Annotated in this window: 47 protein-coding genes and 1 pseudogene; 20 read left to right on the top strand and 28 right to left on the bottom strand. The window is 71.9% G+C overall.

From position 1 onward, the window contains the following. Both LRP67_RS18495 and LRP67_RS18490 read right to left on the bottom strand, forming a co-directional pair. Positions 1 to 394 (bottom strand): annotated as a pseudogene (locus LRP67_RS18495) (hypothetical protein); the annotation flags it as partial. Between the two features lie 56 nt (positions 395 to 450). After that, positions 451 to 1,431 carry a DUF6518 family protein gene (locus LRP67_RS18490; protein WP_231271626.1) on the bottom strand — a complete coding sequence of 327 codons (981 nt, stop codon included), beginning with the start codon at positions 1,429 to 1,431 and terminating at the stop codon, positions 451 to 453. Between the two features lie 192 nt (positions 1,432 to 1,623). Here LRP67_RS18490 and LRP67_RS18485 point away from each other — a divergent pair, with 192 nt between their 5' ends. Next, on the top strand, positions 1,624 to 3,846 hold the full coding sequence (locus LRP67_RS18485; RefSeq protein WP_231271625.1) for an amidase: 2,223 nt from the start codon (positions 1,624 to 1,626) through the stop codon (positions 3,844 to 3,846). A 4-nt stretch (positions 3,847 to 3,850) separates the two neighbouring features. On the opposite strand, the gene LRP67_RS18480 is transcribed toward LRP67_RS18485, so the two are convergent. The 3 genes from LRP67_RS18480 to LRP67_RS18470 all read right to left on the bottom strand — a co-directional run bounded on the left by LRP67_RS18480 (position 3,851) and on the right by LRP67_RS18470 (position 9,358). Then, a complete protein-coding gene (locus LRP67_RS18480) occupies positions 3,851 to 4,282 on the bottom strand; it encodes a hypothetical protein (protein ID WP_231271624.1) in 432 nt (143 codons plus the stop codon). Positions 4,283 to 4,318: 36 nt separating this feature from the next. Continuing rightward, on the bottom strand, positions 4,319 to 7,819 hold the full coding sequence (locus LRP67_RS18475; protein ID WP_231271623.1) for an ABC transporter ATP-binding protein: 3,501 nt from the start codon (positions 7,817 to 7,819) through the stop codon (positions 4,319 to 4,321). 69 nt (positions 7,820 to 7,888) lie between these two features. After that, the gene (locus LRP67_RS18470) at positions 7,889 to 9,358 is read right to left on the bottom strand and encodes an amidohydrolase family protein (RefSeq protein WP_231271622.1); all 1,470 of its coding nucleotides are present in this window, start codon (positions 9,356 to 9,358) and stop codon (positions 7,889 to 7,891) included. Between the two features lie 103 nt (positions 9,359 to 9,461). Between LRP67_RS18470 and LRP67_RS18465 the strand changes: the two genes are divergently transcribed. After that, a complete protein-coding gene (locus tag LRP67_RS18465; protein ID WP_231271621.1) occupies positions 9,462 to 10,187 on the top strand; it encodes a GH25 family lysozyme in 726 nt (241 codons plus the stop codon). A gap of 1 nt (position 10,188) precedes the next feature. On the opposite strand, the gene LRP67_RS18460 is transcribed toward LRP67_RS18465, so the two are convergent. Together LRP67_RS18460 and LRP67_RS18455 are read right to left on the bottom strand one after the other, a co-directional pair. Beyond that, the gene (locus LRP67_RS18460) at positions 10,189 to 11,397 is read right to left on the bottom strand and encodes a saccharopine dehydrogenase family protein (RefSeq protein WP_231271620.1); all 1,209 of its coding nucleotides are present in this window, start codon (positions 11,395 to 11,397) and stop codon (positions 10,189 to 10,191) included. A 4-nt stretch (positions 11,398 to 11,401) separates the two neighbouring features. After that, on the bottom strand, positions 11,402 to 12,835 hold the full coding sequence (locus LRP67_RS18455) for a gamma-aminobutyraldehyde dehydrogenase (protein WP_231271619.1): 1,434 nt from the start codon (positions 12,833 to 12,835) through the stop codon (positions 11,402 to 11,404). Between the two features lie 121 nt (positions 12,836 to 12,956). On the opposite strand from LRP67_RS18455, the gene LRP67_RS18450 reads away from it, so the two are divergent. Then, entirely contained in the window at positions 12,957 to 14,345 is a 1,389-nt protein-coding gene (locus LRP67_RS18450) for an aspartate aminotransferase family protein (protein WP_231271618.1), read from the top strand. 137 nt (positions 14,346 to 14,482) lie between these two features. Here the strand turns inward: LRP67_RS18450 and LRP67_RS18445 are convergent, their stop codons facing one another. Genes LRP67_RS18445 through LRP67_RS18420 form a run of 6 tightly spaced genes read right to left on the bottom strand, consistent with a single transcriptional unit; the run spans position 14,483 to position 21,397 of the window. Further along, positions 14,483 to 15,994: a CoA-acylating methylmalonate-semialdehyde dehydrogenase gene (locus LRP67_RS18445; RefSeq protein ID WP_269211792.1), complete on the bottom strand. Its 1,512-nt coding sequence runs from the start codon at positions 15,992 to 15,994 to the stop codon at positions 14,483 to 14,485. Then, positions 15,991 to 17,388 carry an FAD-binding oxidoreductase gene (locus LRP67_RS18440; RefSeq protein WP_231271617.1) on the bottom strand — a complete coding sequence of 466 codons (1,398 nt, stop codon included), beginning with the start codon at positions 17,386 to 17,388 and terminating at the stop codon, positions 15,991 to 15,993. The genes LRP67_RS18445 and LRP67_RS18440 overlap by 4 nt, the downstream gene beginning before the upstream one ends. Beyond that, on the bottom strand, positions 17,385 to 18,176 hold the full coding sequence (locus tag LRP67_RS18435; RefSeq protein WP_231271616.1) for an ABC transporter permease: 792 nt from the start codon (positions 18,174 to 18,176) through the stop codon (positions 17,385 to 17,387). Before LRP67_RS18435 ends, LRP67_RS18440 begins: the two co-directional genes overlap by 4 nt. After that, entirely contained in the window at positions 18,176 to 19,036 is an 861-nt protein-coding gene (locus LRP67_RS18430; protein WP_231271615.1) for an ABC transporter permease, read from the bottom strand. The genes LRP67_RS18435 and LRP67_RS18430 overlap by 1 nt, the downstream gene beginning before the upstream one ends. Further along, positions 19,033 to 20,220, bottom strand: coding sequence for an ABC transporter ATP-binding protein (locus LRP67_RS18425; protein ID WP_231271614.1), 1,188 nt, complete (start codon positions 20,218 to 20,220; stop codon positions 19,033 to 19,035). The genes LRP67_RS18430 and LRP67_RS18425 overlap by 4 nt, the downstream gene beginning before the upstream one ends. Next, positions 20,204 to 21,397, bottom strand: coding sequence for a PotD/PotF family extracellular solute-binding protein (locus LRP67_RS18420; protein ID WP_231271613.1), 1,194 nt, complete (start codon positions 21,395 to 21,397; stop codon positions 20,204 to 20,206). Before LRP67_RS18420 ends, LRP67_RS18425 begins: the two co-directional genes overlap by 17 nt. A gap of 161 nt (positions 21,398 to 21,558) precedes the next feature. Between LRP67_RS18420 and LRP67_RS18415 the strand changes: the two genes are divergently transcribed. Next, on the top strand, positions 21,559 to 22,032 hold the full coding sequence (locus LRP67_RS18415; protein ID WP_231271612.1) for an Lrp/AsnC family transcriptional regulator: 474 nt from the start codon (positions 21,559 to 21,561) through the stop codon (positions 22,030 to 22,032). A 78-nt stretch (positions 22,033 to 22,110) separates the two neighbouring features. Here the strand turns inward: LRP67_RS18415 and LRP67_RS18410 are convergent, their stop codons facing one another. After that, positions 22,111 to 23,547 carry a M1 family metallopeptidase gene (locus tag LRP67_RS18410; protein ID WP_231271611.1) on the bottom strand — a complete coding sequence of 479 codons (1,437 nt, stop codon included), beginning with the start codon at positions 23,545 to 23,547 and terminating at the stop codon, positions 22,111 to 22,113. Between the two features lie 174 nt (positions 23,548 to 23,721). Here LRP67_RS18410 and LRP67_RS18405 point away from each other — a divergent pair, with 174 nt between their 5' ends. The 15 genes from LRP67_RS18405 to LRP67_RS18335 all read left to right on the top strand — a co-directional run bounded on the left by LRP67_RS18405 (position 23,722) and on the right by LRP67_RS18335 (position 37,463). Continuing rightward, positions 23,722 to 24,600 carry a serine protein kinase RIO gene (locus LRP67_RS18405; RefSeq protein ID WP_231271610.1) on the top strand — a complete coding sequence of 293 codons (879 nt, stop codon included), beginning with the start codon at positions 23,722 to 23,724 and terminating at the stop codon, positions 24,598 to 24,600. 29 nt (positions 24,601 to 24,629) lie between these two features. Next, positions 24,630 to 25,712, top strand: a complete 1,083-nt coding sequence (locus tag LRP67_RS18400; protein WP_231271609.1) for an LOG family protein — start codon at positions 24,630 to 24,632, stop codon at positions 25,710 to 25,712. Positions 25,713 to 25,883: 171 nt separating this feature from the next. Further along, positions 25,884 to 26,528, top strand: coding sequence for a fasciclin domain-containing protein (locus LRP67_RS18395; RefSeq protein WP_231271608.1), 645 nt, complete (start codon positions 25,884 to 25,886; stop codon positions 26,526 to 26,528). 27 nt (positions 26,529 to 26,555) lie between these two features. Further along, positions 26,556 to 28,157: a TIGR03767 family metallophosphoesterase gene (locus LRP67_RS18390; protein ID WP_231271607.1), complete on the top strand. Its 1,602-nt coding sequence runs from the start codon at positions 26,556 to 26,558 to the stop codon at positions 28,155 to 28,157. Between the two features lie 126 nt (positions 28,158 to 28,283). After that, positions 28,284 to 29,543 (top strand): urea ABC transporter substrate-binding protein, encoded by a 1,260-nt coding sequence (urtA, locus tag LRP67_RS18385; protein ID WP_231271606.1) that lies wholly within the window; start codon positions 28,284 to 28,286, stop codon positions 29,541 to 29,543. 84 nt (positions 29,544 to 29,627) lie between these two features. Continuing rightward, positions 29,628 to 30,512 carry an urea ABC transporter permease subunit UrtB gene (gene urtB / locus LRP67_RS18380; protein WP_231242334.1) on the top strand — a complete coding sequence of 295 codons (885 nt, stop codon included), beginning with the start codon at positions 29,628 to 29,630 and terminating at the stop codon, positions 30,510 to 30,512. Beyond that, positions 30,509 to 31,570 (top strand): urea ABC transporter permease subunit UrtC, encoded by a 1,062-nt coding sequence (urtC, locus tag LRP67_RS18375; protein ID WP_231271605.1) that lies wholly within the window; start codon positions 30,509 to 30,511, stop codon positions 31,568 to 31,570. Before urtB ends, urtC begins: the two co-directional genes overlap by 4 nt. After that, on the top strand, positions 31,567 to 32,349 hold the full coding sequence (gene urtD, locus LRP67_RS18370; RefSeq protein ID WP_231271604.1) for an urea ABC transporter ATP-binding protein UrtD: 783 nt from the start codon (positions 31,567 to 31,569) through the stop codon (positions 32,347 to 32,349). The genes urtC and urtD overlap by 4 nt, the downstream gene beginning before the upstream one ends. Beyond that, positions 32,342 to 33,022 (top strand): ATP-binding cassette domain-containing protein, encoded by a 681-nt coding sequence (locus LRP67_RS18365; RefSeq protein ID WP_231271603.1) that lies wholly within the window; start codon positions 32,342 to 32,344, stop codon positions 33,020 to 33,022. Before urtD ends, LRP67_RS18365 begins: the two co-directional genes overlap by 8 nt. A 1-nt stretch (position 33,023) precedes the next feature. Continuing rightward, on the top strand, positions 33,024 to 33,326 hold the full coding sequence (locus LRP67_RS18360) for an urease subunit gamma (RefSeq protein ID WP_231242330.1): 303 nt from the start codon (positions 33,024 to 33,026) through the stop codon (positions 33,324 to 33,326). A gap of 25 nt (positions 33,327 to 33,351) precedes the next feature. Beyond that, positions 33,352 to 33,678 carry an urease subunit beta gene (gene ureB / locus LRP67_RS18355; RefSeq protein ID WP_231271602.1) on the top strand — a complete coding sequence of 109 codons (327 nt, stop codon included), beginning with the start codon at positions 33,352 to 33,354 and terminating at the stop codon, positions 33,676 to 33,678. Continuing rightward, on the top strand, positions 33,671 to 35,377 hold the full coding sequence (locus LRP67_RS18350) for an urease subunit alpha (RefSeq protein ID WP_231271601.1): 1,707 nt from the start codon (positions 33,671 to 33,673) through the stop codon (positions 35,375 to 35,377). Before ureB ends, LRP67_RS18350 begins: the two co-directional genes overlap by 8 nt. 5 nt (positions 35,378 to 35,382) lie before the next feature. Then, a complete protein-coding gene (locus LRP67_RS18345; RefSeq protein ID WP_231271600.1) occupies positions 35,383 to 36,045 on the top strand; it encodes an urease accessory protein UreF in 663 nt (220 codons plus the stop codon). Next, the gene (ureG, locus tag LRP67_RS18340) at positions 36,038 to 36,727 is read left to right on the top strand and encodes an urease accessory protein UreG (protein WP_231242326.1); all 690 of its coding nucleotides are present in this window, start codon (positions 36,038 to 36,040) and stop codon (positions 36,725 to 36,727) included. The genes LRP67_RS18345 and ureG overlap by 8 nt, the downstream gene beginning before the upstream one ends. Continuing rightward, positions 36,711 to 37,463: an urease accessory protein UreD gene (locus LRP67_RS18335; protein WP_231271599.1), complete on the top strand. Its 753-nt coding sequence runs from the start codon at positions 36,711 to 36,713 to the stop codon at positions 37,461 to 37,463. The genes ureG and LRP67_RS18335 overlap by 17 nt, the downstream gene beginning before the upstream one ends. A 5-nt stretch (positions 37,464 to 37,468) precedes the next feature. Here the strand turns inward: LRP67_RS18335 and LRP67_RS18330 are convergent, their stop codons facing one another. Further along, positions 37,469 to 38,542, bottom strand: a complete 1,074-nt coding sequence (locus LRP67_RS18330; RefSeq protein WP_231271598.1) for a substrate-binding domain-containing protein — start codon at positions 38,540 to 38,542, stop codon at positions 37,469 to 37,471. A gap of 169 nt (positions 38,543 to 38,711) precedes the next feature. On the opposite strand from LRP67_RS18330, the gene LRP67_RS18325 reads away from it, so the two are divergent. Further along, positions 38,712 to 39,128 carry a MarR family winged helix-turn-helix transcriptional regulator gene (locus LRP67_RS18325; RefSeq protein ID WP_231271597.1) on the top strand — a complete coding sequence of 139 codons (417 nt, stop codon included), beginning with the start codon at positions 38,712 to 38,714 and terminating at the stop codon, positions 39,126 to 39,128. Here LRP67_RS18325 and LRP67_RS18320 read toward each other — a convergent pair. The 13 genes from LRP67_RS18320 to tsf all read right to left on the bottom strand — a co-directional run bounded on the left by LRP67_RS18320 (position 39,110) and on the right by tsf (position 48,647). Next, a complete protein-coding gene (locus LRP67_RS18320; RefSeq protein ID WP_231271596.1) occupies positions 39,110 to 39,889 on the bottom strand; it encodes a GNAT family N-acetyltransferase in 780 nt (259 codons plus the stop codon). The genes LRP67_RS18325 and LRP67_RS18320 overlap by 19 nt on opposite strands. A gap of 1 nt (position 39,890) precedes the next feature. Continuing rightward, a complete protein-coding gene (rlmN, locus tag LRP67_RS18315; protein ID WP_231271595.1) occupies positions 39,891 to 41,018 on the bottom strand; it encodes a 23S rRNA (adenine(2503)-C(2))-methyltransferase RlmN in 1,128 nt (375 codons plus the stop codon). Positions 41,019 to 41,058: 40 nt separating this feature from the next. Further along, positions 41,059 to 41,460: a hypothetical protein gene (locus LRP67_RS18310; RefSeq protein ID WP_231271594.1), complete on the bottom strand. Its 402-nt coding sequence runs from the start codon at positions 41,458 to 41,460 to the stop codon at positions 41,059 to 41,061. Then, entirely contained in the window at positions 41,457 to 41,858 is a 402-nt protein-coding gene (locus LRP67_RS18305) for a hypothetical protein (protein WP_231271593.1), read from the bottom strand. Before LRP67_RS18305 ends, LRP67_RS18310 begins: the two co-directional genes overlap by 4 nt. 36 nt (positions 41,859 to 41,894) lie before the next feature. Further along, complete coding sequence (locus LRP67_RS18300) at positions 41,895 to 42,194, bottom strand: hypothetical protein (RefSeq protein ID WP_231271592.1); 300 nt, start codon at positions 42,192 to 42,194, stop codon at positions 41,895 to 41,897. Then, complete coding sequence (locus LRP67_RS18295) at positions 42,191 to 43,768, bottom strand: radical SAM protein (RefSeq protein WP_231271591.1); 1,578 nt, start codon at positions 43,766 to 43,768, stop codon at positions 42,191 to 42,193. The genes LRP67_RS18300 and LRP67_RS18295 overlap by 4 nt, the downstream gene beginning before the upstream one ends. Continuing rightward, positions 43,765 to 44,550, bottom strand: a complete 786-nt coding sequence (locus LRP67_RS18290) for a prolipoprotein diacylglyceryl transferase (protein WP_231271590.1) — start codon at positions 44,548 to 44,550, stop codon at positions 43,765 to 43,767. The genes LRP67_RS18295 and LRP67_RS18290 overlap by 4 nt, the downstream gene beginning before the upstream one ends. A gap of 2 nt (positions 44,551 to 44,552) precedes the next feature. After that, positions 44,553 to 44,861, bottom strand: a complete 309-nt coding sequence (locus tag LRP67_RS18285) for a hypothetical protein (protein WP_231271589.1) — start codon at positions 44,859 to 44,861, stop codon at positions 44,553 to 44,555. 124 nt (positions 44,862 to 44,985) lie between these two features. Next, positions 44,986 to 45,504: a histidine phosphatase family protein gene (locus LRP67_RS18280; protein ID WP_231271588.1), complete on the bottom strand. Its 519-nt coding sequence runs from the start codon at positions 45,502 to 45,504 to the stop codon at positions 44,986 to 44,988. After that, positions 45,501 to 46,358: a phosphatidate cytidylyltransferase gene (locus LRP67_RS18275; protein WP_231271587.1), complete on the bottom strand. Its 858-nt coding sequence runs from the start codon at positions 46,356 to 46,358 to the stop codon at positions 45,501 to 45,503. The genes LRP67_RS18280 and LRP67_RS18275 overlap by 4 nt, the downstream gene beginning before the upstream one ends. Positions 46,359 to 46,396: 38 nt before the next feature. Then, positions 46,397 to 46,951 (bottom strand): ribosome recycling factor, encoded by a 555-nt coding sequence (frr, locus tag LRP67_RS18270; protein WP_231271627.1) that lies wholly within the window; start codon positions 46,949 to 46,951, stop codon positions 46,397 to 46,399. 49 nt (positions 46,952 to 47,000) lie between these two features. Next, entirely contained in the window at positions 47,001 to 47,714 is a 714-nt protein-coding gene (gene pyrH, locus LRP67_RS18265; RefSeq protein ID WP_231271586.1) for a UMP kinase, read from the bottom strand. A 120-nt stretch (positions 47,715 to 47,834) separates the two neighbouring features. Further along, positions 47,835 to 48,647 (bottom strand): translation elongation factor Ts, encoded by an 813-nt coding sequence (gene tsf, locus LRP67_RS18260; protein WP_231271585.1) that lies wholly within the window; start codon positions 48,645 to 48,647, stop codon positions 47,835 to 47,837. Positions 48,648 to 48,782 lie beyond the last annotated feature (135 nt).

The following is a 48,782-nucleotide window of genomic DNA, read 5'->3' as shown; positions in this document are numbered from 1 at the left end:
GACAGGCAGGCGGTCTCGCGGGCCAGGATGGTGGCGCGCCACTCGTTGAGCCGCCCGGCGCGCATGAGCGCCAGGGTGTGGGGCATCTCGTGCTGCAGGACCTTCGCGAGGCGAGGAGGCGGGCGGCTTTGGTGGGTGACTCGTGGCGGGCCAGACCGACCTGCTCGGCGATGCCCTCGCCGAGGCGGGAGGTGGGGACGCCGGCCGCCGCCTGGACCTGTCGCTGCGAGGCGTCCAGCTCCACGGTTGTCGTCGCCTGCGCCGCCGAGGCGGTGCACTTGAGACCCTCCGCGGCACCGAGCAGCTGCACTCGCTGCGCATCCGAGAGCGCGCGGGGGCAGTCGGCGAGAGCGCGTTGCGTCTCGGCGATCTGCCGCATGAGACTGTCGAACATGTGTTCGATTTTACGCCGGATGCCCTTGATGGTCCACGGCTGTGGACGGTAAGTGGCTATCGAATCGAGAGTTCTTCCAGTGCTGAGGTCACCTTGACCACATAGGCGTCATGGTCGGAGATGCGAGTCTCGCCGACGAAGGCTCGATGGCGTTCGGTGACGCCGACCTCCCACGTCGCGGGGACAGCGATGTGGTCGATGCTCAGGAGGCCCTCGAGGTGGTGCGGTGACGAGGCGGTGGGCACCTGAAGCTGCAGACGCTCGAGGGCCGCGAGCAGGGACTGCCGGCCGGCGACGGCGCCGGTCCACTCGCGGCCGATCAGGGCATGGTTCCAGTCGCCGCCCCAGATCTCAGGGCCGCGTGCCTCCACGTCCGCCACGGCCGCGCTCGTTCTCTCCGCCGTGTTGACCCCTATCCACGGCTCCCGGGTGCCACAACCCTTCCACGGCAGGACGGATGAACACACCCGCAAGCCCGCCAGCTCGACCAAGGCCGAGGCGCCGTGGGGGTCCGGCAGCGGGGACATCGGCAGCCGGGAGGCGACCGCGGCCCAGCGCCGTTTGGCCGCCATCGCCTGGCCTCCCAGGTGCAGGTCGTGCCCGCCCAGCTCGACACGTTCGTTGACCTCGGTGAGAAGCAGAACGTCACAGTCCATCGTCTCGATCAGGTCGAGGTGGCGTGCGTCCCAGCGGCCGGCGTGGCCGGCGGCCCCGAAGACCGGGCCGCCGACCACCGCGCACACCGTCCAGAGGGCGACGTAGGTGAAGCCGGCGTCATAGCCACGGAGCTCCGCGGTGACGTAGTAGCCGGCCACCTGCAGCAGCGTGGCCGCCATGCCGAGCCAGCACGCCGTCCGCAGCCGCGATTGGAACGCGCCGGCCACGAAGGCGGTGGTCAGCCAGGGGCTCGCGGCATTGACCAACGCCAGCCAGGGGAAGTCCAGCACTGCCTGGAGGAACGACGTGAGGACACCCACGGCCAGACCCAGGGCGAGGGCGGCAAGCGCGGGGACGACGGGGGACGTGGAGCCGAGCACGCGGGAATCGTAGGGGCCGGGCGTAAGCGGCCAACGCGATCGGTCCGGGTCCCGACGTAGCCGGAGACCAGTCCGTTACCCGTGGACACTCCGAGCGGCATCGGGCGTAACACACCGGCAACCTTGCGAGCACCAGCCCGCTCTACGTTCGGCCCGTCCCCTCCGAGCGAAGAGAGAAGAGACCACCCCATCGTGACCTTCCTGTCCCCACGCCGCCCCGACCGTCGCCGCACGGCGACCGGCGTCGCCGCGCTGTCCCTCGCCCTCCTGGCCACGACCGCCGCGCTCGCCCCGGCAGCCGCCGAGCCCACCCCGGCGGCGCAGATCGACGTCGTCGAGCTTGGCGTCAGCGGCGCCCTCGAGGCCCTGGAGGCCGGCGACATCACCAGCGTCCAGCTGGTCGAGCAGTACCTCGGCCGGATCGCCGCCTACGACGGCACCACGTACGGCGCCGGGCTGGGCGCCTTCGTCACCCTCAACGACGACGCGGTGGCGCAGGCGGCCGAGCTCGACCGCGAGCGCGCGGCGGGCGCGCTCCGGGGACCGCTGCACGGCGTGCCGGTGGTGGTGAAGGACAACATCGACACCGCCGACATGCCCACCACCCACGGCAACCAGGCGCTGGCGACGTACCAGCCGCACCACGACGCCGAGGTGGTGCGCCGACTCGAGGGGGCCGGCGCGATCATCCTCGGCAAGAGCAACATGGCCGAGTTCGCCGCCTGGTGGGACACCTACAGCTCCGTGCGTGGGCGCTCGCACAACCCCTACGACCTGACCCGCAACGTCAACGGGTCCAGCGGCGGCTCCGCGGCCGCGGTCGCCGCCAGCCTGGGCGCCGTGGGCCTCGGGACCGAGTCGTGCGGGTCGATCACCGACGTCTCGTCGTTCAGCAACCTGGTCGGCGTGCGGCCGACCGTGGGCATGGTCAGCCGCACCGGCGTCGACTACAACCTCATCGGCGACTCGGTCGGCCCCCTCGCCCTCAGCGTCGAGGACGCGGCCCGCACGCTCGATGTCCTGGCCGGCACCGACCCCAGGGACGAGCTGACCGCAGGGGCCGACGCGCGCATGCCCGCCTCCTACGTCGACGACCTGAGCACCACCTCGCTCCAGGGCGCCCGGATCGGCTACATGGTGCACCCGTTGGGGGCCGGCGACTTCGAGGTCGGCGAGGAGAGCGACTCCGTGCTCGCGACCGCCGACGCCGCGGTGGCCGACCTCGAGGCCCAGGGCGCGACCGTGGTCCCGATCGAGATCACCGACGCGTGGATGGCCGAGTACTACGACGGCCGGAGGCTGTGGGGCTCCGGCGGTCGCCAGGCCTACTTCGACCGCACCGAGGCGACCTGGCCCGTCGGCCTCGCGGAGCGCACAGCACCCACCGACCGGATCAACTACGCCGACCTGGTCGCGGCGAGTGACCGCATGCTGGCCGAGGACGTCTCCTCGCTCACCGGCAGCGACAACGTGCCGGCCGACGCCGAGCGCAACCAGCTCGCCAAGGACAACCGCAGGCACTTCGCCGACGGCATGCGGGCGCTCTACGAGGCCAACGACCTCGACGCCCTGTCCTTCCCGACGATGGCCTACCCGCCGGTCACGCTCGCCGACGACCCGACGCCGAGCTCGGCCGACGCACGGCAGTTCGGCTCGCACTGTGCCTGGGCCAACTTCTCCGGCTTCCCGATCGTGAGCGTCCCCGCCGGCTTCGACGAGGACGGGCTCCCCGTCGGCCTGAGCCTGATGGGCAAGCCCTACTCGGAGGCCGGGCTGCTGTCCTACGCCTACGACTTCGAGCACGCCACCGGTCACCGCACGGCGCCCGCCGCCACGCCGTCCCTGCTGCGGAAGGCGACGATCACCACCGTGACCGCGCCCGCCGCCACGACGTACGGCAAGAGGACCTCGGCCCGGATCCGCGTGAGCGGGCTGACCTCCGGCGAGGTCAAGGTCGAGATCGGCACCCGCCGGCCGGCCACCGCGGTGCTGCGCAAGGGCGTCGCCACGGTCCCGCTCCCGCGCGACCTGCGACCCGGTGCCCACCGCATCCGGGTCGCGTACGCCGGCAGCACCACCTCCGCACCATCGGCCGCGTCCAGCTCGATCCTCGTGCGCCGCGCCAAGGCGACGGTCCGGGTGCGGGTGCTCCGCTCGACGGGCGGAAGATCTCGCGTCCTCCGGGTCAGCACCGGCCTGGTCGGAGCGGGCACGACGCCGGCCACCGGTCGCCTCGTCATCCTGGACCACGGGCGACGGGTCGCGACCGGCTACGTGACGGCAGGTGACGGCAACGTGGTCCGCGTCCGGCTCCGCGGTCTCGCGACCGGCCTGCACCGGATCAAGGTGGTGTTGAGTCCGACCGCACTGCACTCCATCGGCACGTCGAAGGTGCGGACCATCCGGGTGCGCTGAGGCCTCAGCGCGTGACGTCGTACGGACGGTGGAGTCGCCTCTGCCGTCCGTACGGCGTCCGGGGCCAGGGACCCGCCCCGCGAGATGACGCCCCGGCGAGGGCCGCGAGCAACGCCCACTGGACGGCGAGCACGAGGCCGCCGGCCGCAACCGCGCCCCAGCCGAGGCTCAGGCCGGCGTCGATGCTGCCGATGCCGGAGCTGATCGCCCAGGTCAGGGGCCACATGGACAGCAGGTTGTTGGTGAGCGCGAAGAGCGCTCCCAGGGCCAGCCCGAAGGCGGCGAACCCGGCGGCGGTGCCCACGTGCACCGACCCGAGGCGGTAGGCCCCGAAGGCGACGGCGGTGAGCAGAGGCGCGGTCACGACCCCGGAGGCCTGCTCGAAGGAGAGCTGCAGCCAGCCGATCGGCGCCTCGTACGTCGTCGCTGCGATCATGGTGGCTGGCACCGTATCCGGAGGCGCGCCCCGGCCTCACCCCGCCAGGTGCCCCCAGGTGGGCGCCAGCTCGGCCCACGGACCGACGGCCGCGACGCGGCCCTCGGCGAGGACGACGACGCGGTCGGCCTGGGCCAGCGCGGCGCGCTTGCTGGTGGCGCCGATGACCGTGGCGCCACGGGCGCGCAGGGCCGACCAGAGCTCGATCTCGGTGGCAGCGTCGAGGGCGGACGAGACGTCGTCGGCGAGCAGGAGCTCGGTGTCGGCGGCGAGGCCGCGCGCCAGGGCCAGTCGCTGGACCTGACCGCCGGAGAGCCGGACACCGCGATGACCCACGAGCGAGTCGGGGCCCCCGGCGGCCTCGACGTCGGGCAGCATGCGGGCGGCCTCCAGAGCGGGCAGGACCTCGCGCTCGGGGTGGTCGAGGCGGACGTTGTCGGTGAAGGTGCCCGACAGGACCCGTGGGACCTGGGCGACGTGGGCGACGCGGCCGGGGCGCAGGAAGGTCTCGGGGTCCTCGACGCGGACGCCGTTCCAGCGGATCTCGCCGGTGCTGGTGACCAGCCCGGCCAGCGTCGAGAGCAGGCTGGACTTGCCGGAGCCGACCTGGCCCAGCAGCAGGACGAGCTCGCGGGAGCCGACGGTGAGGTCGACGCCGCTGACGCCGATGGTGCCGTCGTCGTGGATGGCCGAGACGCCGACCAGCTGGAGGGTGTGCAGCGGGTCGCGGGGGCCGGGCACCGGCGCCGGGGCGTGGCCGTGGACCAGGTCGACGCCCTCGGGCAGGTGCATCAGGTCGCCGCCGCCGCCGAGCCGGCTGGTGGTCTGCATCCAGGCGCGGGTGCCGGGGGCCTCGGTGACGATGGCGCCGGCGACCCGACCGAACCAGTCGAAGCCGTTGACCGCGCCGGCCACCAGCAACGCCGTGGCCAGGCCCCAGCCGCCGGCGACCATGACACCCCAGGCGGCCACGACGCCACACTGCACCATCACGATCGGCACCCCGTCGAGCATGGCCTGCACGCGGTGCTCGCGCACGGCCGCGTCGACGCGACCGGAGTCGACCTCGCGCAGGTGGGAGTGGACGCTGGGGGTGGATGCGGCGAGCTTGACGGTGCGCACGGAGTCGAGCGCCGAGACCAGCGAGCGGCCGAACCGCGCCCGCGCCGCGGCGGACGCAGCGGCCGAGCGGCCGGCGATCGGCCGGCCCAGCGAGGAGGCGAGGGCGGAGGCGACCATGACGGCGAGCAGCACCCCGCCGGCCAGCCAGCTCTGGGCGAGGATGGCGGTCACCGCGGCGATCGCGAGCCCGTTGACGAAGTCGACCCACCGGTCGGCGTAGCGCGCCAGGCGGTCGGCGTCCATGGTGCGCGCGACGACCTCGCCAGGAGGAGTACGGCGCAGGCGGCGCTGGTCGGTCTGGCCGGCGAGGACGGCCATGCGCACCCGCAGCATGACCGCGACCCACCAGCGCGGGTAGAGGCGGATGGCCTCGGCCAGCAGCAGGGGCGAGGCGATCAGCGACACCACGACGCACATCGTGAGCATCGTCGGGGTCTCGCCGCGCTGCAGCGCGACGACCAGATGTCCCCAGATCCAGCCGGTGATGGCACCGAACGCGCCGCACAGCGCGGAGGCCAGGAAGATCACGATGCTCAGGGCGCCCCACTGGGGCTCGATCCACAGCGCGGAGTTGGTGGCGCGGGCCAGGCTCGGGACGGCCTCCATCACCGGCTGGGCCGGCGGATCCCCCACCCGACGCGCGGTGCCGACCTGCAACGACGCGGACTCGAACGGCAGGGCGCGGTCCTCCTCGGCGGAGGCCTCCAGCAACGAGCGGAACGGGCCGGGCGTCGTGGCGAGCTGCGCGCGCGAGCCGCGCTGGACCACGCGGCCGCCGTCGAGGACCGCGACCTGCTGGGCGCGCTCGGTGGTCGAGAGCCGGTGGGCGACCAGAAGGCCGGTGCGACCGGCCAGCAGGCGGTCGGCGGCACGGACGACGTTGGCCTCGGTGACCGGGTCCATCCGGGCGGTCGCCTCGTCGAGCACGACCACGCTGACGTCGCGCACGAGCAGCCGGGCGAACGCGACCAGCTGCTCCTCCCCCGCCGACAGCGTCGTGCCGCCGGGGCCGAGCAGCGTGTCGAGGCCCTCGGAGAGGCCGGCGACCCAGTCGTCCAGACCAAGCTCGACCACCGCGGCGGTGATCCGCTCGCGCGGGAGGTCCTCGAACAGCGCGATGTTCTCCGCGAGCGTGCCGGCCAGGATCTCGGTGCGCTGGGTCACGACGCCCACGGCGGAGCGCAGCGACTGCAGCTCCAGGTCGAGCACGTCGACACCGCCGAGCAGGACCGTGCCGCGCTCGGGCTCGACCGCCCGCGAGAGCAGCGCGGCCAGCGTCGACTTGCCGGAGCCGGTGCGCCCGACGAGCGCGCAGGTGGTGCCGGCGGGGACCGCGAGCTCGACGTGGCGCAGCGCGAACCGCCCCTCGGCGTAGGCGAAGTGCAGGTCGGAGAAGTGGATGTCGAGGCGCCCGGTGGGGACCGGCGCGCCGGCGGTGGGCTCGCGCTCGGAGCCGAGCAGCCCGCGCAGACGGAGCACGGCGCCGAAGCCGGCCTGGAGGTCCGGCAGGTGGCGGGCGAGCTGGTCCACCTGGCCGACGAACATCGTCGTCACCAGGAACAGGGTGACCAGCGACGAGGTGTCGAGGTGGTCGGTGGTGACCAGCGCGACGCCGAGGACCGCGGTGGCGGCGAGGACGGCGTGGAGCATGGTGCCGGCGCGGCGCGTCACCCGGGCCTCGACTCGGAGCACCGCGTCGAACAGCTCGTGCACGTGAGCGGCGAGCTCGGTGCAGCGGCGCAGCACGTGGGCCTGTCCGCCGCTGGCCCGCATGTCGTCGCGCCCGGCGATGCCCTCCTCGAGCGCGGCCGCGTGGTCGGTCCAGGCGGCCTCCTCGATGACCTTGCGTCGCGAGATCTCCGGCAGCATCGGGCGCACGACGGCCAGCGCCGCCCACCCGGTGATCGGGAAGAGGATGAACGCCGGCCACCAGGTGAGGCCGGCGACGATCCACAGAGGGCCGGCGCCGAGCGTCGTACGGATCGCCATCCAGGCGCTCTGACGCAGCAGCGTGCCGACCTCGTGGGTGTCGTCGTCGACGCGGTCGAGCACCTCCCCCACGGCCTGCTCGGTCAGCGCTGACAGGGGCTGGTGCATCGCGGCGTCCAGAAGGTCGGCGCGCAGCCGCCCCTCGGCCCGGTCGACGACGCCGGCCCACAGCGTGCGCGCCAGCGTGTCGAGCACCGCGGCACCCACCACGCACATCGCGAGCACGGCGACGAGCCGGCCCGACGCCTCCTCGGCGAGCAGGCCGGCCACGAAGGAGCCCAGCGAGGTGCCGACCGCGGCTACGGCGCACGCCGACAGCGCCCAGATGGCGACCGGTCCGCGCAGACGGCGCCAGTCGACGGCGACCCCGGGTGCTGGGCGCTCGGCCGGGGTGAGGGTGGGGCGATCGCCGAGAGTCGTGGTCATCAGAGACGACGCTACGCGGCGGGACCGACAGTCGTCGCCTCCATTTCGGCCGGCGCTCGGAGGTGGTGGCTAGGCGCGGATGGGGCGGCCGGGGTAGGCCTGGGTGTCGAGGGTGGCGTCGCGGATGACGAGGCGGCCGGCGACGAGGAGGTGGCGGACGCCCAGGGAGGGCTGCGTGGGGTCGGTGTGCGTCGCCCGGTCGGTCACGGCGTCGGGGTCGAGGACGACGAGGTCGGCGTCCGAGCCGACGGCGAGGCGGCCCTTGCCGTGCATGGCGGCGGTGGTGTCGGCGAGGACCTGGGCGGGGAGGTAGGAGCAGCGGCGGAACGCCTCCGGCCAGCTCCAGGCGCCCTCCTCGCGCACCATCATCCGGATCGCGCGCAAGAAGGTGCCGGCCGTGCGCGGATGCGTCGTGCCACCCGGCGGCAGCGGCCACTCGCGAGTGTCGTGGGACCCGTCGTCCCAGGTGACCGGCATCGCGTCGCTGGCGACCATCGCGTCGGGGTGCTCGAGCGAGCGGCGGAGCAGCGCCGCGTCCGCCGGGTCGGTCTCGTCGAGGAACTCGATGATGCAGGTCTCCCCCGGCGAGTCCGCGCGCAGCTCGCGCAGGCGCCGCTCGTCCCGGATGCGCTCCCCGGTGCCGACCATGACGATGCTGGACGGGCCGATGTCCCAGCGACCCAGCAGCGACGGCTCGAGGAAGGCCGCGCCGACGGCGGTCGAGCCGGCGCCGTACGGGTAGGCCTCGACGGTGACGCGGGATCCCTCGGCGCGCGACTTGTCCAGCATCGCGAGCACCCGGTCGACGTGGCGGCGCGAGGTGCTGTTGACGTGGCAGTGGTGCATCGCCGCTCCGGTCTCGGCTGCCGCGCGCACGACCTCCTCGGAGCCGTCGATGGGCGTGGTCGGGTCGGCCTCGACGAGCTCCCGGACATGCGTGTACGTCGGTCGGCCGGCGGCGGCGGCGAGGCGCGCGACCGCGAGGTACTCGGCCGGGTCGAGCCGCGGCGCGTAGCCGAGGAGGATGCCGATGCCGAGCGCGCCGGCACCGAGCTCGCGCTCGATCAGCGCCAGGCTGTCGGCGAGCTCCCGCGGGGTCGACGAACGCTGCCACCCCGGCTCGCCCAGGACCGCCAGGCCGCTGGCGAGGGTGGCGTCGGGCTCGAGGCCGAGCAGCACCTGGGCCCGGGCCCCGCCCCACGACGCGGAGAAGCCGTAGTGCAGCGGCCTCCCGTGCGCGGCGGCCTCGGCGTAGGCGCGCTCGACCGGGATCAGGCCGGACTCCAGGTCGAGGGCGGTGGTGACGCCGTCGTACGCCTGCAGCCGCTGGCCGGCGACCGAGTGCACGTGGCTGTGCAGGTCCACGAAGCCGGGGCCGACGACGAGGCCGGTCACGTCGAGGACCTCCGCTCCCTCGGGCGCCCTCACGTCGCCGAGCTCGGCCACCACGCCGTCACGGACCAGCACGTCCTGCACGGACATCGACCCGCTCTCCGGGTCGACGACGGTGCCACCGGTCAGGAGTACGGGAGAGCTCACCGGACCAACGTAGGGCAGCCACCGGCCCGTCGCTTTGGCGGAGCCGACCAAGGTACGGACCCGGATCCGGAGGAGGCGACGAGCGAGGGCTACGGTGCGACCCATGCGCAGGTCGCTCGTGGGTTTCGCCGTCCTGCTGCTCGTGGCGGGGTGCGGCAGGCCCGCCCCGACGGACGAGGAGCGCACGGCGCCGTCGGCCACCGTGTCGGCCACGCTGCCACCCGGCCCGACCACACCGCCCTCGACCACGACGACCCCCGAGTCCCCCCGCCGTCCGACGCTCGGGGTGGACGTCTCCCACCACAAGGGGGTCGTCGACTGGCCGCGGGTCCACGCCGACGGGATCTCGTTCGCCTACCTCAAGGCCTCCGAGGGCACCGGCTTCACCGACCCACGCTTCGCCGAGAATCTGGGTGGGGCGTTGGGCGCCGGAGTGCGAGTCGGCGGCTATCACTACTTCACGCTCTGCGCCCAGGGCGCACCGCAGGCCGAGCACTTCCTGTCGGTCATCGGCGAGCGGACGACGATGCCGCCCGCCGTCGACGTGGAGCTCATCGGCAACTGTGACCCAGGCCCGCCCCGCGAGGAGCTGCTCGTCGAGCTGCGCTCGTTCATCGGCACCGTCGAGGCGCGCACCGGGAAGCGGATGGTCGTCTACCTCCACCCGGACCTCGAGGAGCGCTACGCGATCGCGGACGACCTCGAGCGCCGCCAGTGGGTTCGCAGCCTGGGCGCGCGCCCCTCCCGTGACTGGTGGATCTGGCAGAAGTCCGACAGCGCCCGGATCGACGGGATCGCCTCGCCGGCCGACCTGAACCAGATGCGCTGAGCTAGAGCTCCTTGATCCCCCACGGGCTGCCGTACTCGGTGAGCAGGTCGAGGAACGGCACCGCGTCGAAGGCCTCCGGGCCGAGGACTCCGGCGCCGCTCCAGGTGCCGCGGGCGAGGAGCTCGAGGGCGACGACCGGGTTGATCGCGGTCTGCCAGACCACGCACTGGTGGCCGTACTCGCGCATCGTGTCCTCGTTGTCGACCACGTGGAACAAATAGGAAGACCGGTCCAGGCCCTGCTTGTCCTTGCCTCTTACCCACAGGCCGGCACAGGTCTTGCCCCTCATGCGCGGGCCGACGGTGGCGGGGTCGGGCAGCACGGCGGCGACCACGTCGCGGGGGCTGACCTCGACGCCCTTCACGCGCACCTTCTCGGTGCTGTCGAGGCCCAGGGTGTGCAGCACCTTGAGGATGTTGATGAACGGCTCACCCAGGCCGTACTTGAACGTCGCGCGCTTGCAGTCGACCCAGCGCGGCATCAGGAGCACCTCCTCGTGCTCCACGTTGACGCACTCGACCGGCCCGATGCCCTCGGGGAAGTCGAAGATCTCCGGCTCGCTGAACGGGGCGGTCGTGTGCCACTCGCCGTTCTCCCAGACCACGGGCGGGTTGAGGCACTCCTCGATCGTGGTCCACATCGAGAACGACGGCGCGAAGATCTCGCGCCCGTCGTCGTCGGTGACCACCAGGTTGGCGCCGTCGCGGGTGCCGAGCTCGTCGATCTCGCTGAAGAGGTGGTCGGCGGCGTACCGCGCGAACACGTCGGAGAGCCCGGGCTCGACGCCCATCCCGACCAGGGCCAGGCGCCCGGCCTGCTCCCAGGTGTCGGCGGCGGCGAACTGCTCGTCGCCGAGCTTGACGCCGCACCGCTCGTACGGCGACTCGGGGTGCGGCGTCGACAGCGACATCGCCATGTCCAGGTAGTCGGCGCCGGCCTCGAAGGCGCCGTGGAAGATCGGCATGTCGAAGACCGGGTCGACGGCGTTCATCACGTGGGTGATCCGGTGCTCGCGGCACAGGGCGGTCACCGAGGCGGCGTCGGAGGCGTCGACCCGCACGCCGGCGTACCGAGGGTCGATGGCGGCCGCCTTCGCCGCCTTGGCCTCGTCGTAGTCGGCGACCACGATCGTGGAGAAGAAGTCGCGCCGCGCGGCGATCGCCGCGAAGGCCGCACCGACTCCGCCGGCGCCGACCAGGAGGATGCGCATCAGCTCACTCACCTATGTAGCTCATGACGTGCTTGATGCGCGTGTAGTCCTCGAGGCCGTACATCGAGAGGTCCTTGCCGTAGCCGGAGTGCTTGAAGCCGCCATGGGGCATCTCGGAGATGAAGGGGATGTGGGTGTTGATCCAGACGACGCCGAAGTCGAGGCCCTTGGACATCCGCATGGCGCGGGCGTGGTCGCGGGTCCAGACGCTGGAGGACAGGCCGTACTCGACGCCGTTGGCCCAGCGCAGCGCCTCGGCCTCGTCGGTGAACTTCTGGACGGTCATCACCGGGCCGAAGATCTCGGACTGGATCTGCTCGTCGTCCTGGCGCAGGCCGGAGACGACGGTCGGCTCGTAGAAGTAGCCCGTGCTCCCCTGGCGGGCGCCGCCGGTCTGCAGCGTGGCGTGGTCGGGCAGGCGGTCGACCATGCCGGTGACACGGGCGAGCTGGTCGGCATTGTTGAGCGGGCCGTAGTAGGTGTCCTCGGCGTCGGGCATCCCGGTCGGCAGGCCCTGCGCGGCCTCGGTGAGTGCGGCGACGAACTCGTCGTGGATGCCGGGCGCGACGAGCACCCGGGTGGCGGCGGTGCAGTCCTGGCCGCCGTTGAAGAGGCCGGCGCCCGCGATGCCCTCGGCGGCCTTCGCGACGTCGGCGTCGTCGAAGACGATGCAGGGTGCCTTGCCGCCGAGCTCGAGGTGGACCCGCTTGAGGTCGGTGGCCGCGGACGCGGCGACCTCCATGCCGGCGCGCACCGAGCCGGTGATGGCCACCATCTGCGGGGTCGGGTGCGCGACCAGCGCGCGTCCGGTGTCGCGGTCGCCGCAGACCACGTTCAGTACGCCGGGAGGCAGGAACTCCTGCGCGAGCTCGGCCAGCAGCGTCGAGCTCGCGGGAGTCGTGTCGCTGGGCTTGAGCACGATCGTGTTGCCGCCCGCGAGCGCGGGGGCGATCTTCCAGATCATCATCAAGAGCGGGTAGTTCCATGGCGTCACCTGCCCGACGACACCGACCGGCTCGCGGCGGACCCAGGACGTGTGGTCGGCGAGGTACTCGCCGGCCGAGCGACCCTCGAGGACCCGAGCGGCGCCCGCGAAGAACTTGAAGTGGTCCGAGGCATAGGGCATCTCCTCGTCCATGGTCAGCCCGAGCGGCTTTCCGGTGTCCTTGCACTCAACCGCGTTGATCTCCTCCATGCGCGCCTCGATCGCCGTCGCGATCTTGAGCAGCGCGTTGGAGCGGTCCTGCGGGGTCGCATCGCGCCAGCCGGGGAACGCGTCCGCCGCGGCGGCGTACGCGCGGTCGACGTCCTCGGCGTCGGACTTCGGCGCCTGTGCGTAGACCTCCCCGGTGGTCGGGTCGACGATGTCGTAGGTCTCCCCCGACGCACTGTCGACGAGCTCGCCGTTGATGACGTTGCGGAAGGTCTGGTCGGCCATGGCGCGAGCCTAGAGGATTCACCGGCCCGTCGGCGCGACATCACAACGGATTCCGTCGAAATAGGGCCGTTTCGCGCCTGATTCACTTGCCACCACCCGGGGCGACCCCCACCATAGACGCATGAGCATGGACAACGAGCAGCTGCAGCGCGCCGCCAAGGACCACCTGTGGATGCACTTCACCCGGCACGGCTCCTACGCCGACGCCGACGTGCCGGTGATCGTGCGCGGCGAGGGCGCCTACCTGTGGGACAGCAACGGCAAGCGCTACCTCGATGCGCTCGCGGGGCTGTTCGTCTCCCAGCTCGGCCACGGCCGCACCGAGCTCGCCGAGGCCGCGGCGAAGCAGGCCCAGGAGCTGGCCTTCATGCCGCTGTGGTCCTACGCGCACCCCAGCGCCATCGAGCTCGCCGACAAGGTGGCCTCGTACGCGCCCGGCGACCTGAACCGCGTCTTCTTCACCAGCGGCGGCGGCGAGGCGGTCGAGACCGCATGGAAGCTGGCGAAGAACTACTTCAAGCTCACCGGCCGGCCGATGAAGCACAAGGTGGTCAGCCGCTCCATCGCCTACCACGGCACCACGCAGGGCGCGCTGTCCATCACCGGGCTGCCGCTGCTCAAGCAGCAGTTCGAGCCGCTGGTGCCCTCGACGTTCCGGGTGCCCAACACCAACTCCTACCGTGCCGAGGCGATCACCGGCGGCTTCCTCGACGGCAGCGACCCGGAGGCCTTCGGGCGCTGGGCCGCCGATCAGATCGCAGTCGCGATCGAGGCCGAGGGCCCCGACACCGTCGCCGCGGTCTTCCTGGAGCCCGTCCAGAACGCCGGCGGCTGCTTCCCGCCGCCCCCGGGCTACTTCCAGCGGGTGCGCGAGATCTGTGACGAGTACGACGTCCTGCTGGTCTCCGACGAGGTCATCTGTGCGTTCGGGCGGCTGGGCCACATGTTCGGCTCGGAGCGCTACGGCTACCAGCCGGACATGATCACCTGCGCGAAGGGCATCACCTCGGGCTACGCCCCGCTCGGCGCGATGATCGCCTCCGACCGGCTGATGGAGCCGTTCCTGGAGCCGGGCGCGATGTTCGCCCACGGCTACACCTTCGGGGGCCACCCCGTCTCGACCGCCGTCGGCCTGCGCAACCTCGAGCTATTCGAGGAGGAGAAGGTGCTCGAGCACGTGCGCGAGCACGAGGCCGGCTTCCGCGCGACGCTCGAGCGGCTCAAGGACCTGCCGATCGTCGGCGACGTACGCGGTGACGGGTACTTCTACGGCATCGAGCTGGTCAAGGACCAGGCCACCAAGGAGACCTTCACCGCCGAGGAGTGCGAGCGGCTGCTGTTCGGCTTCGTGTCCAAGCAGCTCTACGCCGAGGGCCTCTACTGCCGCGCCGACGACCGCGGCGACCCGGTCGTCCAGCTAGCCCCCCCGCTCATCGCCGACCAGAGCCACTTCGACGAGATCGAGCAGATCCTGCGCGTGGTGCTGGACAAGGCGTACTCGCTGCTGTGAGCCGGTGACGGCGGCGTGGCCGCCGCGCGCGAGATTCACCGGGTGCCCGGTGAAACTCGCGCCTCCCCGACGAAGCTTCGCACCGGAGGCGTGAGATTCACCGGGTGCCCGGTGAATCTTGTGACAGTCGAGGTGACTCATGTGTGCTGCGGGAACCCCAGGTCGACACCGGGACGCGGCGAGTCGGGGGCGGGCCAGCGGGTGGTGACGACCTTGCCGCGGGTGAAGAAGTGCACGCCCTCGGTGCCGTGGGCGTGGGTGTCGCCGAAGAGCGAGGACTTCCAGCCGCCGAAGGAGTAGTAGGCCATCGGCACCGGGATCGGGACGTTGATGCCCACCATGCCGACCTCCACCTCGCGCTGGAAGCGCCGGGCCGCGCCGCCGTCGTGGGTGAAGATCGCGGTGCCGTTGCCGTAGGGGTTGGCGTTGACCAGCGCCAGGGCCTCGTCATACGTCGCCACCCGGACGACCGAGAGCACCGGCCCGAAGATCTCCTCGTCGTAGATCGACATCCCGGTCGTGACACGGTCGAAGAGGGTCGGGCCGAGCCAGAAGCCGCCGGACTCCCCCATCGGCACCACCGACCGGCCGTCCACCACCAGGGTCGCGCCCGCCGAGACGCCGGCCTCGACGTACGACGCCACCTTGTCGCGGTGCTCGCCCGTCACCAGCGGGCCCATGTCGCAGCCGCGTCGGCCGTCGCCGGTCACCAGCGCCGACATCCGCGAGGCGATCAGCGGCACCAGCACGTCGGCGACCGGGTCGACACAGACCAGCGCGGAGATCGCCATACAGCGCTCCCCCGCCGAGCCGAAGCCGGCGGAGACCGCGGCGTCGGCGGCGGCGTCGAGGTCGGCGTCGGGAAGGACGACCATGTGGTTCTTGGCGCCGCCGAGCGCCTGCACGCGCTTGCCGTGGGCCGTCCCGGTCTCGTAGACGTAGCGCGCGACGGGTGTGGAGCCGACGAACGACACCGCCTTCACCTCCGGGTGCGTGAGCAGCCCGTCGACTGCGACCTTGTCGCCCTGGAGCACCGAGAGGACGCCGGCCGGCAGCCCCGCCTCGGCCCACATCTCGGCGAGCAGCAGCGAGGCCGACGGGTCCTTCTCCGACGGCTTGAGGACCACGGCGTTGCCACACGCGATCGCGACCGGTACGAACCACAGCGGCACCATCGCGGGGAAGTTGAACGGGGAGATGACGCCGACGACACCGAGCGGCTGCCGGATCGAGTAGACGTCGACGCCGGTCGAGACGCCGTCGCTGAAGCCGCCCTTGAGCAGGTGCGGCGCCCCGCACGCGAACTCCACGACCTCCAGCCCGCGCTGCACCTCGCCCAGGGCGTCGTCGAGCACCTTGCCGTGCTCGGCGGTGATCGCCGCTGCGATCTCCGACCGACGCCGCGCCAAGACCTCGCGGAAGGCGAACAGCACCGCCGTACGGCGGGAGAGCGACGCCGCCGCCCACTCGCGTCCTGCCTCGACCGCCGCGGACACCACAGCCTCCACGTCGTCCGCCGACGCCAGCGCCACCTGGCGCGCGACCCGCCCGGTCGCGGGGTCGTAGACGTCGCCGAGCCGCTCGCCCAAGCCGGTCCACCGCTCGCCGGCGCGCCAGTGGGTCACCACGTCCATCTGCGTCTCCCTCATGAGTCGAACCCCAGCCCCGCCGCGTCCAGCGCGCGCAGCCACACGTTGCGTCGTCCACCGTGGCGGTCGGCGCGCGCGAGCGACCACCGGGTCAGCTGGATGCCGGCGTAGCGCGCCGGCTCGGGTGGGAACGGCGGCGGCCGCCGGCGCACCATCTCCAGCGCCGTCCGCTCGGTCTCCTCGCCGTCGAGCAGGTCGAGCACCACGTCGGCCCCGAACCGCGTCGCCGCCACGCCGAGGCCGGTGTAGCCCAGCGCGTAGCCGACCCGCCCGGCGCGCGCGGTCCCGAAGAACGCCGCGAACCGCGTGCACGTGTCGATGACCCCGCCCCAGCGGTGCGTGAACCGCAGCCCTTCGAGCTGCGGGAACGCCGCGAAGAACTGCTCCGCCAACAATCCGTGCGTCCGGTCGCTCTGCTCCAGGTCGGGCGCGATGCGCGAGCCGTAGTGGTAGACCGCGTCGTAGCCGCCCCACAGGATCCGGTCGTCGCGGGTCAGGCGGAAGTAGTGGAACAGGTTTGCGGAGTCGCCGACCCCCTCGCGACCTGCCCAGCCGATCAACGCGAGCTGCGCGGCCGAGAGCGGCTCGGTCATGAGCACGTGGTCGTAGACCGGCACCGTCCTGAGCCGGAGGCGCCGCAGCAGCGAGGGGAACGCGTTGGTGGCGAGCGCCACCTGCCCGGCATGCGCGGAGCCGCCCGTCGTCGAGACCACGATCCCCGCGCCGCCCTCGCCGATCGCCGTGGCGCGGGTGTTCTCGAAGATCCGCACCCCCAGGTCCAGGCAGGCCCGGCGCAGGCCCCACGCGAGCCGGGCGGGCTCGACCAGCGCGGTGCCGTGCGGGTCGGCCAGCCCGCCGACGAACGCCGGCGAGTCCAGCCGCGCGCGTACGGCGGTCCGGTCCAGCAGGGCGACCTCGTGGCCCGCGGCCCTCATCGCCGCCGCCAGCTCCTCGAGCTCGGCCAGCTGGTGCGGGGCGGACGCGACCGCCAGCTCGCCGGTCTCCTCCCAGTGGCAGTCGATGCTGTGGCGCGCGACGGTGTCGCCGATGGCGCGCAGGTTGTCGGCACCGAGCCGGTCGAGCGTGGCCAGCTCGGTGGGCCAGCGCGCCAGCCCGTTGGCGAACCCGTGGGTGAGGCTGGCCGAGGCGAAGCCGCCGTTGCGCCCGCTGGCCTCCTGCCCGCACCTGCCGGCCTCGAGCACGACCACCGAGCGGCCAGGCTCCCTCTCGACGGCGCGCAGGGCGGTCCACAGTCCGGCGTACCCGCCACCGACCACGACCAGGTCCGCGCCCACCCGTCCGGCGAGCGGGGGCAGGGCCTCGGGACGCGCCTGGTCCTCCAGCCAGAAGACCGACGGGGCGGCGCCGGCGAGGGCGGCGGCGGGCGAGGTCACACCGGGGCGCGGCGCCGGCTGCGCAGCTCCATGCCCAGGACGATCGCGATGGACACCAGGAACATCAGGGTGCCGACCACGTTGACCTGCATCGGCACCCCGACCCGCTCCTGGCCGTAGACGTACATCGGGAAGGTCGTGGTGTTGCCGGAGTTGAGGTTCGTGACGATGAAGTCGTCGAAGGACAGCGAGAAGCTCAGCAGCGCGGCGCCGAGAATGCCGGGCAGCACCAGCGGGAAGGTGACGCGCCAGAACGTCTGCCCCGGCGTGGCGTAGAGATCCATCGCGGCCTGCTCGAGGTTGTCGTCCATGCCGGCCAGCCGGGCGCGGACCGTGACCACCACGAAGGACAGGCAGAACATCACGTGCGCGATGAAGATCGTCCAGAAGCCCAGCTGCCCCGCGAAGCCGGACGCCACGAACAGCGCCAGCAGCGAGGAGCCCAGCACGATCTCGGGGGCCGCCATCGGCAGGAAGATCAACAGGTTGGACGCCGAGCGGCCGGTGAAGTCGTGGCGCACCAGCGCGAACGCCGCCAGGGTGCCGAGGAGGGTCGCGACCAGCGTCGCGAGCAGGCTGATCTGGATGCTGGTCAACAGGGTGCTGCACAGGTCGTCGGGGCCACAGGGGTCCTTCCAGTTGTCCCAGGTGAAGCTCCCGAACTGGTAGACGTTGCGCCCGCCGGGGTTGTTGAAGCTCATCGCGACCACGATGAAGATCGGCACGAAGGTGTAGACGAGCACCAGCAGCCCGAGGGCGAGGACCAGGCGCTCCTTGACCCAGCGCATCAGAGCAGCTCCTCCGTGCCGGCCCGCCGCACGTAGACCAGCACCATCGCCAGGATGATCACCATCAGCAGCACCGACAGCGCCGAGGCGACCGGATAGTTGTTGGCGTCGGTGAACTGCGCCTGGATGACGTTGCCGATCACCCGCTCGTTGGTGCTGCCGAGGAACTGCGCGTTGATGTAGTCGCCGACCGACGGGATGAACGTCAGCAGCGTGCCGGACACGACGCCCGGCAGCGACAGCGGCCAGGTCACCTTGAAGAACCCGACGAACGGGTTGGCGTACAGGTCGCCGGAGGCCTCGATGAGCCGGGGGTCGATCTTGTCCAGGCTGGCGTACAGGGGCAGCACCATGAACGGCAGGAAGTTGTACGTCAGTCCGGCCACGACCGCGATCGGCGTCGCCAGCAGCCGGCCGTCGTCGCCGAGGATCTGCAGGGTCTGCAGGGCGTTCACGACGAAGCCGTCGTCGGCGAGGATCAGCTTCCAGGACAGGGTCCGCACCAGGAAGCTGGTGAAGAACGGCGCGATCACGAGCACCAGCATCAGGTTCTTCCAGCGGCCGGCCTTGAACGCGATCGCGTAGGCGAGCACGTAGCCGAGCACCAGGCAGAACAGCGTGGCCAGCGCGCCGTACAGAAGCGAGCGCCCGAACGGGCCCGCGTAGGCGCGCACGACGTCGCCGTAGTTGCCGAACGCGTAGCTCATCTCGTAGCCGCGGAAGTCCGATCCGGCCGGGTCGAAGAGGCTGGTCGCGACCAGCGAGTAGAGCGGCACCACGAAGAACATCAGCAGCCACAGGGCGGCCGGCAGCAGGAGCAGGTAGCCGACCCGCCCCCTGCGCCGCACCGTGTCGCTCACGCGTCGTCCCGCTGGGCCCCGGCCGTGGCGTCCTGCGACTGGTCGAGCAGGAACGCGTACTCGGGCCGCCAGGACAGCTCGACCCGCTCTCCGGCGCGGAAGATCCGGGTGCGGCCGGTGTTCTGGGAGAACACCTGCAGCTCCTGGCCCCACGGCATCCGCACGAGGTACTGCGTGCTCACCCCGACGAAGCTCACGTCGCTGATGACGCCGCCGGGGATGGTGTTGCCCGGCGCGTCCAGCTCGGTCCCCTCCTCGCCGATCAGCACCTTCTCGGGGCGGATCCCCACCCAGCCCTGGTCGCCGTCGACGTGCGTGCGCCCGGTCGGCACCGACACCTGGATCCCGTGCATGTCGACCGACGTGACGTCGGTGCTGCGCGAGCGCACCGTGCCGGAGATGAGGTTCGACTGACCGAGGAAGTTGGCGACGAACGTGCTGCGCGGGTTCTCGTAGAGCTCGGCCGGCGCGCCCATCTGCTCGATGACGCCGGCGTTCATCACCGCGACGGTGTCGGCCATCGTCATGGCCTCCTCCTGGTCGTGGGTGACGTGGATGAAGGTCTGCTGCACCTCGGTCTGGATCCGCTTGATCTCGATCTGCATCGCCCGGCGCAGCTTGAGGTCCAGCGCGCCCAGCGGCTCGTCGAGCAGCAGCACCTCGGGCTCGTTGATCAGCGCCCGGGCGAGCGCGACCCGCTGCTGCTGGCCGCCGGAGAGCTGGGCCGGCTTCTTGCGCGCCTGGCTGGTCAGCTCCACCAGCTCGAGCATCGCGCCGACCTTCTCCTTCACCTGCGCGGACCTGCGCCGGCGCAGCCCGAAGGCGACGTTCTCGAAGATGTCGAGGTGCGGGAAGAGCGCGTAGCTCTGGAAGACCGTGTTGACCGGGCGCCGGTAGGGCTTGGCGAAGGTGATGTCCTGGCCGGACAGCACGATCGAGCCGGACGTCGGCGTCTCCAGCCCGGCGACCATCCGCAGCGTCGTGGTCTTGCCGCAGCCGGAGGGGCCGAGCAGCGCGAAGAACGAGCCGCGCGGCACGTCCAGGTCGAGGCGGTCGACCGCCGTGAACCCGCCCCCGAACGACTTCGTCAGGCGCTGCAGCCGCAGCCCGTCGTACGCCGCGCGCCCGGCTCCGCCGGACTCGGCCGGCTCGCTCGCCGGGGCATCCTCAGCCAGCTGTGACATCGGCCCACTCCCTCTCGTACTGCGCGTTCTGCCGGTCGTCGAGATCCATGAAGTCGAACGTGTTGGCGAGCAGGTCGGCGTCGGGGAAGATCAGCGGGTTGTCGACGAGGGAGGGATCGAGCTTCTCCATCTCCTCGCGGGCACCGGCGACCGGGCAGATGTAGTTGACCCAGGCGGCCAGCTTGGCCGCGACGGCCGGGTCGTAGTAGTAGTCGATCCACTTCTCGGCGTTGCCCTGGTGGGTGGCCAGGTTGGGGACCATCATGTTGTCGCTCCACAGGGACAGCCCCTCCTCCGGCACGACGAACTTGATGTCGGGATTCTCGAACTGTGCCTGGATGACATCGCCGGACCAGGCCTCGCAGGCCACGACGTTGCCGCCGGAGAGCTCCTGGAGGTAGTTGTTGCCGGCGAAGCTGCGCAGCTGCTTGTCGGCGATCGCCTTGCGGAGCAGGTCGAGCGCGTTCTGCCACTGGTCCTCGGTGAAGTCGAGGGGGTCGGCGCCGGCCACCTTGAGCAGGAAGCCCATCGTGTCGCGCATCTCCGAGAGCAGGGTGATCTTGCCTCTGAGGTCCGAGCGGGTGATCAGCTCCTCGAAGCTCTTGATCTCGCCGGTCTCGGCTGCGTTGTAGGCGATGCCGGTCAGTCCGCTCTGCCAGGGCGCGTGGTACTCCAGGTCCGGGTCCCAGGGCTTCTGGCGCAGGGAGTCGATGATGTTGGCATGCAGGTTCGGCACGTTCTCCTTCTCGAGCGGCTGGATCCAGCCGAGTCCGATCATCCGCGCGGCCATCCAGTCGGTCATCATGATCAGGTCCCGGTCGATGGGGTCGCAGGAGCCGAGCTGGTTCTTCACCTTGGCGTAGAACTCGGCGTTGTCGTTGATGTCGACGTTGTAGTCGACCTTGATCCCGGTCGAGTCCCGGAAGCCCGCCCAGGTGGACTCGGGGTCCTTGCGCGGGTCGATGTAGCCGGTCCAGTTGGAGATGACGAGCGCCTTCTCCGCGTCGGAGACGTCGGTGGCCCGGCACGATGCCGGGTCCTGCTGGGCACCCGGCACCGAGAAGAACGGCAGCTTCAGCGCGGCCAGGCTGACGCCCGCGAAGGCGACGGCTCCCCCGCCCCTCAGCACCCCGCGGCGCGACAGCGTCGACCTGCGAGCGGGAACGTCTGGCGACATGCGACTCCCTCGACTGGCGAGACCAACGATCGGATCGTGCCACGGGCAGGGGGGGCCGACAAGCGAAACCGTCGATCGGAAACCTTCTGGCAACGAATTCGCTCGTCGCAGGTGCGAGCCGGAAACGTGTCGCACGGCGTCCCCCCGGGTACGTTGCCGCCATGACGCGCAAGCAGGACCGCCCCGGGATCGTCCTCGACGACGTCTCCAAGGCCATCGTCGAGCAGCTCCAGCAGGACGGCCGCCGCTCGTACGCGGCGATCGGCAAGGTGGTCGGCCTCTCCGAGGCCGCCGTCCGCCAGCGCGTCCAGCGGCTGGTCGAGGGCGGCGTGATGCAGGTGGTCGCGGTGACCGATCCCCTCCAGCTCGGCTTCGCTCGCCAGGCCATGGTCGGGGTCAGCGTCCAGGGCCCGCTCGAGTCGGTCGCCGATGCCCTCGCCGAGCTCGACGAGGTGGACTACGTCGTCGTGACCGCCGGCCGCTACGACCTGCTCGTCGAGGTCGTCTGCGAGACCGACGAGCACCTGCTGGAGCTGATCTCCTCCAAGATCCGCTCGCTCGACGGCGTCGTCAGCACCGAGACCTTCATGTATCTCAAGCTCCGCAAGCAGACCTACTCGTGGGGGGTGCGCTGAGCGGCGGCGTGCTTGTAACTCACCGTTACTGCGTCTTACACGCCGTTACAAGGGTGCGGTAGAGGTCGTAACGCTGAGTTACAAGCCGTGCGCGGCCGCCCGCCCCGGCCGGACCCGAGCGCGCAGCCAGGCATCGAAGAACGCGCCGAGGTCCTGGCCACTGACCTGCTCGGCGAGGGCCTCGAACTGGGCGGACGTGGCGTTGCCGTCGCGGTGGTCGGCGACCCAGGTACGCAGCAGCCGCCAGAAGGCGTCCTCGCCGATGCGGACGCGCAGCGCCTGGAAGGTCATGGCGCCGCGCAGGTACACCGCCTCGTGGAAGAGCCGGTCCGGGCCCGGGTCGCTGAGGCGTACCCGCCAGAACGGCGCGCCGCGCGAGTAGCGGGCGTAGGCCTGCTCCAGCCACCGCCGCCCCTCCAGCCCTCCGCGGGACTCGGTCCAGCGGACCTCCAGGAAGGTCGCGGCCCCCTCGTTGAGCCAGATGTCGCCCCACCGCTCCAGCGCCACGGAGTTGCCGAACCACTGGTGCGCGAGCTCGTGGACCAGCAGCGAGTGGCCGCCCTGGGCGAGGATCGGGTACACCGGGCGCCCCTGGGTCTCGAGAGCGAAGCCGGGGTTGAGGCTGGTGGTCACGCCACCCGTCGAGCCGAACGGGTAGGGGCCGACCTGCCGCTCCAGCCACCGGGTCACGGCGGCCGAGCGCCGCATGAGCCGCAGGGAGCGGCGCAGGTGCTGGCGCGGCATCGCCTTGGACACCGCGACCAGCCACGGGCGGCCGGAGAGGGTGCCGCGCTCGACACGGAACGGCCCGATCGCGAAGAAGGCGAGGTAGGGCGCCATGGGCTGGGCCGAGCGCCAGCGGGTGATCGTGAGCCCACCGCGCACGACCCGCCCCACCCGCTCGCCGTTGGAGATGACGACCTTGCGGGTGGGTGCCGTGATGGAGACGTCGACCAGCGCCTTGTCGCTCGGGTGGTCGTTCGCGGGGAACCACCACGCGGCCATGTGCGGCTGGTGGACGGCGAGCACCTCGCGGTCGCTGGCCAGCCAGTTCGACTCGCCGCCCCACGTGAGCTCGGCGGGCGAGCCGGCGTAGCGCACCAACACGTCCACCGTCTGTCCCGCCGCGAGCGGCACGGTCGGGGTGATCTCGAGCTCGTGGCCATCGCGCTGGGCGAAGGCGGCCGGCGCCCCGTCGACGGTGACGGATCGCGCGGTGAGCAGCAGGTCCAGGTTGAAGCGGCGCAGCGCCTGGGTGGCAGTGAGCCGGACGACGGTCCACCCCGACAGCCGCTCGGTGCGGAACGCATAGCGGTCATGCACCTCGTAGGACTGCACGTCGATGCCGCCGTTGCCGTCGAGCGGGAAGTAGGGGTCGCCGATGCCAGCGGCTCCCAGCACCGGCGCAGGCTCGTTCGCGGACACCGGGACGGCCAGCAGCAGCAGGAGCAGGAGGGGCAGCGCGGCGACCAGGGCCGAAGGCGGTCGCCGCCGGAGGCCAGGGGGGTGCGGCACCGGCTCAACCTAATGGATCCGTCGTTTATCCAGTTGCCCGCCCGCACCGCCGCGCGTCAGGCTGGTCGCGCACCGCCGGCCTGGGCCGGCGCCCGACGAGAGGAGCTGACATGCCCATGACTGTCCTCGGCCTGTCCGCAGACCACCCCCTCTCGACGTATCGGAGCACCACCCATGTCCACCCAGGACGACTTCACCCCTGAGCAGCACGACCCCGGCACCACCGACGGGCTCGACCCGTCGTTCGTCTTCGACTTCGCCGCGTACGACGACCTCGCGGATCCCCACCAGCGCTGGTCCACCTGGCTCTCCGTCGAGCCGCTGTGCCGCGGGCCGGAGCCCCGGCCCGACTGGCTGGTGACCTCGCAGGGCGCCGTCGACACCGACCTCGGCGTCCTCAAGACCGGCAAGGAGGCCGACGTGTACCTGCTGGAGCGCGCCGACCCGCACGAGCCGGAGCACGCGGTCGTCATGGCCGCCAAGCGCTACCGGGGCGAGGAGCACCGCTCGTTCCACCGCTCGACGGCCTACACCGAGGGTCGCCGCATGCGCAACACCCGCGATGCCCGCGCGCTGTCCCGCAAGAGCGCGTTCGGGCGCTCCGTCGCGGCCGGGCAGTGGGCGTGGGCGGAGTGGCAGGCGCTGGTCCGCCTGCACCGCCTGGGCGCCCCGGTCCCCTATCCGGTGCAGATCGACGGCACGGAGATCCTCATGGAGTGGGTCACCGTCGACGGCGAGACCGCGCCCCGGCTGGCCCAGACCCGGCCCGACCCCGACCTGCTCGCGTCCTACTACGACCAGCTCCGCGACACGCTCGTGCTCCTGGTGCAGCAGGGCGTGGTGCACGGCGACCTCTCGCCGTACAACGTCCTGGCGGCGGGTGAGCGGCTGGTCGTCATCGACCTGCCGCAGGTGGTCGACCTCGTCGCCAACCCCGCCGGAATGGACTTCCTCCTGCGCGACTGCGCGAACGTGTGCGGCTGGTTCCGCTCCCGCGGGCTGGCCGTCGACGAACAGAGCCTGTTCGGCGAGCTCATCGCGCACGCGTTCTGAGGGTCGCACCGCCGGGTAGGTTCGCGGGCGTGAAGCGCACCCGAGGCCGTGGCGTCCGTATCGACTCGCTCGAGGATCTCGACCGGCGTCTGGGCCGGGGCGCGCGGCGGCTCTCGGGCTGGCGGTTGCACGGGCTCGACCTCACCGCGCACGGCCAGGCGCTCCTTGCCTGCCGGCTCTCGGGTGCGACGTTCCTCGGCTGCACGTTCGCGCCGGGGGACGCGGGGCGGGTGGAGGCCGCCGGCGCGCTGGTGCTGCCCACGATCGGCGACGTCCCCGTCGACGTCTACCGGGCCGGCCTGTATGAGGCCGACGAGCTGTACGACGCCGCCCAGTACGCCGCCAGCACCGACGCCCGCGCCTACGCCTGGTCGCAGGAGGACGCCGGCGCCGACAGCACGCTGGCGCGGGCGCTGCACGACCACGCGGTCGACCGGGCACTGCTGGAGTGGACCGCCGGGCGCTCGCTGGTGGGGGTCATGGGCGGGCACGCGCTGGTGCGCGGCGAGGCGACGTACGCCGACGCCGCTCGCCTGGGCGCCGGGCTGGGCGGAAGCCACGTGGTCGCCACCGGCGGCGGGCCCGGGGCGATGGAGGCGGCCAACCTGGGCGCCCGGCTGTCGCGCCGCTCCCCCGACGACCTGGCCCGGGCCCTGGAGATCCTGGCCAGGGTGCCGTCGTACCACCCGTCGGTCGATGCCTGGGTGGCGACGGCGCGCGAGGTGTGCGACGCCTTCGGCGAGCCCACCGACAGCCTCAGCATCCCGACGTGGCACTACGGGCACGAGCCGGCGAACCTGTTCGCGACGGCGATCGCGAAGTACTTCCGCAACTCCACCCGCGAGGCGACCCTGCTGGAGATCTGCGATGCCGGCATCGTCTTCCTGCCGGGTGCGGCCGGCACCGTGCAGGAGGTCTTCCAGGACGCCTGCGAGAACTACTACGCCGACGAGACCTCCGTTGCGCCCATGGTCCTCGTGGGGGTGCGCCACTGGACGCAGACCGTCCCCGCCTGGCCCCTTCTGTCGCGCCTGGCCCACGGCCGCGCCATGGAGGGCCACGTGCACCTGGTCGACACCGTCGACGAGGCCGTCGCCCTCGTCCCCCGCTGACCCGTCAGAGGGTTCCTGACGGGTCAGCGGGGGACGGAGATTGGTTGGGAAAGCTGCCAATCCGGTCGGTGCGCGGCGACGAAGGACGTAGTGAGGGTGCGGTGGACGCCGTACTCGCCTCGGGGCGGATGCCCCTTCCCACATCCAGACAGCCAGATAGGGAGCCACACCATGAGGAAGCTCAACCGAGTCGCCGCCGGTCTCGTCGCCGCCGTCGCCGCGATGGCCACCAGCAGCGCGATGCTCGTCCCTGCCGAGGCCGCTCCGGCCGCGCAGGGCAACCGCAGCCTGGCCAAGGTGCTGGCCGCGGACGGGACGAGGTTCGACCGCAACTGGGGCGACTTCGACGTCACCGAGGCGGCCGTGCTCGCGGTGCTGAAGGCCAAGCCCGACAGCGCGGTCTCGCTGCTGACCAAGGGCCGTCAGCGGGCCACCGTGTTCGTACCCACCGACGCCGCCTTCCGCAACCTGGTCCACGACCTGACCGGCAAGCGGCCGCACACCGAGAAGGCCGCCTTCAAGGCCGTGGCCGGCCTGGGCATCGACACCGTAGAGACGGTGCTGCTCTACCACGTGGTCCCCGGCGCGACCCTGAACTCCCAGAAGGTCGTCGCCGCCGCCAAGGCCGACACGCGGATCCAGACCGCCGCAGGCATCGGCTTCAAGGTCGACCTGCGCCGGGGCGAGGTCGTCATCGTCGATCGCGACTACAACGACAACAACGCCCGCGCCATCGCGGAGCTGCTCGACATCAACGCCGGCAACAAGCAGATCGCCCACGGCATCACCAAGGTGCTCCGCCCGGCCGACCTCTGAGGCCACGCCCGCACCTACGCTTCACGCATGACCCGTCCCCGGAGCACCGAGGCCGCCACCGCGGCCTCGGTGCTCGGGCGTGGGGACCCCGGCAGCGGCGGGTACGCCGGCATCGTGCGCCGCGAGGGCGAGCCCCATGTGGTGCGCACCGACCTCGCCGAGCCCGGCCCCCACCGCGCCGCCGAGCGCCGCCCGCTGCTGGCGCTCGTGCAGCTGAGCGACGTGCACGTGGTGGACGCCCAGTCCCCGCTGCGCGTCGAGTGGGCCGACCGGTTCGACGACCCGGTCTTCGCCTCGGCCCACCGTCCGCAGGAGATGCTCTCCGGTCACGTGGCCGACGCGATGGTGCGCGCGGTCAACCGGGTCGCCCGCGGCCCGGTCACCGGGCTGCCGCTGTCGCTTGCGATCCAGACCGGCGACAACTCCGACAGCTCCCAGCACAACGAGGTCCGCTGGAACATCGACCTCCTCGACGGCGGGCCGGTCCGCCTCGACTCCGGTGACCTCAGCCGCTACGAGGGGGTCGCCGACTCCGACCCGGACCACCACGACCCGCACTACTGGCATCCGGACGGCTCCCCCACCGACCAGCCCGACGATCTCGCCCACGCGACGTACGGCTTCCCCCGGGTGCCGGGGCTGCTGGACGCCGCGCGCCGCCCGTTCCAGGCCGAGGGACTGGCGATGCCGTGGTACGCCGCCCTGGGCAACCACGACGGTCTGGTGCAGGGGAACTTCCCGCGCACGGGGCCGGTCGGCGCGGTCGCGGTCGGCTCGCGCAAGCTGGTCTCCCCGCCGCCCGGCGTGAGCGAGGAGGACACGCTGGCCGCGATGTCCGGCGACTACACCGGCTTCATCACGGCGCTCACCCGCAGCGCCGGCGCGCGCACGGTCACGCCGGACCCCGACCGCCGGGTGCTGGCGCGCGGCGAGATCGTGGAGGAGCACTTCCACACGACCGGGACCCCGGTGGGCCACGGCTTCACCGAGGACAACCGGCGAGAGGGCACGGCCTACTACGTCCTGGACCCGGGGCCGGTGGTTCTGGTTGCCCTGGACACGGTCAACCCGCACGGCTTCGAGGACGGCTCGCTCGACCTGGCGCAGCTCGCATGGCTGAGCGAGGTGCTCGCGCGCTCCGCCGACCGGGTGGTCGTCGTCTTCAGCCACCACCCCTCCGATCGGATGGACAACGCCTTCGTGACTCCCGGCGCCGACCCGGAGGCGGAGCGGCGGGTGCTCGGCCACGAGGTCCTGGACCTGCTGCTGGCGCACGACCGGGTCGTCGCCTGGGTCAACGGTCACACCCACGGCAACCGCATCGCTGCGCGCCACCGGTCCGGGGGCGGTGGACTGTGGGAGATCACCACCGCCTCCCACATCGACTGGCCGCAGCAGTCACGACTGCTCGAGCTCGCCGACAACCTCGACGGCACCCTGTCGATCTTCACCACGATGCTCGACCACGCCGGCCCGGCGGCGTACGACGGTCGGCTCGACGACCCTGTCCAGCTCGCCGGCCTCGCGCGCGAGATCGCCGCCAACGACTGGCACGGCCGCTCGGACGTGGGCCTCGGTGCACCCTCCGACCGCAACACCGAGCTGGTCGTCGCCGTAACACGCAGTTAATTCCATCTGGTAGTGATTGGAAACCCGGCGTCCCTAGGTTTCTCACCACCAGGGCCCGCCGCCGTGCCCTTGGCCCAGTGCCTACGACGCCGCGTCGCAGGTCGATGACCGAGAGGGCTGTTCCCCGTGCTCATTTCCCACCCCCGCCGGCTGGCCGGCACCCTGGTAGCCATCACCACCGCCCTCGCCGTCACGGCGTGCGGCGGTTCCAAGACCGGAGACGCCGGAGAGGATGGCGGTGGCATCGAGAGCTGCGTAGACACCTCCGGTGACACCGTCAAGCTCGGGTTCCTCAACTCGCTGTCCGGCGCGATGTCGATCAGCGAGACCACCGTCTCCAAGTCGCTGACCATGGCGGCCGAGGAGATCAACGCCGACGGCGGCATCCTCGGCAAGCAGATCGAGATCGTGCAGGAGGACGGCGCCTCGGAGCCGACCGTCTTCGCCGAGAAGGCGACCAAGCTCATCCAGCAGGACTGCGTCGCCGCGGTCTTCGGCGGCTGGACGTCCTCGTCGCGGGTGGCCATGCGGCCCGCCTTCGAGAGCCTGAACTCGATCCTCTTCTACCCGGTGCAGTACGAGGGCCTCGAGTCCGACCGCAACATCTTCTACACCGGCGCGACCACCAACCAGCAGATCATCCCGGCGCTGGACTTCCTGCGCGAGGAGAAGAAGATCGAGTCGATCTTCCTGGCCGGCTCGGACTACGTCTTCCCCCGCACCGCCAACAAGATCATCAAGCAGTACGCCGCCGAGTACGGCATCGAGGTCGTGGGTGAGGAGTACCAGCCGCTCGACCAGGGCGCCTGGGGCACCGCGGTCGACAAGATCGTGGCGACCAAGCCCGACGTCGTCTTCAACACCATCAACGGCGACTCCAACGTGGCCTTCCTCCAGGCCTACGACGAGAAGGGCCTCGACGCGTCGAACGCTCCGATCGTCTCGGTCTCGATCGCGGAGGAGGAGGCGGCCGCCATCCCGGTGGACCTCACCGGCCAGATGACGTCGTGGAACTACTACCAGAGCGTCGACTCCCCGGAGAACAAGACGTTCGTCGAGGCGTTCAAGGCCAAGTACGGCGAGAAGTCGGTGACCTCGGACCCCATGGAGGCGGCCTACACCTCGCTGTACCTCTACAAGGCCATGGTCGAGAAGGCCGAGACCTTCGACGTCGACGACGTGATCGAGGCGGCGGACGGCGTCTCGTTCGCCGCCCCCGAGGGCACCGTCACGATCGACGGCGAGAACCACCACATCGCCAAGACGGCGCTGATCGGCGAGGTGCAGGCCGACAAGCTCATCAAGACCATCTGGTCCTCCGGTGAGCCCGTCGAGCCGGACCCGTACCTCGAGGGTTACGACTGGTGGGACCCCTCGAAGGAGTGACCGCGGCCTGAGTCGCACCGGCGTCCCCGCCCCGCCCGGGGCGGGGACGCCGCCCGGTCGCCCCTCCAGGAAGGCAAGCAACACATGGACGTCGTCATCTCCCAGCTCTTCACCGGCGCCTCGACGGGCGCCGCCCTGCTCCTCATCGCGCTCGGGCTGTCGCTCACGTTCGGGCAGATGGGCGTGATCAACATGGCCCACGGCGAGTTCCTCATGGCCGGGGCCTACACCGCCTACCTCACCCAGCAGGTCGTCCCGAACGCCGACATCTCGCTGCTGCTGGCCATCCCGGCGGCCTTCGTGGTCGCCGGCCTCCTCGGCGTGCTGCTCGAGGCCTCGGTCATCCAGTGGATGTACCACCGCCCGCTCGACACCCTGCTGGTCACGTTCGGCGTCAGCCTCGTGCTCCAGCAGCTCGCCAAGGACATCTTCGGAGCGCAGGCCGTGGCGGTCGAGGCGCCCAGCTGGCTGCACGGCCAGATCCCCATCCTCGGCTACCGCTACCCCCTCAGCCAGCTGTTCATCCTGGTGCTCGCCGTCGCCTGCCTGGTCGGGGTCGCCGCGCTGCTGAGGTACACGAGGCTCGGGCGCCAGATCCGGGCGACCGTCCAGAGCCGCGACCTGGCCGAGACCGTGGGGGTCTCCACCCGCCGTATCGACCGACTGACCTTCTTCCTCGGCTCCGGGCTCGCCGGCATCGCCGGCGTGGCCGTCACCAGGATCACGGCCACCGAGTCCACGATGGGGTCGGAGTACATCATCTGGGCGTTCCTCGTCGTGGTCGCCGGCGGCATCGGCCAGATCAAGGGCGCGGTCATCGCGGCGTTCGCCATCGGGATCACGCGCTCGTTCCTGACCTACTTCACCGACGGCAGCATGGCCGTCGTCCTGACCTTCCTCATCGTGGTCGTCTTCCTGCAGCTGCGACCACAGGGCCTGTTCGCCGTACGCACGAGGAGCCTCGTATGAGCGCCCGTCTCCGACCGTTCCTCCCGCTGGTGGGGATCGCGGTCCTCGCCGTGTTCCTGCTCGTGCTGGCACCGGCCCTGCTGAGCGACTTCCGGCTCAACAACCTCGGCAAGTACTGCTGCTACGCCCTCGCGGCCGTCGGCATCGGGATCGCGTGGGGTCGCGGCGGCATGCTGGTCCTGGGTCAGGGGCTCTTCTTCGGCATCGGCGCCTACGCCATGGGGATGCACCTCAAGCTGGAGGCGGCCGGCCCGGACGCCGTGCCCGACTTCATGATGAACTTCGGCTCCGGCACCCTGCCCGCGTGGTGGGAGCCGTTCCGCAGCGGGGCGTTCACCGTGGCCGCGATCGTGGTCATCCCCGCACTGGTCGCGGCGCTGCTGGGCCTGGCGGTCTTCAAGCGGCGGATCAAGGGCGCCTACTTCGCGATCCTCTCGCAGGCCCTGACGGTGGCGTTCGCCGCGCTGCTGGTCTCGCAGATCAAGTACACCGGGGGCCAGACCGGGCTCAACTCGCTGTACTCGTTCTTCGGCTACAACCTCTACGACCCGATCAACAAGCGGTTGATCTACACGATCACCGCGGTGTTGTTGATCGCCATGCTGCTCATCACCTTCCAACTGTACCGCAGCCGCTTCGGCGAGCTGCTGCTCGCGACGCGCGACGCCGAGGAGCGGGTGCGCTTCCTCGGGCACGACCCGGCCAACATCAAGGTGGTCGCGTTCGTCGTGGCCGCGGTGATGGCCAGCATCGGCGGCGCCATGTTCGTCCCGCTAGCCGGGCTGATCAACCCGCGCGAGGTGAGCGCCCTGGCGTCGATCATGCTCATCGCCGGCGTCGCGCTGGGCGGTCGCGCCTCGCTCCTCGGGCCGGCCATCGGCGCCCTCGCCGTCGGCTTCGGCCGCACCTACATGTCGGAGTCGTTCCCGGAGCAGTGGACCTACTTCCTCGGCGCGCTGTTCATCGTCGTCATCTTGTTCGTCCCCGCGGGGCTCGCCTCGCTGTTCCCTCGCTGGTGGGCGGCCCTCAGCAACCGCCGGAAGGAGGTCGCCGCATGAGCACCGCGACCCTGAGCCCCGACGCCCTCGGCGTCGACTACCTCGAGATCCGTGGCCTCACCGTCGACTTCGACGGGTTCAAGGCGGTCGACGGCGTCGACCTCACCCTGCTCCAGGGGCAGGTCCACTTCCTGATCGGGCCCAACGGCGCGGGGAAGACGACCCTGGTGGACGCGGTCACCGGTCTCGTGCGCGGGACCGGGCTGGCCCGCTACCGCAACAAGGATCTGCTCGCGATGCGGTCCCACCGGATCGTGCGGGCCGGCATCGGCCGCACCTTCCAGACCGCCACGGTCTTCGACGAGCTCAGCGTCCTCCAGAACCTCGACATCGCCGGCGGGGTGCACCGCTCGGCGTGGGGCATGGTGCGGGCGCGGCGCGGCGTGCCGTCGTACGTTGCCGACGCGCTCGACACGATCGGACTCGGCGACCTTCGCGACCGGCCCGCCGGCGTCCTCGCCCACGGCCAGAAGCAGTGGCTGGAGATCGGGATGCTGCTGGTCCAGGACGCCAAGGTGATGCTCCTCGACGAGCCCGTGGCGGGCATGAGCGCCGAGGAGCGCGAGCAGACCGGCGAGCTCCTGCACCACATCGGCACGGAGCGCACCATCGTCGTCATCGAGCACGACATGGACTTCGTGCGCACCTTCGCCGACATCGTGACCGTGATGCACGCAGGCAAGGTGCTCGCCGAGGGCACGGTCGCAGAGATCCAGGCGAACCCGAGGGTCCAGGAGGTCTACCTGGGCCGGACCGCGGAGGGCGGCGAGCATGCTTGAGCTGAAGGGCATCACCGCCGGCTACGGCCGCAGCATGGTGCTGAACGACGTGACGATCCAGGTCCCTGCGGGCGGCGCGGTGGCGATCATGGGCCACAACGGGGCGGGCAAGACCACGCTCCTGCGGGTGGCCGTGGGCCTGCTGCCGGTGCGGTCGGGCGCGGTCCTCCTCGACGGCGAGGACGTGACCGGCACCCGCCCCAGCGCCCGGGTGCGCCGCGGCTTGGGCTACGTGCCGCAGGGCCAGCAGTCCTTCCCGCAGATGACCACGCTGGAGAACCTCCAGCTGGTGTCGACCGCCAGGTCGGAGATCGCCGGCGTGCTGGACACGTTCCCCGCCCTCTCCTCCCTGCTGTCACGCCGGGCCGGGCTGCTCTCCGGAGGCCAGCGTCAGCAGCTCGCGATCGCCCGCACGCTGCTCACCAAGCCGCGGCTGCTGATCCTCGACGAGCCGACCGAGGGCATCCAGCCCAACGTCGTCCAGGAGATCGAGGGCGTGATCGGGGCGCTCACCGCGCGAGGCGACCTGTCGGTCCTGCTGGTCGAGCAGCACGTCGGCTTCGCCCTGCGCAGCACCGACCGCTACTACGTCCTGGAGTCGGGCCGGATCACGTCCACCGGTGACGGTGGCGAGGGTGCCCTCGAGGCGGTCCGCTCGGCGATGGCGGTCTGAGATGCACCTGACCCCCGCCGACACCGAGAAGCTGCTGCTCAGCGTGGCCGGCATGGTCGCCCGCGACCGGCTGTCTCGCGGCGTCCTGCTGAACTACCCCGAGTCCGTGGCCCTGCTCGCCTGCTGGGTGATCGAGGAGGCGCGGGCGGGAGCCGGCGTCGCGGAGCTGATGGAGCGCGGCCGCGACGTCCTCACCCGGGACCGGGTGATGCCCGGAGTGCCCGAGATGGTCGTCGACGTCCAGGTCGAGGCGACGTTCCCCGACGGTCGCAAGCTCGTGACGCTGCACCACCCCATCGCATGACCAGGCAACGACACAGGAGGAACCCGTGGGACTCGTGACCGACGGCCCCGGAGCGACCAGGACCGGACCAGGCACGGTCGTGCTGAACGGCGACCGCACCCCCGACGAGCGGCGCAGGCTGGTCGTGACCAACACCGGTGACCGGCCGGTGCAGATCGGCTCGCACGTGCACCTGGCCCAGGTGAACTCCGCCCTCGACCTCGACCGCGAGCGGGCGGCCGGCTTCCGCCTGGACATCCCCTCGGGCACCTCCCGGCGGTTCGAGCCCGGGGCCTCCCAGGAGGTCGCCATCGTCGCGCTGCGCGGACGCCGGCTCGTGCCCGGCATCCAGATCGGCTCGTCGGATGGTTGAGATCAGCCGGGCCGCGTACGCCGCCCTCTACGGTCCCACCGTCGGGGACCAGGTCCGCCTGGGCGACACCGACCTCTGGGTCGAGGTCGAGCAGGACCTCGTGGTGGGTGGCGAGGAGGCCGTGTTCGGCGGCGGCAAGTCGATCCGGGAGTCGATGGCGCAGTCCACGGCCACGTCGGCACAGGGCGCCCTCGACACCGTCATCACCAACGCGCTCGTCCTCGACCACTGGGGCGTGGTGCGCGCCGACGTCGGCGTCCGCGCCGGGAGGATCGTCGCCCTCGGCAGGTCCGGCAACCCCGACATCGCCGACGGCGTGCACCCGGACCTGGTGATCGGTCCGGGCACCGACGTCGTGTCGGGCGAGGGCCGGATCCTCACTGCCGGCGCCATCGACTCCCATGTGCACCTGCTCTCCCGCTCCCAGCTGGTCGAGGCGCTCGCCACGGGCATCACCACGGTGGGTGGAGGCGGCACCGGCCCCTCCGAGGGGTCCAAGGCCACCACCGTGACGCCGGGGGCATGGCATCTCGCCACCGTCCACCGGGCCCTCGACACGGTGCCGCTCAACGTGCTGCTGCTCGGCAAGGGCAACACCGTCAGCGCGGAGAGCCTGGAGGAGCAGGCGCTGGCCGGGGCGGCCGGCTACAAGGTGCACGAGGACTGGGGCTCCACCCCTGCCGCGATCGACGCGGCCCTACGGGCAGCCGACGAGTTCGGGCTCCAGGTCGCGCTGCACTCCGACAGCCTCAACGAGGCCGGCTACGTCGACTCGACGATCCGCGCCATCGCCGGGCGCGGGATCCACGCCTTCCATGCCGAGGGGGCGGGTGGTGGGCATGCCCCCGACATCCTCACCGTCGCGGGCCTGCCGCACGTGATCCCGGGATCGACCAACCCGACGCTGCCGCACACGGTCAACACCGTCGCCGAGCACCTCGACATGCTCATGGTCTGCCACCACCTGAACCCGCAGGTGCCCGAGGACCTCGCCTTCGCCGAGTCCCGGATCCGCGCGACCACCATCGCCGCCGAGGACCTCCTGCACGACATCGGCGCGCTGTCGATCACGTCCTCCGACGCGCAGGCCATGGGGCGCATCGGCGAGGTCGTCTGCCGCACGTGGCAGGTCGCCCACGTGATGAAGCACCGCTACGGCGACCACGCCGACCTCGGAGCCGGGCCAGCGGACAACGCCCGGGCCAAGCGGTACGTCGCCAAGTACACGATCAACCCGGCGATCGCCCACGGCATCGACCACGAGGTCGGCTCGGTGGAGCCGGGCAAGATGGCCGACCTGGTGCTGTGGGACCCGCGGTTCTTCGGGATCCGCCCCGACGTCGTGATGAAGTCCGGAGCCTTGGTGTGGGGGGCGCTCGGCGACCCGAACGCGTCGATCCCCACTCCGCAGCCGGTGCTGATGCGCCCGACCCTGGTCGACGACGGCAGCCCGCACGCGGTGACCTTCGTGTCCCCGGCGGCGCTGGAGGACGGGCTGGCGGACCGGCTCGGGCTGCGGCGGCGCCTGGTCGCCGTACGCCCGACGCGGGAGGTCACCAAGGCCTCGATGGTCAACAACTCCGCCCTGCCCCGGATCGACATCGATCCCGAGACCTTCGCGATCGACGTGGACGGCGAGCGGGTCGTGCCATCACCGGCCCAGGAGCTGCCGCTGGCCCAGCTCTACTCGATGTTCTGAGCGCCATGACCCATCCCGACCTCGTCCTCCTGCTGCTGGCCGACGCGCGCCTGCCCGTCGCCGGACACACCCAGTCGGCCACCCTCGAGGGCGCGCTGCGCCATGGGCTCGCCGAGGACCAGGTGCCCGGCTACGTGCGCACCCGGCTCCGAGGGGTGGTCCGGGTGGAGGCCGGCACCGCCGTGGCCGCGCGGCACGCCGTCCTGGCCGGGGGCTCAGGCCTGGTCCACGTCGAGCGGGCATGGGCCGCGCGCACCGTCTCCCCGGCGCTGCGCGCGGCCTCGCGAGACCAGGGGCAGGCGCTCCTGCGCCTCGCCGGCCGGCTCTGGCCCGACGCCCTGCTCCCACTCGCCGACATCGAGCGTCCCTCACGAGCCACCGTGCTCGGGAGCGTCGCCGCACACCTCGGGCTCGGCGCCGCCGCGCTGGCGCACCTGGTGGCGTACGACGACGTGCAGACCGTGTGCGCCGCGGCGCTCAAGCTGGTCCCCCTGGACCCGGTCACGGTCGCCGGCTGGGTCGCCGACGCCCTGACCGACGTCGCGGTCGTGGCGCTGGAGGTGGCCGAGGTGCGGGACCCGGCCGACCTCCCCGCCGTCGCCGCACCCCAGATCGAGGAGTGGGCAGAGGCCCACGCTCGTACCACGAGGAGGCTGTTCCGTGCCTGAGCACACCCACCCGAGCCGTCCGCTCCGCCTGGGGGTCTGCGGACCCGTCGGCACCGGCAAGAGCTCCCTGATCGCGCTGCTGTGCCGAGAGCTGTCGGACCGGCTCAGCCTCGCCGTCGTCACCAACGACATCTACACCGACGAGGACGCCCGCTTCCTGCGCTCGGCCGGGGTCCTGGCGGCCGACCGGATCCGCGCCGTCGAGACCGGAGCCTGCCCGCACACGGCGATCCGGGACGACATCAGTGCCAACCTGATGATGGTCGAGGAGCTCGAGCAGACCTACCCCGACCTCGACGTCGTGCTCCTGGAGTCGGGTGGCGACAACCTCACCGCGACCTTCTCCCCCGCCCTGGTCGACGCCCAGGTGTTCGTGCTCGACGTGGCCGGCGGCGGCGACGTGGCCCGCAAGGGCGGTCCCGGCATCGAGCGGGCGGACCTGCTGGTGGTCAACAAGACCGACCTGGCGCCGTACGTCGGGGTGGACGTCGCCCGGATGCTGACCGAGGCCGCGGCGGCCCGGAGCGGTCGCCCGGTCATCGGCCTCTCGCGGACCGACCCGGCCAGCGTCGAGTCCCTGGTGGCGTGGTTGGACCGGGTGCGCGAGCGCCACACGTCCGGAGTGCTGGTGCCGAGCGACCCCGGCCCGATGGCGCGGCACGTGCATGCTCACGAGCACTGAGCGCGGCGCCCGCACCCGGGTGCGGGTCAGCCCGTCCCCCGACGGCACGCGCTGCCGAGTGCGCACGGAGGTGACCCTCTCGGACCCCAGCGCGACCTCGCTGCGCCCGGTGCTCGTGCACCACGACGCCCGGCAGGCGCTCGTCTCACTGGTGCCGGAGGGCGCCCTGCTCCTCGCCGGCGACGCGATCTCGCTCGAGGTCAGCGTCGACGCGGGCGCCCGGCTGGACCTGGTCGAGCCCGGCGGGACGGTGGCCTTCGACATGCGCGGCGGCAACGCCTCCTGGTCGGTGCTGGTGACGCTCGGACCGGGGGCGGTGCTCACCTGGGCCGGGGAGCCGTTCGTCGTGGCCGCCGGCGCCGACGTGGACCGGACGACGGTCCTGCACCTGTCCGCCGGCGCCCGCCTGGCCCTGCGGGAGACGCTGGTGCTCGGCCGCCACCGCGAGGCGCCCGGCTCGATCCGACAGCGGACCGACGTCACGGTGGCCGGCCGACCGGTCCTGGTGGAGGATCTGCGGCTCGACCCGGCGGCGACGGCGGGGCTGCTCGGCGGGCGCCGGGTCGTCTCCTCGGTGCTGTCGGTGGGGCCGCCACCGGCCGTCGCCGGTCCGACGGAGCACCGCTTCGACCTGGACGCTGACGGCACCCTGTGGCGGCGGCTGGGCGCGCAGGCCCACGAGGCGGAGCTGGCGGCGGCCTGGGCCGCGGCGCACGCGAGCACGGTGGGTCAGTGAGCCCGTCAGTGAGCCCGGGCGATCTGCTGCTCGATGCGAAACTCCAGGCCGTCGGCGGCGGCGACGTAGACGTCCTGGTCCAGCAGGTTGCCGTCGAGCCGCATCAGCCCCCGGGGACTGGAGTAGAAGTGGCCGGACGGCATCGCCGCGACCGCCGCCACGTCGACGGAGCCGCAGACCTCTCCGACGCGGGCGAGGAAGTACAGCGCCTCGTAGCAGGACTCCCCCACCGCGTTGAGGGTGGGCGCCCAGCGCCCCCAGCGGGCGTAGTAGGCGCGCGCCAGCTCGGTGCTCTCGGCAGTGCCGAGCGCGTCGAAGTAGGCCGCGGCCGCGTACAGGCCCTCGTGGGCGCCGGCGCCGCCTGCCAGCAGCGTGTTCTCCTCGACGGCCGGGCTGAGCCGCGGGAGCGTCGCCGAGAGCCCGGCGCGCGCGAACTGGCGGTTGAAGTGGACGGCGTCCTGCCCCATCAGCAGCATCATCACCCCGTCGACGGGCTGGCGGGACAGACTCTCGATCACCGCCCCGAAGTCGCTGGTCCCGAGCGGCACGTAGGTCTCGCTGACGACCTGGGAGGTGGTGTCGGCCAGCGCGAGCCTGGCCGTGGCGCCGGTGACCCGCGGGAAGACGTAGTCGTTGCCCACGATCGCCCACCGGCCCACCGCGAGCTCCTCGCGCATCCAGTGCGCCGCCGGCAGCAGCTGGTTGATCGGGCGCTCACCGATCATGTAGACGCCCGGGGTGGCGTCACCACCCTCGTGCATCGCGGCGAACGCGTAGACGACCCGGCCGCCCACGCGCCGCGTGATCGCCTGTCGTACGGCGGAGATGTGCCACCCTGCGACCGCCTGGACCCGCCCCTCGTCCACCAGCCTGCCGACCTCGTCGGCGACCACCCGGGGCTCCCGCCCGGCGTCGACCACCACCAGCTCCACCTGGCGTCCCGCGATGCCGTCGCGCTCGTTGAGCTGCTCGGCGGCGAGCTCGGCGCAGGCCAGGCAGGACGGGCCGTAGAGCCCCGTGGGCCCCTGCAGCGGGACGACGAGGGCGACCGAGAGCATCTCGGTAGAGCGGGCGGGCACGAGACCTCCGGGTGCCTGGGCTGGGCGGGCCGGCGTCGTTGCGGGCGCACGTTCCAACGGAAATCGCAGTGGCTCTGCCTAGGATAGGGGTGACCCGACGACGGTGCGGCGCCGTTCACCAGGTAGCCACGCGCGTCTCGCCGTCGCCCCCAGCCCGAAGGAGCAGGCCGTGACCGAAGGCCTCGCCACCGCTGCTCAGACCGGCAGCATCGCCGTGCAGCTGCGGCGGGCCGAGGCGGCCGTGCGCGAGCGGCTCCAGCCGGTCCTCGACGAGCACGGGCTGAGCCTGGAGCACTGGCGGATCCTGGCCGTCGTCGAGGACACGCCGGGCCTGGGCATGAGCGACGTCGGCGCCGAGGCCGTCGTCCCCGCGGCCAGCATGACCCGACACATGGACAAGCTGGTCGAGCACGGGCTCGTCGTACGCCGCGTCGATCCCGCCGACCGCCGGCGCGCGGTCGTGGCGCTCTCGGCCCGGGGTCAGAGGCTCGCCGGCCGGCTGCGGCGCGCCGAGCGCGCCGTCGTGCTGCCCGAGGGGCCTCAGCCGGCCGCCGTGGCCGCGGCGCCTCAGAGCGGCAGCAGGTAGGAGCGCTCCTGCCCGTAGGGCGCGAAGCCGGCGCGGCGCAGGATCGGTCCGGAGGTGGCGACGCGGCCCTTGACGAGCGCCATCGTCGCGCCCTGAGCGAGGGCGTAGCGAAGCCGCTCCGCGAGGAGTGCACGGTAGACGCCGCGGCCCCGGGCCTCCTCGAGCACGGCGCCGCCCCACAGGCGGGCCACGCCGTCGACGACGCTGACGCCGCCGAAGCCGAGCGGACGGTCGTCGGCGTAGGCCACGACGATGCCACCGCCACCCGCCGCGACCGTCCTCCGGTCCCGCTCGAGCATGGCGGCCAGCTCGTCCTGGGGCGGCATGGCGCCCCCGAACACCTGGACCGAGACCTCCTCCGCGGCGCGGACCACCTCGGCCTCGGTGGTCCAGCGGAGGGTGAGGTGCTCGGGCGTGCCGAGGTCGGGTGCGGCCGGCGCGAGGTCGAGAGCGAGGATGTCCAGGACCTCGTCGATCACGCCACGGCGGGCCACGAACAGGCTGTCGAGCTCGGGGCCGGTCCCGGGCTTGACCCACACGATCAACCGATCGGCGCCGAGCTCGCGGGCCTTCGCCGCCGCCTCGTCGAGCGTGGCCGCCGGGTCGCCCGTGGGCTCGAAGCGGACGAGCGCCGCGGGATGCTCGAACCAGTCCGGGAAGCGGACCAGCAGGTAGTCGGCGGTCTCGACGGCGCTCGCGGAGTCGGGGACCCACACCCAGTCGCTGCTCGCCGCGGCGACCCGCTCCGGGCTCAGGGTCATGTCAGACCTCGACCGCGGCCAGCTGTCCGCAGGCGCCGTCGATCTCACTGCCCCGGGTGTCGCGGACCGTGGTGGGGATGCCCTTCGCCTCGAGCCGGCGTACGAACTCGCGCTCGTCGGCGGGGTCGGAGGCGGTCCACTTCGAGCCGGGAGTCGGGTTGAGCGGGATCAGGTTCACGTGCACCCAGCCCCAGTCGCCGTAGGAGTTGAGCACGTCGGCGAGAAGATCGGCGCGGTGGGCCTGGTCGTTGATGCCGCGCATCATGGCGTACTCGATCGACACCCGGCGCTTGGTCACTCGGGCGTAGTCCCAGGCGGCCTCCACGGTCTCGGCGACCGAGAAGCGGGTGTTGATCGGCACCAGCTCGTTGCGCAGCTCGTCGTCGGGGGCGTGCAGGCTCAGCGCCAGGGTGACCGGGATGCCCTCCTCGGTCAGCTGCCGGATCCGCGGCACCAGGCCCACCGTCGAGACCGTGATGCCGCGCGCGGACATGCCCAGGCCGTCGGGCGAGGGGTCGACCAGGCGGCGTACGGCGCCGATCACCGCCTTGTAGTTGGCCAGGGGCTCGCCCATGCCCATGAACACCACGTTGGAGACGCGGCCGGGTCCCCCGGGGACCTCGCCGCGCGCGAGCGCGCGGGCACCGGCGACGACCTGCTCGACGATCTCGGCGGTCGACATGTTGCGCTGCAGGCCGCCCTGACCGGTGGCGCAGAACGGGCAGGCCATGCCGCAGCCGGCCTGGCTCGACACGCACATGGTGACCCGGCCGGGGTAGCGCATCAGGACCGACTCGACGAGGGCGCCGTCGAAGAGCCGCCACAGGGTCTTGCGGGTGGTCCCCTTGTCGGCCTCCATGGTGCGCAGCGGCGTCATCAGCGTCGGCAGCAGCGCCTCGACCAGCTCGGCGCGCTGTCCGGCCGGCAGGTCGGTCATCTGCTCCGGATCGTCGACGAGGCGGGAGAAGTAGTGCGTCGAGAGCTGCTTGGCGCGAAAGCCGGGCAGCCCCTTCTCCTCCAGGAGCGCCTTGCGCTCGGGGGCCGTGAGGTCGGCGAGGTGCCGCGGGGGCTTCTTGCGCCCACGGGGCTCGTCGAACACCAGGGGAAGGGTCTTGATCGGCTCGGACATCGGGCCCAGTCTCCCACCGGCGCGGGAGGGGGCGAAAACGTCAGCCCTCGCGGCTGATGAGCACCCAGAGCACCAGCGCGGCGACCCCGCCCACCACGAGCAGCGTCGTCACCATCCCGACCAGCATGTAGCGCCCGAAGAGCCGGGTGCGCGGCGACACCACGAGGCCGATCGGCACCACCAGGGTCACCAGGACGAGCGGGAACAGCTCCTCCGCGGTGCCGGTGTCGAAGAACGCGCTGAGGATCGCCGCGAACGTGCCGGGCACGACGATGACGAACGCCAGGCCGGTGAAGAAGCCCATGAGCGAGGTGAACGTCGGGTGGTCGCGGTGCCACCAGCTCGGCGGGTCGCCCTGCGGCTCGTGACGCTCCTCCTCATGCCCGTGCGGCTCGTCCGGTGTGGGCTCGCGGGGGTCGTCGAGGGGGTGCTGGGTGCTCATGCGGAACCGTCCAGACCGGTGATGATCGCAGCGCAGACCCCCGCGAGCGAGATGGTCGACACCGCGATGCCGATCATCAGGCCCACGCCCCACATGCGCGTCGGGTTGAAGAACAGCATCGGGACGGGGCACAGGATCGGGACCAGCACCACCAGCCAGAAGAGGGTCTGGCCGGAGATCTCGGCGGAGCCGGTCTGGGTGGCCACCACCGCGAGCACCAGGACCAGCAGCAAGACTCCGGCGAACAGGCCGATGCCGCCCCCCGCCAGCACCTGACCCCAGACCGGCAGCCCCCCCGGCGGCCTCGGCGGCGGTGGTCCCCACGGGCTCGGTGGCCCCGGCGGCCCCCAGCCCCCGGGAGGCGTGCCGCCGTACGGCGGCGGGGACTGTTGGCTCACCGTCTCACTCTAGGGCGCCGTCGGGCCGTAGCCGGGTCACCACACCCACCAGCCGAGCACGATCCCGACGACGCCCGCGGCGGCCAGTGCGGCGAGGTAGACCAGGACGAGACGGGTGTCCCCGAGCTTGCAGCGCGAGCGCAGCAGCCCCGCGCGGCGGGCCCGCCAGTAGCCGGCGAAGCCGACGGCAGCGAACACCACCACCGCGACCGGCCCCAGCAGCCAGCCGAGGAGCGCGACCGTTGCGAAGGTGCACAGCCGCAGCGGGTCCGGCGGTCCCGACTGCCCGTCCGGCTCGACGCGCTGCGGCTCGACGAGCCGGGGGTCCCGGCTCACGCGCGTCCACCGGTGGCGGTGGAGAGGCGGGTGCGGCTCAACGGCGCCCAGGCCTGGACCGCGCAGAACGGCGCGCACTGGTGCCCGCCGGTCTCCTCGTTGACCGTCGCGACGTGCACGCAGCACTGCGTGAGCCGCTCCTCGATCATCGTGTCCATGTCCATGAACGGCTTGACGGTCACCCGCAGGACCCGCTCCCCCAGCATCTTGCGCAGCCGCTGGTGCTGTCCGGGCAGGCGGCTGGAGGCCAGCGCCGTGAGGGTGCCGATGCCGAGGTCGCAGTTCTGGCAGATGTCGCGCCAGATGGTGCTCATCGACGGGTGCGAGAGCGACGACTGCTCCGAGAGCAGGTCGAGCAGCGAGCCCTTGACGATCTGGCGCATCGTGTCGGGGATGGTGTCGTCGGCGATCCGGTTGGCCAGAAGGTCCGGCTCGAGGTCGAGCCACTGCTTGAGCTTGTCGTGGCCGATCAGCTTCGTGAGCGAGCTCCAGGTCCCGGCGTCGTCGCGCAGCAGATAGCCCACGGAGCAGCAGTGCGGGTGCGAGCACGGCAGCGCGGTCAGGTCGCGCCAGGTCACGACCCCCTGCGTCTGCTCCTCGAGCCGGGCCAGCACGCCGGTGTGGGTCAGCCGCTGCATCGGGTCGATCGCGCCGGAGCGGCCGCTGCCGAACACCGGCTGGATGGTCACGCCGCCGACGTACGGCGTGTCCAGGGCGCGCTTGAGGACGTGGCCGATCTCGTCGTCGTTGACGCCGAGCGCCGCGGTCATGGTCAGCGTGGTGAAGACGCCGGCCGCCGAGAGCCGCTCGATCGCGCGCTCCTTGAAGCGGCGGATGTCGGCGCCGCGATGGTACGTCGACGCCTCGGCCGAGCCGCCGTCGTACTGCAGGTAGACCTCGACCCGCTCCCGGTGCCGGGTGAGCAGCGCGAGCAGGTCGTCGTCCTGGGCGACCCGCAGGCCGTTGGTGTTGACCAGGATGCGTACGACGGGGCGCGCGGCCACCGCGTCGAGGAGCTCGGCGAGCTGGGGGTAGAGCGTCGGCTCGCCGCCCGAGAGCATGAGCACGTCGATGCGGCCGTTCTCGCGGGACAGGCGGGCGTCGATCGAGGCCAGCACCTGCTCGAGCGGCGCGACCGACGCGAGCGCCGGCGACGACTCTGCGAAGCAGGTCGGGCACTTGAGGTTGCAGTGGTCGAGCAGGTCCTCCAGCAGGATGCAGGTGTGCTGGGTCTGCATCTCCGGCAACCCGTCCTCGTAGGCCGACGGCACCGGCTTGAAGTTGCCGCGCAGGTCGGGCTCGTGGACCTTGGTGGGCGCGGTCCACTCCTCGAGGTAGCGCAGGATCCCGGGCGACTCGTCGTACATCGTGCGGACCAGGCCGTGGTCGGGGCAGCCCCGCTCGAGCCAGATCCGGTCCTCACGCTCGACCAGCCAGCCGGACAGGCGCCGCACCTCGGCGAGCGGCCGGTCGGGGCGCTCCTCGTGGCACAGCGGGCAGAAGGCGTTGACGTAGCGGTGGATCCGGTCGCCGCGCAGCGGCATCCCGGGTCCCCTGGTGACCTGCGTGCTCACGCGTCGACCTGCTCTCGGGGTGCGGGATGGAGCGCGCCGCGGTAGGCACCACGACGCGCCTGGTAGACGATGCGGAGCAGCACGAGCGGCACCGTCGCCATCAGGAACAGCTGGGGGCGGGTGAGCCCCGCCCAGGCGATCTCGTTGCCGCGGACGAGCTCGACGAGGAAGCGGAAGACGCCGTACGACGCGACGTACCAGACGAACGACTCCCCCGGCGGCAGCGCGCGGTGGCGCAGCCAGAGCCACAGCAGCCCGAAGGCCAGCAGGTGGAAGGCGATCTCATAGCCGAACGACGGGTGCAGGCCGACGCCGGCCGGGGCGCCGGTGCGATCGGCGGCCGCGGCGTCGAGGGTGATCCCCCAGCCGCCGGCCGTCGCGGTGCCGGGCGCCTCGGTCAGCAGGCAGCCGATGCGGCCGACGGCCATGCCGAGGGCCACCGCGGGGGCGAACAGGTCGCCGGTGCGCGCCCGGTAGCCGACCGCCCGCTTGGCGATGTGGACGCCGAGCCAGGCGCCGACCAGGCCGCCGAGGATCGATCGGTTGCCGTAGAGCCACTGCTCGGCGAGCGAGGCGTTCTCGCGCAGGTCGACGTGCTGCATCCAGGTGCCGAGCCGCATGAAGACCGCCCCGCCGACGACGGCGCCGAGGATGACGTAGGCCAGCCGCTCGTCGGTGTGGCCGCGGCGTCGCGCCTCGAGCGCGAACACCCCGCCCGCGGCGAGCACGCCGAGCAGCACGAAGAGCTCGTGGGCGGGCACCGGCCCGAGGGTCTCGTACACGCTCAGAAGCTCCCGGGGAGGAACATCGAGGCGCACACTCCGGCACCGGCGATGAACCCGATCGAGACGCCCATGAGGAAGCCGGCGCCGAGCTGCCGGGTGCGGGGACGCAGCAGCAGCACGATGCCGACGACGACCGGCACCGCGGCTACCGCCAGCGCGACGATCGCGGGAGCCTCGGAGTCGCTGCCGTAGGCGGCGCCGAAGCCCACGATGATCGCCACCGCGATCCACAGCCAGCAGGCCACCACGCCGAGCACCAGGCCGCCGACGACCGGCAGGGCACGGATCTGGCTGACGGGCGTGGTCATGGGCGCCAGCATCTCATCGCTCCCGCCCGGCGGGCCGCAGCCGGCCCGGACCGGCTCAGGTGTTGCGCCGCGCGATCACGGTCTTGAGGCGGTCGCGACGTGCACCAGGCCGGGTCGGGCGTCACTATGCCAGGGGCACCGCGAGCACGTCCGGCATCGCCAGCGCGGCCCAGCGCTCCAGGTCCGGCGGGGCACCCGTCAGCTCGGCGACGGCAAGGGTCCAGGCGGTGCCGTGGCCGACGAGCACGACGTCCTCGCCCGTGTGCACGTCGAGGATCCGCCGTACCGCGGTCATGATCCGGTCGCGGCAGGTGGCGAGCGGCTCCCAGCCCGGGTGCGCGGACCGGTCGGGCTCGGCGAAGGCCAGCCGGACCACGGCGTCGTGGTCGTCGAGCCAGTCGGTGCTGTTGCGGACCTGCTCGCGCAGGTCCTCGACGATGCCGACGTCGCCCTCGGTCAGCAACTGGGCGGTGCCGACGGCCTTCGGCTCCGGGGAGCAGAACCACGCCGCGTCCTCGGGGAGCCGGCCGGACTCGCGCAGCGCCCAGATGTCGTCGAACCCCGCGGGGTCCAGCTCCCACTCGGCCGCGGGCCGGGTGCGGTCGACCAAGGGCCGGCCGTGGCGGACGAGGTGCAGGGTCACGTGAAGACCAGGTAGTGCAGCAGCAACCACACCGGCGCGACCGTCGCGAGCAGCGAGTCCAGGCGGTCCATCAGGCCGCCGTGGCCGGGGACGACCTGGCTCATGTCCTTGAGGCCGAGGTCGCGCTTGATGACCGACTCGCACAGGTCGCCCAGCGTGGCCATCACGGCGACGATGACGCCCAGGCAGGCGCCGACCCACCAGTCGCCGTCGAGGAGGTGGACGACCAGCAGGATGCCGGCGCCGACCGTGGCGGCCATCGAGCCGGCGAAGCCCTCCCATGACTTCTTGGGCGAGATCACCGGGGCCATCGGGTGCTTGCCGAACAGCACGCCGGCGATGTAGCCGCCGGTGTCGGAGCAGATCGTCACCAGGATGAACACCACGATGCCGGCGACGCCATCGTCGTCCAGCCCGCCGCCGCCCAGCCCCCCCTCGGCCAGCAGCAGCGCCACGAAGGAGCCGAGGAACGGCACGTAGACGAGCGTGAAGACCGAGGCCGTCGCGTTCTTGACGTAGCCGTCGATGCCGCGGCGCAGCAGCCACAGCATCGTGCCGAGGGCGGTGACCGCGGTGGCGGTGACCAGCGCCGGGGCGCCGTACAGGTAGGCGACCACGACCATGACCGCGCCGCCCACCATGAGCGGCTCCTCGGGGATGTCGATGCCCTTGGCCGAGAGCCCCCGGCGCAGCTCCCAGATCGCCACGACCACGGCGATCACGACGATCACCATGAACGCCGGCTTCCAGAACAGCAGCGAGAGCGCGATCGCGGCGAGCAGCACGACCGCGGAGCCCACGGCGGCCCTGAGGTCGCGCCCGGCGCGGCCGTGGTCCTTCTGCGGCGCAGGCATGGGCGAGGTGTCGGTCATGGAGTGGGGGCGGCGGGTCCTCAGACCTCGAGCAGCTCGGCTTCCTTGTTCTTGAGCATCTCGTCGATGGCGTCGGTGTGCTTCTTGGTGGCCCCGTCGAGACGCTTCTCGGCGCCGGTCACATCGTCCTTGCCGACCTCGCCGTCCTTCTCGAGCTTCTCGAGATTCTGCTTGGCGGTACGGCGCAGGTTGCGGATCGCGACCCGGCCGTCCTCGGCCTTCGCCTTCGCGATCTTGATGTACTCCTTGCGGCGCTCCTCGGTCAGCTCGGGGAAGACGCAGCGCAGCATCTTCCCGTCGTTGGACGGGTTGACGCCCAGGTCGGAGTCGCGGATCGCGCGCTCGATGGCGGGCATCGCGCCGATGTCGAACGGCTGGATCAGGATGATCCGTGCCTCGGGCGCCGTGAACGACGCCAGCTGCTGCAGCGGGGTCTGGGTGCCGTAGTAGTCGACGGTGATCTTGCTGAACATGCTGGGCTGCGCCCGTCCGGCCCGGATCGCGGCGAACTCCTCGCGGGTGGCCTCGACGGACTTGTCCATCTTCGAGTCTGCCTCGTTGAGGATGTCGTTGATCACGTGGTGCTCCTAGCTGGTCGGGAGGGTGCTGCGACGATCCGGCGACTCAGTCGCGCGAGACCGTGGTGCCGATCTTCTCACCGCTGACCGCGCGGCGGATGGTGCCGGGGGTCGAGAGGTTGAAGAAGACCATGTCGAGGTTGTTGTCGCGGGCCAGGCTCACCGACGTGGCGTCGGCCACCTTCAGGCCGCGCCCGAGGAACTCGTCGTAGGTGAGGGCGTCGAACTTCACGGCCTCCGTGTTCTGGTGGGGGTCGGAGTCGTAGACGCCGTCGACGCCCCGCTTGCCCATCAAGATGACCTCGCAACGGGTCTCGAGCGCGCGCTGGGCCGCGACGGTGTCGGTGGAGAAGAACGGCATCCCGGCGCCGGCGCCGAAGATGACCACGCGCCCCTTCTCCAGGTGGCGGATCGCGCGGCGCGGGATGTACGGCTCGGCCACCTGGCCCATGGTGATGGCGGTCTGCACGCGGGTCTCGACGCCGTGCTGCTCGACGAGGTCCTGCAGCGCCAGGCAGTTCATGACGGTGCCCAGCATGCCCATGTAATCCGCGCGGGCACGCTCCATGCCGCGCTGCTGGAGCTCCGCGCCGCGGAAGAAGTTGCCTCCGCCGACGACGATGGCGACCTGGACCCCCGAGCGCGCCACGTCGGCGATCTCCTTGGCGATGGCGTTGATGACGTCGAGGTCGAGGCCGACCTGTCCGCCGCCGAACACCTCCCCGGAGAGCTTGAGGAGGACGCGCTTGTAGGCGGTCACACGAGTTCCCTTCGTACGTCGGTGGTGGTGGTGACGTGCGAGGAGACCGGTTCGATGCTCCATGTCTGGGTCATCGAACCGGCCTCCTCGTCGTCCAACGTCTGGTGCGAACCTACTGGGTCAGGCGCCGACCTCGAAACGGGCGAACCGCTTCAGGGTGGTGCCGGCCTCGTCGAGCACGGTCTTGACGTTCTTCTTGTTCTCCGTCACCGAGGGCTGCTCCAGCAGGACGACGTCCTTGAAGAAGCCGTTCAGCCGGCCCTCGGTGATCTTGGCGATCGCCTGCTCGGGCTTGCCCTCCTCGCGGGAGGTCGCCTCGGCGATCTCGCGCTCCTTGGCGACGACGTCCGCGGGGACCTCGTCGCGCGTGAGGTACTTCGGGCGCATCGCGGCGACCTGCATCGCGGCGGCGCGCGCGGCGTCGGCGTCGCCGTCGTACTCGACCAGCACGCCGACGGCGGGCGGCAGGTCGGCGGCGCGCTTGTGCATGTAGACGACGGTCGGGCCCTCGAAGTAGGCGACCCGGCCGAGCTCGATCTTCTCGCCGATGGAGACGGCGAGGTCCTCGACGACCTCGCCGACGGTCTTGTCGCCGAGCGTGACGGCCTTGAGGGCCTCCGCGTCGGCGGCCTTGGCGGCATCGGCCGCCTCGGCGATCTGCTGGGCGGCCTGGATGAACTGGTCACCCTTCGCGACGAAGTCGGTCTCGCAGTTCAGCTCGACGAGGGCGCCTCCGGAGGTGGCGACCAGGCCGGCCGACGCCTCGCGCTCGGCGGCGCGCTCGGCCATCTTCTTGCCGCCCTTGATCCGGAGGATCTCGGCGGCCTTCTCGAAGTCGCCGTCGGCCTCGGTGAGGGCCTTCTTGCAGTCCATCATGCCGGCGCCGGTGAGCTCGCGGAGCTTCTTGACGTCGGCGGCGGAGATGTTCGCCATGGGTGTCTCCAGGGTTCTGGATCGGAAGTGTGGGGTGGTGGTGCCGTCAACCGGCGCGGGGGGGGGGGGGGGGGGGGGGGGCCCCCCCCCCCGGGGGGGGGGGGCCCAGGCGGCCCCCGCGGGGGGCGGGGGGGG

Origin of the sequence: Nocardioides sp. cx-169, assembly GCF_021083605.1 — a bacterium.
Taxonomy (GTDB): domain Bacteria; phylum Actinomycetota; class Actinomycetes; order Propionibacteriales; family Nocardioidaceae; genus Nocardioides.
Note: the sequence above shows the minus strand (reverse complement) of the source record. Positions and strands in the feature narration are given on the sequence as shown.

Bases quoted from the DNA above. Each gene is read 5' to 3' on its own strand.
- LRP67_RS18415 (WP_231271612.1), top strand. From the start codon at position 21,559: ATGACGCGCAAGCAGGACCGCCCCGGGATCGTCCTCGACGACGTCTCC.
- LRP67_RS18390 (WP_231271607.1), top strand. From the start codon at position 26,556: ATGACCCGTCCCCGGAGCACCGAGGCCGCCACCGCGGCCTCGGTGCTC.
- LRP67_RS18475 (WP_231271623.1), bottom strand. From the start codon at position 7,819: ATGACCACGACTCTCGGCGATCGCCCCACCCTCACCCCGGCCGAGCGC.
- LRP67_RS18365 (WP_231271603.1), top strand. From the start codon at position 32,342: ATGCTTGAGCTGAAGGGCATCACCGCCGGCTACGGCCGCAGCATGGTG.
- LRP67_RS18455 (WP_231271619.1), bottom strand. From the start codon at position 12,835: ATGGCCGACCAGACCTTCCGCAACGTCATCAACGGCGAGCTCGTCGAC.
- LRP67_RS18435 (WP_231271616.1), bottom strand. From the start codon at position 18,176: ATGCGCTGGGTCAAGGAGCGCCTGGTCCTCGCCCTCGGGCTGCTGGTG.
- LRP67_RS18335 (WP_231271599.1), top strand. From the start codon at position 36,711: ATGCTCACGAGCACTGAGCGCGGCGCCCGCACCCGGGTGCGGGTCAGC.
- LRP67_RS18445 (WP_269211792.1), bottom strand. From the start codon at position 15,994: ATGAGGGAGACGCAGATGGACGTGGTGACCCACTGGCGCGCCGGCGAG.
- LRP67_RS18420 (WP_231271613.1), bottom strand. From the start codon at position 21,397: ATGTCGCCAGACGTTCCCGCTCGCAGGTCGACGCTGTCGCGCCGCGGG.
- LRP67_RS18310 (WP_231271594.1), bottom strand. From the start codon at position 41,460: ATGAGCACCCAGCACCCCCTCGACGACCCCCGCGAGCCCACACCGGAC.
- LRP67_RS18285 (WP_231271589.1), bottom strand. From the start codon at position 44,861: ATGACCACGCCCGTCAGCCAGATCCGTGCCCTGCCGGTCGTCGGCGGC.
- LRP67_RS18465 (WP_231271621.1), top strand. From the start codon at position 9,462: ATGCGCAGGTCGCTCGTGGGTTTCGCCGTCCTGCTGCTCGTGGCGGGG.
- LRP67_RS18350 (WP_231271601.1), top strand. From the start codon at position 33,671: ATGGTTGAGATCAGCCGGGCCGCGTACGCCGCCCTCTACGGTCCCACC.
- LRP67_RS18460 (WP_231271620.1), bottom strand. From the start codon at position 11,397: ATGCGCATCCTCCTGGTCGGCGCCGGCGGAGTCGGTGCGGCCTTCGCG.
- LRP67_RS18345 (WP_231271600.1), top strand. From the start codon at position 35,383: ATGACCCATCCCGACCTCGTCCTCCTGCTGCTGGCCGACGCGCGCCTG.
- urtC (WP_231271605.1), top strand. From the start codon at position 30,509: ATGAGCGCCCGTCTCCGACCGTTCCTCCCGCTGGTGGGGATCGCGGTC.
- LRP67_RS18480 (WP_231271624.1), bottom strand. From the start codon at position 4,282: ATGATCGCAGCGACGACGTACGAGGCGCCGATCGGCTGGCTGCAGCTC.
- urtB (WP_231242334.1), top strand. From the start codon at position 29,628: ATGGACGTCGTCATCTCCCAGCTCTTCACCGGCGCCTCGACGGGCGCC.
- tsf (WP_231271585.1), bottom strand. From the start codon at position 48,647: ATGGCGAACATCTCCGCCGCCGACGTCAAGAAGCTCCGCGAGCTCACC.
- LRP67_RS18450 (WP_231271618.1), top strand. From the start codon at position 12,957: ATGAGCATGGACAACGAGCAGCTGCAGCGCGCCGCCAAGGACCACCTG.
- rlmN (WP_231271595.1), bottom strand. From the start codon at position 41,018: ATGTCCGAGCCGATCAAGACCCTTCCCCTGGTGTTCGACGAGCCCCGT.
- LRP67_RS18425 (WP_231271614.1), bottom strand. From the start codon at position 20,220: ATGTCACAGCTGGCTGAGGATGCCCCGGCGAGCGAGCCGGCCGAGTCC.
- LRP67_RS18395 (WP_231271608.1), top strand. From the start codon at position 25,884: ATGAGGAAGCTCAACCGAGTCGCCGCCGGTCTCGTCGCCGCCGTCGCC.
- LRP67_RS18405 (WP_231271610.1), top strand. From the start codon at position 23,722: ATGTCCACCCAGGACGACTTCACCCCTGAGCAGCACGACCCCGGCACC.
- LRP67_RS18320 (WP_231271596.1), bottom strand. From the start codon at position 39,889: ATGACCCTGAGCCCGGAGCGGGTCGCCGCGGCGAGCAGCGACTGGGTG.
- LRP67_RS18275 (WP_231271587.1), bottom strand. From the start codon at position 46,358: ATGCCTGCGCCGCAGAAGGACCACGGCCGCGCCGGGCGCGACCTCAGG.
- LRP67_RS18360 (WP_231242330.1), top strand. From the start codon at position 33,024: ATGCACCTGACCCCCGCCGACACCGAGAAGCTGCTGCTCAGCGTGGCC.
- urtD (WP_231271604.1), top strand. From the start codon at position 31,567: ATGAGCACCGCGACCCTGAGCCCCGACGCCCTCGGCGTCGACTACCTC.